Source organism: Exiguobacterium sp. s145, from assembly GCF_018618835.1.
GTDB classification, from domain to species: domain Bacteria; phylum Bacillota; class Bacilli; order Exiguobacteriales; family Exiguobacteriaceae; genus Exiguobacterium_A; species Exiguobacterium_A artemiae.
In genome coordinates this window covers 1-46,750 of record NZ_JACSMV010000025.1, presented here as the reverse complement: position 1 = coordinate 46,750, position 46,750 = coordinate 1, and the positions used below count along the sequence as shown (strand labels likewise).

The 46,750-nt window shown below is 48.1% G+C and carries 43 protein-coding genes and 1 riboswitch; of the genes, 21 read left to right on the top strand and 22 right to left on the bottom strand.

Annotation, left to right across the window (positions count from 1 at the left end; translation table 11 throughout):
* Nucleotides 1–130: 130 nt before the first annotated feature.
* Nucleotides 131–553: a CBS domain-containing protein gene (locus tag KNQ07_RS14530; protein ID WP_012371366.1), complete on the bottom strand. Its 423-nt coding sequence runs from the start codon at nucleotides 551–553 to the stop codon at nucleotides 131–133.
* A 176-nt stretch (nucleotides 554–729) separates the two neighbouring features.
* Here KNQ07_RS14530 and KNQ07_RS14525 point away from each other — a divergent pair, with 176 nt between their 5' ends.
* The 3 genes from KNQ07_RS14525 to KNQ07_RS14515 all read left to right on the top strand — a co-directional run bounded on the left by KNQ07_RS14525 (nucleotide 730) and on the right by KNQ07_RS14515 (nucleotide 5,511).
* Nucleotides 730–2,973: a methyl-accepting chemotaxis protein gene (locus KNQ07_RS14525; RefSeq protein ID WP_214767521.1), complete on the top strand. Its 2,244-nt coding sequence runs from the start codon at nucleotides 730–732 to the stop codon at nucleotides 2,971–2,973.
* Between the two features lie 168 nt (nucleotides 2,974–3,141).
* Nucleotides 3,142–4,296: a helix-turn-helix domain-containing protein gene (locus KNQ07_RS14520; RefSeq protein ID WP_214767519.1), complete on the top strand. Its 1,155-nt coding sequence runs from the start codon at nucleotides 3,142–3,144 to the stop codon at nucleotides 4,294–4,296.
* Between the two features lie 21 nt (nucleotides 4,297–4,317).
* On the top strand, nucleotides 4,318–5,511 hold the full coding sequence (locus KNQ07_RS14515; protein ID WP_214767517.1) for a CDP-glycerol glycerophosphotransferase family protein: 1,194 nt from the start codon (nucleotides 4,318–4,320) through the stop codon (nucleotides 5,509–5,511).
* Nucleotides 5,512–5,591: 80 nt separating this feature from the next.
* On the opposite strand, the gene rlmD is transcribed toward KNQ07_RS14515, so the two are convergent.
* The 9 genes from rlmD to KNQ07_RS14470 all read right to left on the bottom strand — a co-directional run bounded on the left by rlmD (nucleotide 5,592) and on the right by KNQ07_RS14470 (nucleotide 16,415).
* Nucleotides 5,592–6,956 (bottom strand): 23S rRNA (uracil(1939)-C(5))-methyltransferase RlmD, encoded by a 1,365-nt coding sequence (rlmD, locus tag KNQ07_RS14510; protein WP_214767515.1) that lies wholly within the window; start codon nucleotides 6,954–6,956, stop codon nucleotides 5,592–5,594.
* Between the two features lie 29 nt (nucleotides 6,957–6,985).
* Nucleotides 6,986–7,954, bottom strand: coding sequence for a diacylglycerol kinase (locus KNQ07_RS14505; RefSeq protein WP_214767513.1), 969 nt, complete (start codon nucleotides 7,952–7,954; stop codon nucleotides 6,986–6,988).
* 146 nt (nucleotides 7,955–8,100) lie between these two features.
* Entirely contained in the window at nucleotides 8,101–9,534 is a 1,434-nt protein-coding gene (gatB, locus tag KNQ07_RS14500; RefSeq protein WP_214767511.1) for an Asp-tRNA(Asn)/Glu-tRNA(Gln) amidotransferase subunit GatB, read from the bottom strand.
* A gap of 13 nt (nucleotides 9,535–9,547) precedes the next feature.
* A complete protein-coding gene (gene gatA, locus KNQ07_RS14495; RefSeq protein WP_214767508.1) occupies nucleotides 9,548–10,990 on the bottom strand; it encodes an Asp-tRNA(Asn)/Glu-tRNA(Gln) amidotransferase subunit GatA in 1,443 nt (480 codons plus the stop codon).
* Between the two features lie 16 nt (nucleotides 10,991–11,006).
* Nucleotides 11,007–11,297, bottom strand: coding sequence for an Asp-tRNA(Asn)/Glu-tRNA(Gln) amidotransferase subunit GatC (gene gatC / locus KNQ07_RS14490; protein WP_026827487.1), 291 nt, complete (start codon nucleotides 11,295–11,297; stop codon nucleotides 11,007–11,009).
* Between the two features lie 201 nt (nucleotides 11,298–11,498).
* Entirely contained in the window at nucleotides 11,499–12,719 is a 1,221-nt protein-coding gene (locus KNQ07_RS14485; protein ID WP_214767505.1) for an Nramp family divalent metal transporter, read from the bottom strand.
* A gap of 150 nt (nucleotides 12,720–12,869) precedes the next feature.
* On the bottom strand, nucleotides 12,870–14,381 hold the full coding sequence (gene putP / locus KNQ07_RS14480; RefSeq protein WP_285801096.1) for a sodium/proline symporter PutP: 1,512 nt from the start codon (nucleotides 14,379–14,381) through the stop codon (nucleotides 12,870–12,872).
* A 74-nt stretch (nucleotides 14,382–14,455) separates the two neighbouring features.
* Entirely contained in the window at nucleotides 14,456–16,000 is a 1,545-nt protein-coding gene (gene pruA / locus KNQ07_RS14475) for an L-glutamate gamma-semialdehyde dehydrogenase (RefSeq protein ID WP_012371379.1), read from the bottom strand.
* A gap of 127 nt (nucleotides 16,001–16,127) precedes the next feature.
* Complete coding sequence (locus KNQ07_RS14470) at nucleotides 16,128–16,415, bottom strand: HesB/YadR/YfhF family protein (RefSeq protein ID WP_012371380.1); 288 nt, start codon at nucleotides 16,413–16,415, stop codon at nucleotides 16,128–16,130.
* Nucleotides 16,416–16,543: 128 nt separating this feature from the next.
* Here KNQ07_RS14470 and KNQ07_RS14465 point away from each other — a divergent pair, with 128 nt between their 5' ends.
* From KNQ07_RS14465 to KNQ07_RS14450, 4 genes are all read left to right on the top strand, one after another.
* Complete coding sequence (locus KNQ07_RS14465; RefSeq protein WP_214767502.1) at nucleotides 16,544–17,395, top strand: hypothetical protein; 852 nt, start codon at nucleotides 16,544–16,546, stop codon at nucleotides 17,393–17,395.
* A 12-nt stretch (nucleotides 17,396–17,407) separates the two neighbouring features.
* Nucleotides 17,408–17,857 carry a thioredoxin-dependent thiol peroxidase gene (gene bcp / locus KNQ07_RS14460; protein WP_012371382.1) on the top strand — a complete coding sequence of 150 codons (450 nt, stop codon included), beginning with the start codon at nucleotides 17,408–17,410 and terminating at the stop codon, nucleotides 17,855–17,857.
* Nucleotides 17,858–18,183: 326 nt separating this feature from the next.
* Nucleotides 18,184–19,833, top strand: coding sequence for a peptide ABC transporter substrate-binding protein (locus tag KNQ07_RS14455; RefSeq protein WP_214767499.1), 1,650 nt, complete (start codon nucleotides 18,184–18,186; stop codon nucleotides 19,831–19,833).
* A gap of 269 nt (nucleotides 19,834–20,102) precedes the next feature.
* Complete coding sequence (locus KNQ07_RS14450; RefSeq protein ID WP_012371384.1) at nucleotides 20,103–20,753, top strand: homing endonuclease associated repeat-containing protein; 651 nt, start codon at nucleotides 20,103–20,105, stop codon at nucleotides 20,751–20,753.
* A gap of 426 nt (nucleotides 20,754–21,179) precedes the next feature.
* On the opposite strand, the gene KNQ07_RS14445 is transcribed toward KNQ07_RS14450, so the two are convergent.
* Nucleotides 21,180–22,877 carry a GGDEF domain-containing protein gene (locus tag KNQ07_RS14445; protein ID WP_214767497.1) on the bottom strand — a complete coding sequence of 566 codons (1,698 nt, stop codon included), beginning with the start codon at nucleotides 22,875–22,877 and terminating at the stop codon, nucleotides 21,180–21,182.
* A gap of 128 nt (nucleotides 22,878–23,005) precedes the next feature.
* Here KNQ07_RS14445 and KNQ07_RS14440 point away from each other — a divergent pair, with 128 nt between their 5' ends.
* Complete coding sequence (locus tag KNQ07_RS14440; RefSeq protein WP_214767494.1) at nucleotides 23,006–23,614, top strand: YktB family protein; 609 nt, start codon at nucleotides 23,006–23,008, stop codon at nucleotides 23,612–23,614.
* A 32-nt stretch (nucleotides 23,615–23,646) separates the two neighbouring features.
* Here KNQ07_RS14440 and KNQ07_RS14435 read toward each other — a convergent pair whose 3' ends face one another.
* The 6 genes from KNQ07_RS14435 to KNQ07_RS14410 all read right to left on the bottom strand — a co-directional run bounded on the left by KNQ07_RS14435 (nucleotide 23,647) and on the right by KNQ07_RS14410 (nucleotide 28,630).
* Nucleotides 23,647–24,156, bottom strand: a complete 510-nt coding sequence (locus KNQ07_RS14435; RefSeq protein WP_012371387.1) for a hypothetical protein — start codon at nucleotides 24,154–24,156, stop codon at nucleotides 23,647–23,649.
* Between the two features lie 134 nt (nucleotides 24,157–24,290).
* Nucleotides 24,291–25,364 carry an ABC transporter substrate-binding protein gene (locus tag KNQ07_RS14430; protein WP_214767490.1) on the bottom strand — a complete coding sequence of 358 codons (1,074 nt, stop codon included), beginning with the start codon at nucleotides 25,362–25,364 and terminating at the stop codon, nucleotides 24,291–24,293.
* Nucleotides 25,365–25,367: 3 nt separating this feature from the next.
* Nucleotides 25,368–26,171, bottom strand: coding sequence for an ABC transporter permease (locus KNQ07_RS14425; RefSeq protein WP_214767487.1), 804 nt, complete (start codon nucleotides 26,169–26,171; stop codon nucleotides 25,368–25,370).
* The gene (locus KNQ07_RS14420) at nucleotides 26,168–26,974 is read right to left on the bottom strand and encodes an ABC transporter permease (RefSeq protein ID WP_012371390.1); all 807 of its coding nucleotides are present in this window, start codon (nucleotides 26,972–26,974) and stop codon (nucleotides 26,168–26,170) included. The genes KNQ07_RS14425 and KNQ07_RS14420 overlap by 4 nt, the downstream gene beginning before the upstream one ends.
* The gene (locus tag KNQ07_RS14415; RefSeq protein WP_012371391.1) at nucleotides 26,974–28,071 is read right to left on the bottom strand and encodes an ABC transporter ATP-binding protein; all 1,098 of its coding nucleotides are present in this window, start codon (nucleotides 28,069–28,071) and stop codon (nucleotides 26,974–26,976) included. Before KNQ07_RS14415 ends, KNQ07_RS14420 begins: the two co-directional genes overlap by 1 nt.
* Before the next feature lie 13 nt (nucleotides 28,072–28,084).
* Entirely contained in the window at nucleotides 28,085–28,630 is a 546-nt protein-coding gene (locus KNQ07_RS14410) for a helix-turn-helix domain-containing protein (protein ID WP_214767484.1), read from the bottom strand.
* A 186-nt stretch (nucleotides 28,631–28,816) separates the two neighbouring features.
* Between KNQ07_RS14410 and KNQ07_RS14405 the strand changes: the two genes are divergently transcribed.
* The 3 genes from KNQ07_RS14405 to KNQ07_RS14395 are packed head-to-tail and all read left to right on the top strand — an operon-like array spanning nucleotide 28,817 to nucleotide 30,849.
* Entirely contained in the window at nucleotides 28,817–29,662 is an 846-nt protein-coding gene (locus KNQ07_RS14405; protein ID WP_214767481.1) for a DegV family protein, read from the top strand.
* Between the two features lie 59 nt (nucleotides 29,663–29,721).
* Nucleotides 29,722–30,450: a TspO/MBR family protein gene (locus KNQ07_RS14400; protein ID WP_214767478.1), complete on the top strand. Its 729-nt coding sequence runs from the start codon at nucleotides 29,722–29,724 to the stop codon at nucleotides 30,448–30,450.
* A 51-nt stretch (nucleotides 30,451–30,501) separates the two neighbouring features.
* Nucleotides 30,502–30,849 carry an iron-sulfur cluster biosynthesis family protein gene (locus KNQ07_RS14395; protein WP_131972264.1) on the top strand — a complete coding sequence of 116 codons (348 nt, stop codon included), beginning with the start codon at nucleotides 30,502–30,504 and terminating at the stop codon, nucleotides 30,847–30,849.
* Between the two features lie 256 nt (nucleotides 30,850–31,105).
* On the opposite strand, the gene KNQ07_RS14390 is transcribed toward KNQ07_RS14395, so the two are convergent.
* From KNQ07_RS14390 to KNQ07_RS14380, 3 genes are all read right to left on the bottom strand, one after another.
* Nucleotides 31,106–33,148, bottom strand: a complete 2,043-nt coding sequence (locus KNQ07_RS14390) for a putative bifunctional diguanylate cyclase/phosphodiesterase (protein ID WP_214767475.1) — start codon at nucleotides 33,146–33,148, stop codon at nucleotides 31,106–31,108.
* 195 nt (nucleotides 33,149–33,343) lie between these two features.
* A complete protein-coding gene (locus KNQ07_RS14385) occupies nucleotides 33,344–34,102 on the bottom strand; it encodes an anti-sigma factor (RefSeq protein WP_188004708.1) in 759 nt (252 codons plus the stop codon).
* The gene (locus KNQ07_RS14380; protein ID WP_012371398.1) at nucleotides 34,102–34,647 is read right to left on the bottom strand and encodes an RNA polymerase sigma factor; all 546 of its coding nucleotides are present in this window, start codon (nucleotides 34,645–34,647) and stop codon (nucleotides 34,102–34,104) included. The genes KNQ07_RS14385 and KNQ07_RS14380 overlap by 1 nt, the downstream gene beginning before the upstream one ends.
* A 228-nt stretch (nucleotides 34,648–34,875) precedes the next feature.
* On the opposite strand from KNQ07_RS14380, the gene KNQ07_RS14375 reads away from it, so the two are divergent.
* The 4 genes from KNQ07_RS14375 (at nucleotide 34,876) to KNQ07_RS14360 (ending at nucleotide 37,483) form a co-directional block, all read left to right on the top strand.
* Nucleotides 34,876–35,139 carry a metal-sensitive transcriptional regulator gene (locus tag KNQ07_RS14375; RefSeq protein ID WP_012371399.1) on the top strand — a complete coding sequence of 88 codons (264 nt, stop codon included), beginning with the start codon at nucleotides 34,876–34,878 and terminating at the stop codon, nucleotides 35,137–35,139.
* Nucleotides 35,140–35,287: 148 nt separating this feature from the next.
* Nucleotides 35,288–35,812 (top strand): YceI family protein, encoded by a 525-nt coding sequence (locus tag KNQ07_RS14370; protein WP_131502291.1) that lies wholly within the window; start codon nucleotides 35,288–35,290, stop codon nucleotides 35,810–35,812.
* A gap of 36 nt (nucleotides 35,813–35,848) precedes the next feature.
* Entirely contained in the window at nucleotides 35,849–36,652 is an 804-nt protein-coding gene (locus tag KNQ07_RS14365; protein ID WP_214767472.1) for an SMP-30/gluconolactonase/LRE family protein, read from the top strand.
* A 102-nt stretch (nucleotides 36,653–36,754) separates the two neighbouring features.
* The gene (locus tag KNQ07_RS14360) at nucleotides 36,755–37,483 is read left to right on the top strand and encodes an MBL fold metallo-hydrolase (RefSeq protein ID WP_214767469.1); all 729 of its coding nucleotides are present in this window, start codon (nucleotides 36,755–36,757) and stop codon (nucleotides 37,481–37,483) included.
* Between the two features lie 101 nt (nucleotides 37,484–37,584).
* Here the strand turns inward: KNQ07_RS14360 and KNQ07_RS14355 are convergent, their stop codons facing one another.
* Nucleotides 37,585–39,195, bottom strand: coding sequence for an alpha-glucosidase (locus KNQ07_RS14355; protein WP_214767466.1), 1,611 nt, complete (start codon nucleotides 39,193–39,195; stop codon nucleotides 37,585–37,587).
* 176 nt (nucleotides 39,196–39,371) lie between these two features.
* Here KNQ07_RS14355 and tnpB point away from each other — a divergent pair, with 176 nt between their 5' ends.
* From tnpB to KNQ07_RS14330, 5 genes are all read left to right on the top strand, one after another.
* Nucleotides 39,372–40,547 carry an IS200/IS605 family element RNA-guided endonuclease TnpB gene (gene tnpB, locus KNQ07_RS14350; protein WP_214767462.1) on the top strand — a complete coding sequence of 392 codons (1,176 nt, stop codon included), beginning with the start codon at nucleotides 39,372–39,374 and terminating at the stop codon, nucleotides 40,545–40,547.
* Nucleotides 40,548–40,709: 162 nt separating this feature from the next.
* Complete coding sequence (locus tag KNQ07_RS14345) at nucleotides 40,710–41,897, top strand: aminotransferase class I/II-fold pyridoxal phosphate-dependent enzyme (protein ID WP_012371404.1); 1,188 nt, start codon at nucleotides 40,710–40,712, stop codon at nucleotides 41,895–41,897.
* 62 nt (nucleotides 41,898–41,959) lie between these two features.
* A riboswitch (SAM riboswitch) is annotated at nucleotides 41,960–42,063 on the top strand.
* An 83-nt stretch (nucleotides 42,064–42,146) separates the two neighbouring features.
* Entirely contained in the window at nucleotides 42,147–43,160 is a 1,014-nt protein-coding gene (locus KNQ07_RS14340; protein ID WP_214767459.1) for a methionine ABC transporter ATP-binding protein, read from the top strand.
* The gene (locus tag KNQ07_RS14335; protein ID WP_214767456.1) at nucleotides 43,150–43,815 is read left to right on the top strand and encodes a methionine ABC transporter permease; all 666 of its coding nucleotides are present in this window, start codon (nucleotides 43,150–43,152) and stop codon (nucleotides 43,813–43,815) included. The genes KNQ07_RS14340 and KNQ07_RS14335 overlap by 11 nt, the downstream gene beginning before the upstream one ends.
* 34 nt (nucleotides 43,816–43,849) lie before the next feature.
* Entirely contained in the window at nucleotides 43,850–44,665 is an 816-nt protein-coding gene (locus KNQ07_RS14330) for a MetQ/NlpA family ABC transporter substrate-binding protein (protein WP_214767453.1), read from the top strand.
* 408 nt (nucleotides 44,666–45,073) lie between these two features.
* Here the strand turns inward: KNQ07_RS14330 and KNQ07_RS14325 are convergent, their stop codons facing one another.
* Nucleotides 45,074–45,952, bottom strand: a complete 879-nt coding sequence (locus tag KNQ07_RS14325) for a CAP domain-containing protein (protein ID WP_214767450.1) — start codon at nucleotides 45,950–45,952, stop codon at nucleotides 45,074–45,076.
* A 358-nt stretch (nucleotides 45,953–46,310) separates the two neighbouring features.
* Here KNQ07_RS14325 and KNQ07_RS14320 point away from each other — a divergent pair, with 358 nt between their 5' ends.
* Complete coding sequence (locus tag KNQ07_RS14320) at nucleotides 46,311–46,667, top strand: hypothetical protein (RefSeq protein ID WP_012371409.1); 357 nt, start codon at nucleotides 46,311–46,313, stop codon at nucleotides 46,665–46,667.
* Nucleotides 46,668–46,750: the final 83 nt, after the last annotated feature.

Genomic DNA, 46,750 nt, shown 5'->3' with positions numbered 1-46,750 from the left:
CATGCAAAAACACCTCCGATATTAGTACTTTTTAAAAGTGTACCACTCCGAAGGTGTTTTATATTGTCTCAAAATTTTAGGTTAGCCCATTCCCACTTTTCGTGAAAATCAGTGCTTTTTATACTAGATTTTAGTATTGAACGTTCTCGCGTGCCACTTTTTTAGCAAAATAGTCAATGATGTCACGGCGACGAATGATGCCGATAAAGTGTTTCCCGTCATCGATGACCGGTACGAAATTTTGATCGGTGATGACTTCAATCATCTCTTCCATCTGTGCTGTGATCGAGACCGGTTTGTACCGGACACGCTGTTTGATATCCGTTAAACGGGTTTGTAGAACATGATCGTAATCCGCATGTTCAAGATTTTTTTCAAGTGCCCACAGGACATCCCCTTCCGTCAGGGTTCCTGCATATTTTCCTTTGTCATCAACGAGTGGGACCGATGTGAATCGATGATGTTTCATCTTTTCAAGTGCTTGTCTGACCGTTGATTCAGGATCTAAGTATTTCACTTCGTCTTTTGGTAATAAGAAAAAAGCAATATTCATGTTCGTTCCTCCCTAGCCACTCTGTGACACCGCTTCTATTTTATCATGAACTCAGGTTTCGTTCAGTTCCCAAATCATGAAAATCTCCCCACAATTCCTTCATATTTAGTACTACCCTTCCGATAATCAGAATAGACAGATTTTAAAGACTATTTAAAAAGATAGGAGAATTACATATGCGTCTTCCGATTACACGCCGGCTTTTCATCGGGTTGATTTTACTGCCCGCTCTCACGTTAGGAGTCTCGACCTGGTTTTCATATAATCAGACGAGTCAGACTGTCGAACGGTTGGTCGATTCGACCTCCCAAACGGCCTTAAAACAGCTTGAGCAATCCTTCTCCCGTATCATCGATGACACAAAAAAAGATACGACCCTGTTGGCCGGTCTCCCGTTTAACCGGACGAACGGACAACTGCCGAGTTACATAAGCAATACACCGGAACCGGGAGCGGAACTCCCGTCCCAAAAAGCGAAAGACATCTACAGCGTCCTCGAAAAATACGGTTCATCCAAAATCGAAAATTCCTTTGTCCAATATGCGGATACCAAGGGCGGTTATTTAAATTGGCCGAAACAGGAAGCCGCGTCGGGATACGATCCACGCCAGGACGTCTGGTACAAACAGGCGTTGGAAAATTCGAGTACGGTCGCGATGAGCGAACCGTACTATGATCAAGCTACCAAGCTTTCGGTCATCGGTTTTTCAAAAGCAGCGCTCGATGATCAGGCGAATATCAAAGGTGTCTTATCCGTCTATAAAAGTGTCGACCGGTTATCGGAAGACATGAAACGGATTGAAATCGGTCAAAAAGGATTTGTCTTCAGTTATACAAAAGACGGTCAGATCGTCACGCATCCGAATAAAAACTATTTCTTTAAGAAAGTCGACCAGTTACGCGAAGATGGAAAAGCGTATTTCGAAGCCCCTAAACAAATGATCAGTCAGGAATCCGGTTCGACGATCATGGAGGTCGGCGGAAAAAAATCCGTCGTCATCTGGCAACTGTCCTCGAAGACGGGCTTTAAACTGGCGGTCGTTCTCGATTATGCCTCGTTGTATGCTCCTAAGGACGCAATGCTGACACAATCGTTGATCAACTTCGTCATTGCAATCGCCTTGGCGACTTTAATCGCCTGGCTCATCGGCCGTTCCATCAATCGGCCGTTAGCCGGTCTTCGCCGTGAGGCGTTAGCCATCGCAAGCGGTGATTTACGCACAACGAACCGCCCGAAACGCTGGATCCGCGATGAACTGTCGGATCTCGGCGAAAACTTTGACGCCATGCGCCAAAAGCTCCGGCAAACAATTACAGCGATGACCGAGTCCGCCGGCACCGTCCGGGATGCTTCGCACGATTTATCGTCAAATGCCGTTCATGTTCAAAATGCATCGGTTCAAATCGGACAGACAATGGAAGAAATTGCTGCTGCCGGTGAAACGCAGACGAAACAAGCGGAACGTTCTTCCCATGCGGTTTACGGTGTCAAGGAACGATCGATCGCAATGCAGACCGCTGCTACCGAAACGCTGACCGAAGTCGCATCTGTCGCCTCTGCCGCGACACGTGGCAGTCGCCTGACGAAACAGACTATCACGGATCTGTTACAGCATTCTGATTCATTGGAACAGGAGATTCAAAATACATCCGACTTCCTCGGCAAACGCTCTGAAGAAATCGGCAAGATTCTCGGAACGTTACAGGCCATCTCTAGTCAAACCAATCTCTTGGCTTTAAACGCGGCCATCGAGGCGGCACGTGTCGGGGAACAGGGACGCGGGTTTGCCGTCGTCGCGAGTGAAGTGCGGAAACTGGCCGAAGAAAGTGATCAGTCCGCGAAACAAATCAAACAGTTACTCGATAACATCCAACATGAAACGCAGACGGCGATGGGTGCGATGAACGGCGTCATGGATGACTTAAAACACTCGCTAGAATCGGTCAAGACGACCGGAGTCGATTTCGAACAGATTGCCGGGTCCGTCCAGCATGTCTCGAACCGGACAGAATCTTTGACGGGAGATATCAGTGCCCTGACTCATGCGACCGAAGAAGTTTCTGACGCGATGGGAACGATTCTTGCCTTGACGGAAGAAAATGCTGCCGGCATCGAGACGAGTGCCGCAAGCATCCAGGAAACAAATGCGACGATCGAAGCCGTCACGACAGCAGCGGCTCATCTCGCGCAAATCGCAACGGAACTCCATGCCTTGACCGTCGACTTCCAAGTCGATGAACCGATCGACGGGGACGAACTTCTCCCTCCGGCTGAAACATCTGAACCACTCGTACACGACCTGTCTTACGACGAAGTAGCGGCTTCACTCGAGGAACATGCTGAACCCGAGCAAACGTCAAAGGACGATGAATCGGCTGATTCGGCTGACTCAGACTCTTCTGACGATGCTCCCCGGTAAACGATTTTCCTTCCAACTCAAAAAGACATCAACCGCCTGAACAAACGGGCCGTTGATGTCTTTTGTTTTTTTAAATGTCTTCTCGGCTTCAAATGATTCTTGCTATACAATCATCGGGACACGACGTAAACTGAAAACAACACGTTTTTAAAGAACGGAGGAACTCCAGTGTCGCCCTTATCAACAGAAGATTTGATTCAAATCGCGGAAAGTCTTTACGGGACGACGGGCTTTTTTGTTTCGTACCAGTCCCTGACCGGTGAGAAAATGGATATCAGTCCGGCCGCGCCTTCGCATCCGAGCCTGTTATCGATCGAACAGGAATGGCCGGCACCGGATCAGACACCGCTCCTGTATACCTTAAAAGATGGAACGGCTTACCTGTTTATTCCCGTCCAGGAACAAGGACAGTACCGGATCGGTCCGGTCTTACTGCAATCGGCTCTGTTCCGTGCGCACATTCAGGATGAAGCGTTCCATCAATTTTATAAAGCCTTGACCCGGACGACGGAAAACCGGTTGATCGACTGCGCTCATCTGGTCCACCGTTTACTGACCGGCCAGCAACTCGCTAAACGGGACATCCGAACCGAATCGGAAAGCGAAGAGCAGGAAATTCCGCTGATTGCCGATGTTTCCCCTCATACTGCAACGACTGCCTACATCAAGGCCTGGGAGCGGGAACAGCAGATCATCGAGTGGATTTCCTCCGGACAAAGCGAACGCTTGGCGACGACCTACTCTCTACCCGCTTACGGTGAATTCGGATCACTTGCGCGTCACCAGCCGTTACGGGCTGAAAAAAATCTGTTGCTCGGCACAGTGTTGTTGAGCGCCCGGGCTGCGATTAACGGCGGGCTGGAACCGGATGAAGCCTTTATGCTCAGCGACCGGATGATTGAATCGATTGAAGCGGCAACCAGTATTTCCGAGCTTCGTAACCGCCACGTCCGGATCACGGTCAGCTTTGCAGAGGCCGTCAAACAGATTCAGGAGTTGCGCCATTCGCCGCACGTACTCGCCGCGATCCGTTATATCCAGCAGCACTTGTATGATCCGTTATCGGTCTCGTCGATCAGCCAGGCGATTCACGTTTCATCAAATTATTTATCCGTCCTGTTCAAGGAAGAGACGGGACTTCCGCTCGCACGTTACGTCATTCGTGAACGGATTCGTGAAGCGAAACGGCTGTTGCGTTCGACGGATGATTCCCTGCTGACGATCTCGAACAAGTTACATTTCTCGAGTCAAAGTCATTTTAGTCAGGCGTTCAAACAGACGACCGGCGAGACACCGACTCATTACAGACAACATCATTTTTAATCTTTTTTAAAGGAGTATGACATGACACAGCTACTTACGAAAATCCGCCGCAAGAAAATCCATAAAGGATTGCTTCTCTATCGGCTGTTTCAACAGCTTCCGGTTCAAAAAAATCTTGTCCTGTTTGAAAGCTTTTTAGGTCGCGGGTATTCGGATAATCCGAAAGCGCTCTACCTGACACTTCAAAAACAGCGTCCGGAACTTCAGCTCGTCTGGATTTTTGCCAAAGAACCGAACGCCGCAGTCAAGGCAGCTTGTCCGAACTGGGTATTGCGGAACAGCCCGAAATACTATTACCTGATGGCCCGGGCGCAGTACTGGATTTTCAATACGCGTCAGCCGCTCAGCTTAAAAAAACGACGGGAAACGATGTATTTACAGACCTGGCACGGGACTCCTTTAAAACGGCTCGGACTCGACATGGATGAGGTCCATATGCCGGGTACGAATACCGAACAGTACAAAAAGAACTTTTCTGCCCAGGCCAAGGAATGGAACTATCTGCTTTCACCCAATCTCTATTCCAGCGCCATTTTCAAACGGGCCTTTGATTTCCGGGGACTGCTTCTTGAAACCGGTTATCCGCGAAATGACCTGTTGTATGCACCGGACCGTCAGCAACAAGCCGAGCAAATCAAACAGTCACTGCGATTGCCTCCCGGTAAAAAAGTCATCTTATATGCACCGACCTGGCGGGACGACGAGTTCGTAAAGAAAGGCCAGTACCGGTTTAATCTCAAACTGGATTTGGAACAGATGCAATCCCGTTTAGGTGACGATTACATCGTTCTGTTACGGATGCACTACTTGATTGCGGAACACCTCGACTTGACGGCGTTTGACGGCTTTGCATACGACGTGTCCGCTTACGGCGATATCGCGGAGCTGTATCTGATCAGTGATCTGTTGATTACAGATTACTCGTCCGTCTTCTTCGATTATGCTCACTTGAACCGTCCGATGTTATTCTTTACGTATGATTTAGAGAAATACGCTTCCGTCCTCCGAGGATTCTATTTTGATTTTGAAGCGGTCGTTCCCGGTCCACTGTTAAAAGAAAGTGATCAGGTCATCGATTATATCGAAGACATTGCAACACAGTCCAAACAGTACGAAGAGAAATACACCGCGTTCCAGGAACGCTTTTGCAGCCTCGATGACGGGAAAGCCAGTCAACGGGTTGTTGATGGATTGTTTCGCGCTGAAATCAAATAAAAAATCACATATAAAAAAGCGAGAATCTCTTACCGAAAGATCGGTAAAGGGATTCTCGCTTTTTGTTAATTTAAGAGAACTTAGTTTTCTTCACGCACGAACAAGGCAACGCTCTCGACGTGTGTCGTATGCGGGAACATATCGACCGGTGTGACTTCCATCAGCTTGTAGCCGAGTTCAGCGAGAAGCTTCGCGTCACGCGCTTGTGTTGAAGCGTTACAAGAAACGTAAACGATCCGCTTTGGCGCGACTTCAGCAGCAGCACGGAGGAATTCTTCGTCACAGCCTTTACGCGGCGGGTCAACGACGATGACGTCCGGCTTGATGCCGCCTTTAACGAGTGCCGGCATGACCGTTTCTGCCGTTCCGTATTCGAACGAGACGTTATCGATGCCGTTAGCTTTTGCATTCCGGCGTGCGTCGTCAATCGCTTGCGGTACCATTTCAATGCCGTAGACGTGTTTTGCCTTTTGGGCGAGCGATAATGAAATCGAACCGATTCCGCAGTACGCATCAACGACGATTTCATCGCCTGTTAATTGCGCGTATTCCAGCGCTTTTCCGTACAGTTTTTCCGTTTGCAACGGATTGACCTGGAAGAACGAATGCGGTGAAATTTCATACGTCAATCCGGCGATTTGATCGCGGATGACAGACGGTCCGTGTAAGACGATGTTCCGTTTTCCGAGGATGACATTCGTCTCATCCGGGTTGATGTTTTGCTGGATCGATGTAACGTTCGGGACAGCTTTTAAGATGCCTTCGACGATTTTATCAGCACCGCGCAATTGTTTGACCTTCGTCACGAGGACGATCATCAATTCGTTTGTGTGGTACCCGTGGCGTGCCATGATGTGACGGATGACACCGCTGTTTTTCTTTTCATCGTAAGCTGGAACCTTCAGGTCAGCCAGTACTTTGCGGACAGCTTGGATGGCATCGTCGTTCTCTTTATTTTGGATCAGACAGTAATCCATATCGATGATCCGGTGACTGCGTTTTTGATAAAAACCAGCCATTAACTTGTTGGATTGGAACGCGACCGGGACTTGTGCCTTGTTGCGGTAACCCCATGGATCTTCCATGCCCATCGTTTCGTGGACCGGAATCTCAAGACCGGCAAGACGCGCGAACGCATCACGGACACGGTTGTGTTTGAATTTCAGTTCCGCCTCATACGAGAGGTGCTGCAACTGGCAACCGCCGCACTGGTTATAGACCGGGCAAGGCGGCTCGACACGATCGACACTCTTCGTTTTTTGACGGATGATCCGTCCGAAACCGTATGATTTCGTCGTTTTTGTAATTCTGATTTTGACTTGTTCCGTCGGCAAAGCACCGGGAATGAAGACCGTGTAGCCGTCAATCCGGGCAACTCCTGAACCGTCGTGCGTCAAGTCGACGATATCGACAACGTGCTCATCGTTTTTTTGTACTGGAATCATATTGTTTTCCTCCTAGAAAATCCCGCGTCTTACGCGAGATTCGTTTCCTGTTCTTGTGCCTGTAGCTGTAAATTGATCGTTTCCATCTCGTCGATCCGGGACTTCGGCGTCATGACGTCGAAATGCGATTGAAGATTCGTCATCTCCCCTTCACAAATTCCGCCAAACTCGCCATCGATGTTCAAGCTCATCTCGGATGTATTTCGCATCCGGACGAATGACGTCGTCACATGTTCAATACATGGATCAGAGAAGTGGTCTCCCTTTAACGCCAACCGCATGACGCGGATTAACTCAACGAGATTACATTTTTTCAAAATGAATAAATCAAAGCGTCCATCATTGAGGGAAGCATTCGGTGAAAGTTTTTCAAAACCGCCTACAGAATTGGTGTTCGAAGTCAAAAACAACATGACTTCGCCTTTAAAAATCCCGCGTTCGTGTTCGAGCTCGACATAGGTCGGACGGATTTGCGGGAGTTTTTCCATCCCTTTGACGTAATACGCCAACTGTCCGAGTGCCGTCTTCAGTTTTGATGGAACTTCATACGAGAGTTCCGTCATGATGCCACCACCTGCGATGTTGATGAAGTAGTGGGTGCCTGTCGTCCCTTCGATCTTTCCGATGTCGACGGGCATCGTGTACCCGGTACAGATGACATCCATCGCCCCTTCAATCGTCAAAGGAATCCGCATCGCCCGGCCAAAGTCATTCGTCGTTCCGACCGGTAAGACACCGAGTTTCGGACGCACCGGATACGATGCCATGCCACTAATCACTTCGTTTAACGTGCCATCTCCACCTGCAGCAACGACAAGGTCAAATTCGGCTTCACAGGCCCGTGCTGCTTCATATGTCGCGTCACCGACCGCTTTCGTCGAATAGACGGAAGTCTCATAACCCGCTGCTTCCAGCCGGTCTAAGATATACGGCAGATTTCGCTTTACCATCTCTTTCCCGGAAGTCGGGTTATAAATCACTCGCGCTCTAGGTCTCATAAGATTTTCTCCTTTTTTACTCAACCGATCCATTTGATACATAACTGTTTTATTTTACATGAAGTACCGGCACATTACAAAGGCAAAAAAAGAAGCCCCGCTTCCTTCTCTTGGTTTAGGAGAGGAGAGCGGCGCTTCAGCAAGACTTATTTTAATTTTTCGAGTTCTTCGTAGAACAGCTGATCGAGCAGTGCCGGATTCGCCATTCCTTTTGTTTTTTTCATGATTTGACCGATGACAAACCCTTTTTTCCGATCGCGGCCGTTGACTAGTTCTTCAACGACTGCCGGGTTGGCTTCGAACATCTCGACGACCAGTCCGCGAAGCAGTCCTTCGTCCGAGATTTGCGCGAGTCCTTGTTCTTCGACGTAAGCGCGTGGTTCGACGCCTTGTTCGATGACTGCCGTAAAGACTTGTTTCGCGATTTTCGATGAAATCGTTCCACCGGCAATCAGTTCGATCATTTCAGCAAGACGAACCGGTGTGAGCTTGATCGTGTCGAACGTTTCCGTCGATTTGTTCAAGTGACCTTGGACTTCCCCAACCGTCCAGTTGGCAGCGGCTTTCGGTTCCGCACCGGCTGCAATCGTCGCTTCGAAATACTCGGCCATCTCACGTGTGACCGTCAATTGTTTCGCGTCATACGCCGACAGACCTAGCGCTTCCTGGTAGCGGACACGACGGGCATCCGGTAATTCCGGAATGCCGGCGCGGATCGCTTCTTTCCAGTCGTGGTCGAGAACCAGCTTGACGAGATCCGGTTCCGGGAAGTAGCGGTAATCGGATGCGCCTTCTTTAACGCGCATCAAGACCGTTTGTTTTTTCGTTTCGTCAAAGCGAAGTGTCTCCTGGCGCATGACGCCGCCGGATAACAACAACTTACGGTGACGGTCTTCTTCAAACTCAAGACCTTTTAGGACGTTTCCGAACGAGTTCAAGTTCTTCAACTCGGTTTTCGTTCCGAACTTCTCTTGACCGTATGGACGGACGGAGATGTTACAGTCGCAACGTAACGAACCTTCTTCCATCTTGACGTCCGAGACACCGGCATATTGGAGGACTTCCTTGAGTCGTTCGAGGTAAGCGACCGCTTCTTTCGGTGAGCGCATGTCCGCTTCACTGACGATCTCGATCAACGGGGCACCGGTCCGGTTGAAGTCGACGACCGAATGATTGGCACCGGTGTGGTTCATCTTCCCGGCATCTTCTTCGAGGTGGACACGTTCAATCCGGAAACGTTTTGTTTCGCCGTCGACCTCCGCATCGATGTAGCCGTCAAAACCGATCGGCTGATCAAACTGTGAAATTTGATAGGCTTTCGGTGTATCCGGATAAAAATAGTTTTTCCGGTCGAATTTCGTTTGATCAGCGACATGACAGTTTAACGCCATGGCAGCACGAACCGCGAGTTCAACCGCTTTTTCGTTGATTTTCGGCAGGACGCCGGGATGTCCGAGACAGATCGGGCACGTCTTCGTGTTCGTTTCTGCGCCGTATTCCCGGGCACAGCCGCAAAACATCTTCGTATTTGTATTTAATTCGGCATGGACCTCAATACCGATGACCGTTTCAAAGTTCATAAGGCATTCTCCTTTATAACTTCGGAAGCGCGAATCCGCCGGTCGCAAGCTCAAATGCATGCGCCGCACGATAAATCGTCGCCTCGTCAAAGTGTTTTCCGATGATTTGCAGACCGACCGGTAATCCGTCGACAAGACCGGCTGGAACCGAAATTGCCGGAACACCTGCCAGGTTAATTGGAATCGTCAAGATATCGTTGGCATACATCGTGACCGGATCGTCGTTTTGGGCACCGAGTTCGAACGCAGGTGTCGGAGCAGTTGGTCCGATAATGACGTCGTAGTTGGCAAGGACCTGGTCGAAGTCCTGTTTGATCAGCGTCCGCGCTTGTTGTGCTTTTTTATAATAGGCATCGTAATAACCTGAGCTGAGGGCATATGTGCCGAGCATGATCCGCCGTTTAACTTCGTCACCAAAGCCTTGTGCGCGGGAATACTTGAAGACATCTTCGAGCGCATCGGCTTCGGCGCGGACACCATAACGGATTCCGTCGAAACGGGCCAAGTTCGATGAGGCTTCTGAAGAAGCAAGCAGGTAATACGTCGCGAGCGCATATTTCGAGTTCGGAAGTGAGACTTCGTCGACCGTCGCACCAAGCGATTCAAGTTTCTTGATGGCAGCACGGATATTTTCCTTAACGCCTTCACTGATTCCTTCGCCGAAGTACTCTTTCGGGACGGCAATCTTGAGACCTTTGATATCACCTGTCAATGCTTGCGTGTAATCGGTCGGGTTGACGTTCGCTGACGTCGAATCCATTTCACAGTGTCCGGCAATCGCACTCAATAAATACGCATTGTCTTCGACTGTCCGTGTCAAGGGACCGATTTGGTCAAGTGACGACGCAAAAGCGACGAGACCGTAACGCGAGACGAGACCGTAAGTCGGTTTCAATCCGACAACACCACAGTAAGCGGCCGGTTGACGGATCGAACCACCCGTATCCGAACCGAGGCTGAACAAGACTTCTCCAGCCGCGACAGCAGCTGCTGAGCCGCCTGACGAGCCACCCGGGACGTGTTTCGTGTTCCACGGGTTACGGACCGGCTTGTAGGCCGAGTTTTCATTTGATGAACCCATCGCGAACTCATCCATGTTCAGTTTCCCGATTGTGACGGCTCCTGCTTCATGCAGACGCTCGACGACTGTCGCATCGTGTGCCGGGACGAAGTTTTCGAGGAACTTCGAACCGCACGTCGTCGTCATCCCTTTCGTGACGATATTGTCTTTCACACCAATCGGTAAACCGAATAACGGGTTTGCTTCGTGTTTCGCAATCTCGTCCATCCGTTTTGCCTGTTCGAAAGCATCTTCGTTTAATGATAAAAATGCGCCGATGTTTCCGTCGACACGGTCAATGCGGTCAAAGGATTCCTGGACAAGTTCGGATACTTTGACTTCTCCGTCTTTGACGAGTGTGTGTAAGTTCTTTACACCATGTTCAAAAAGTGACATATCGGTGGTCTCCTCCTTATTCGAATACTGCCGGGACACGGACTTGTCCGTCTTCCCAATCAGGTGAGAGTCGTTCTACTTCCGTGCGCGGTAGCGACGGGCGGACTTCGTCTTTACGCAAGACGTTTTTGAGATCGAGGACGTGTGTCGTCGGTTCGACGCCTGTCGTATCAAGCTCATTTAATTGTTCAGCGAACCCGAGAATCTTCTCAAGTTGAACGGTAAATTGTTGGACTTCTTCATCTGTTACGGCGAGACGTGCTAAATGCGCCACATGGCGGACTTGTTCTTCATTAATCTTTGCCATCTGATTCCACCTCCGGAACTTTTTCAATATATTTTACACTATTTTTAATCATAGCACTTTTTGTCCAGACAAAAAAGACGATGGTGCATCGGGGGGAGGTCCGCACCATCGTCCTTATAGGGGTAGCAAAGCTTCCGGGCAGAAAGCTTCTAGTAATGAATTACCCGTGCTGTCGGTAAGCAAAACAAAAAATCTGATTATTCAAAATAAAAGATCACCCAGCAAATAGACATTGAAGACGATGACGATACTGACGATCGTCCAGGAAATCCCTTTCGTTAACGGCTGATTTTTATATTTGCCCATGATCCGTTCACTGGATGTGGCACGGATCAACGGGATTAACGCAAACGGAATTCCGAACGATAAGGCGACTTGACTCCAAATCAACGCCCGGGTCGGGTCAAAGCCGGATAACAATAAGAGGATCGCCGGTAACATCGTCACACTGCGCCGGAGGAAAATCGGAATCTCCATCTTCAGGAATCCGCGCATGATGGAATCCCCGGACATCGTCCCGACACTCGACGAGGCAAGTCCGGAAATCAGTAACGCTCCGCCAAACAGATAAGGTGCCGCGCCGCCGAGCGACGTCCCGAGTCCGTGAAAAATACTTTCCAGTGTCTCTGCCTGTTGGCTCGTTCCGAAGAAGACCGTCGCGGCAATGACAAGCATTGCGCCGTTGACTGCCCCCGCAATCAGCATCGCAGCCCAAATATCCATCTTTTGAATCCGTAACAACCCTTTTTTATCCGCGATTGTTCCCATCCGGCGTTTCGTTAAATCGGAATGGAGATAAATCGCATGCGGCATGACCGTTGCCCCGAGCATCCCTGCTGCAAGGACAATGCTCGACGTTCCGGAAAATCCGGGAATCAATCCGCCGGCGACATCGCGCAGGACCGGTTTAACTTCAATGACCTGAATCGCAAACGCCAGAGCGATGACGAGGACTAACGCTCCGATGACAGCTTCAAAATGACGTAACCCTTTCCGTTCAAATCCAAGGATGACGAACGAAGCAACCGCTGTCAGCAAGGCGGCGATTTTCAAATCGATGCCGAACAGCAGGTTAAAACCGAGTGCCGCCCCGACGAACTCCGCTAAATCCGTTGCCATCGCGACGAGTTCGGCCTGCGCCCAATAAAGAATTCGCATGACCGGCGACAGTTCATCCCGAATGACTTCCGCAAGGCTCGTATTGCTGACCAGCCCCAGTTTGGCCGATAGTGTCTGAATCATCACGGCCATCAGGTTGGCGGCAACAATTACCCACAACAGTAAAAATCCGTACTGGGCTCCTGCCGTCATGTTCGTCGCAAAATTCCCCGGATCGAGGTAAGCGACGGCGGCGACAAAAGCCGGTCCGATATAGTGTCTTTTTTTCAAACGCTCCACTGGAACGATCGGTTGACTTACCACTTTGCCTCACCTCTCTTTAGTTGTTAGTATACGCTTTTTTTGCGTATAGGCAACATATATGCTTTATGTAAAGATATGTTCACCAAGTTAGTTTCTTCTATAGAAAAGAATGTCCGGCGCACAAGGCACCGGACATTCTCTCTGCTAACATCAAACTACTTTCCGTTGTTGCTCCGCTCCTTTAAGTTGAGCTTGTACTTCATCGAATTCATCATACATCGCTTGACTTGGTGCCTTCGTCAAGAGACTGCCGACAACAAGTGCGACGGTAGACGCGATGAATGCAGGAATCATTTCATACATCTCCGAGATGTAGAACGGAAGATCTTTGACGTACATCTTCACTAAAATCCAGGCGATGACGACGACCGATCCCGTAATCATCGAAGCAAGGGCACCATGTTTGTTCATCCGGCGCCATAATAGGCTGAACAGGACGACCGGTCCAAAGGCGGCACCGAATCCGGCCCACGCATATCCGACCAACGTCAGAATGGATTTTTGCGCGCCAAATGATAAGGCGATCGCAAGGAGTGCAACGACGAGAACCATGATCCGCCCCATAACCATCAACTCTTTATCTGATGCATTCCGTTTCAGGAAACGCTGATAAAAATCATTGGTTGCAGCACTCGACGAGACGAGCAATTGCGTCGAGATCGTCGACATGATGGCCGCGAGCAAGGCTGCGAGTAATAGCCCTGTGATGAAACCCGGGAACAAGTCACGCGACAATTGAATGAAGACGTTCTCCGGATTCTCGAGTGTTCCGCCTTGTTGTGTGAAGTAGGCATATCCGAATAATCCCGTTATCATGGCCCCGACGATCGAAAACGTCATCCAGATCATCCCGACCCGGCGCGCCGCTTTCATTTCATGCAGGTTTCGAATCGCCATAAAACGGACGATGATGTGCGGCTGACCAAAGTAACCAAGTCCCCATGCCAGCAGGGAAACGATCCCGATCACGGTCGTCCCTTTAAAGAGTTCGAGTTTCGAACCGTCCGTCGAACGAATCGTCTCAAGCGTTTCATTGATTCCGCCGCTGAGCGTCAGCGTGACAGCCGGAACGATCAGCAAGGCGATGACCATGATCATGCCCTGCACGACGTCCGTCCAACTGACGGCAAGGAATCCGCCGAGGAAGACATACGCAATGACGACAGCCGCCAAAATCCATAAGCCGGTTGTATATTCGAGTCCGAAGACGGATTCAAACAGACGACCACCGGCAACAAAACCACTTGAAGCGTACATTATAAAGAATATTAAGATAACTCCAGCTGAAACTGTACGCAGGACACCACTTTTATCGTGGAACCGCTTTTCAAAGTAGTCGGGAATCGTGATGGCATCCCCGGCATGCGCTGTATACGCACGTAAACGTGGTGCGACGAGCAGCCAGTTGGCATAGGCACCGAGCAATAACCCGATGACGATCCAACCACTGGACAGACCAGTTGCAAACATGGCACCCGGTAATCCCATCAACAGCCACCCACTCATATCACTGGCTCCTGCTGAGAGCGCTGTGACGACAGGTCCGATTGTTCGTCCTCCCAGCATATAATCGTTCATGTTTTTTGTCCGATAATACGCGACGACACCTAGTGTGACCATCAAACCCAGATACAACAAAATCGCGAACCACATTCCGTTCATCTCGTGCTCCCCCTTTTCTAAAAAAAAAAACGGATATGCAGGTTGCATACCCGTTTCATCTATTAAACATCATTTTAGAACATTTCAGAAGTAGTTTTTGCTTGAAGATGTAAAGTCAAGTAATCCGGTCCGCCTGCTTTTGAATCCGTCCCTGACATGTTGAATCCGCCAAACGGTTGGTACCCAACGATTGCACCTGTGCAACCGCGGTTGAAGTACAAGTTACCGACATGGAAGTTCGCACGTGCGTATTCCTGATTCGTACGATCTTGAGTGATGACGGCACCTGTCAAACCATACTCCGTGTTGTTGGCAATGTCGATTGCTTCTTTGAAGTCTTTTGCTTTTGTGAACGCAACGACCGGTCCGAAGATTTCTTCCTGCATCAGACGGTCTGTCGGTTGGACATCAGCGACGATTGTTGGTGCGACGAAGTATCCTGTCGAATCATCCGCTGTACCACCTGCTGCAATCCGGCCTTCTTGTTTCGCGACATCGAAGTACGATGTGATTTTCTTGAACGCTGCTGCATCGATGACAGGTCCGACGTTGTTCGTCACGTCGACCGGGTTACCGATACTGAGTTTGTTTGTGTTTTCGACGACTTTCGCAAGCAACTCGTCATAAACCGAATCGAGTGCGACGACACGTGAACAAGCTGAACATTTTTGTCCCGAGAAACCGAATGCCGCTTTTGTGATCATATCTGCCGCATAGTCGAGATCAGCCGACTCGTCGATGACCATCGTGTCTTTTCCGCCCATTTCCGCGATGACGCGTTTAAGCCAGATTTGACCGTCGTTCAATTTTGAAGCACGTTCGTTGATGCGGAGTCCGACATCACGCGAACCTGTGAAGCTGATGAAACGTGTTTTCGGGTGATCGACGAGATAGTCGCCGACTTCCGCCCCAGGTCCCGGAATGAAGTTCAAGACGCCGGCCGGAAGACCTGCCTGTTCCATGACTTCAACGAATTTAGCAGCGACAACCGGTGTCGTCGATGCTGGTTTCAAGAGGATCGGGTTACCTGCCACGATCGCAGCAACCGCTGTTCCTGCCATGATGGCCAGTGGGAAGTTCCATGGTGAGATGATGACACCGACACCGAGTGGAATGTAGTCGTACCGGTTGTATTCGCCCGGACGGCTCTCGACTTTTTTGCCTTCTTTTAAGACAAGCATTTGACGCGCATAGTATTCGAGGAAGTCGATCGCTTCCGCTGTATCCGCATCTGCTTCGTTCCATGGTTTACCTGCTTCTTTGACGAGGTAAGCCGAGAATTCATGTTTGCGTTTCCGGATGATGTTTGCGGCTTTGAATAAGACGTCCGCACGAACACTCGGATTGACGAATTTCCACGTTTCAAATGCTTTGACAGCTGCCTGCATGGCATCTTCAGCGTGTGCTTGTGTCGCTTTCGAAACGCGTCCGACGATTTCTTCTTTGTTTGCCGGATTGACAGAAACGATTTTGTCCTCTGTCGTCACACGTTCTCCCCCGATGACGAGCGGATAATCTTTTCCAAGCTCTTTCGATACAAGTTCAAGCGCCTCTTCGAACGCTTTCTTGTTTGCTTCCTGTGAGAAGTCCGTGAATGGTTCGTGTTTGTACGGAATCATCTCTATTCCCCCTTTTATACTTGCTTTTAATCGCTTACATTCTCCATTGTACAGAAGCATGTCGCCGCTTACAATTATTCTAGACAAAAAAATGAAGAAGACCGTTTCGGCCCTCTTCATCCGCTGTTCATTGCTTAGCTTGTGAAAAGACAATCTCTTCATTTTGGACGGATACTTCGACATCCTGTCCCTGGAACAGCCAGTCATCCTGATCGGAGACGACGAAATGAATCCCGTCGACGGTTTCTTCAACCGCTGCCCGGTCAACGGTCTCCATGTGGACTCCGACTGAGAACCCTTGCGTTAAATCGGTAGAGCCGCCGTACTTGGCGAAAAAGCGGATCGTATCGCCTTCCTTTGCTTCCATCTCTTCTTTGAAATATTGTAGTGCTTCGTCTGTTACGTGAATTTTCATGGTGAACCCACTCTCCTTTATGCTAGTGTACCTATTCCCTACTCAAAAAAGCGAATTTCCTGTATGGTGAAGACATAATGAAAGATGTTGTTCATAAAAGATGTTGTTCATATAGGAGGAACTGAAATATGAAACGATTATTGACGGTACTCGTATCAACGGGAATCATCCTCGCCGGATGCGGAAACGATTCCGCTCCGTCTACTGATACTGAATCCCCGAAGTCGACGGAAACGAAACAAACGAAACAAACGAAACAGGCAAGTCAAGACGTTCTTGATGTCTACAAGACGTATCAACAAACTGTTGGTCAGTCCGGTACAGCTGATGCTGAAGCACTTGCCGCGATTGAGTATACGGGGGATCAAAAGTTGTTGCGGGCCGCGACACTCGGCGCCAAGAATTTAAAGATCAAACCGGGTAAAGTCGTCAAAAGTTTTCAGGAAGGTAACGTCGCCTACATCATTCACGAATTCAACGATGAAGACGGATTGCCTTTACCGAACCGCGCTTCAAAACTGTTTTTAAAACAGGACGGCGAATGGAAAGTCGTCATCGTGCCGACGAAGTTTGATCCCGAAGTCTTTACGACCCTCGCCTCGCTGTTTGAATCCTTTAATGCCGATGAATACGGCGTCAATGCGAAAGCGGCGGAAGCCGTCGGGAATACGAAAGAAGATAAGCAGGATGAAGTCTTTACCCGGGTCAATGCCCAGACGGACTACATGGCGCTTGAAATGAACAGCAACATCCTGATGATTTACGGTCCGGCTCTCGGTAACAAGGGAAATCCGGAGACGCTTGTCAATTACTATGAGGATTACGCCGACTGGTACCGGGAGGAACAATCCTTGTTACTGAAGACGGCAAAAGCCGGCACCGACTTTGAAAAGTATTTGATTGCGCTCGATCCGTTAAAGGAAAGTCTGCAAAAGAAACTCGAAAAATACGCTGACCAGTTGAATATGGAACTGGGTTGAGGAGGACCATTCATGAATACAGTCGATTTTACATTGCCGAATGCGCAGGGAGAGATGATTTCACTAAGTGATTTCCGCGGAAAAAAAGTCATCGTCTACTTTTATCCGAAAGATTCGACACCTGGGTGTACGACGGAGGCGTGTGACTTCCGTGATGCTTCGGAAGCCTTTGCCGCAAAGAACACGGTCATTCTCGGCATTTCGGCAGACAGTCAAAAACGTCACCAGAATTTTATTTCAAAATACGAACTTCCATTCGAATTATTGTCTGATGTCGACCATACCGTCTGTGAGCAATACGGTGTCTGGCAGTTGAAAAAGAATTACGGAAAGGAATATTATGGAATCGTTCGTTCTACTTTTTTAATCAATGAATCTGGTGAATTGATTCAGGAATGGCGTTCCGTGAAAGTCAAAGATCACGTCACAGAAGCACTTTCCTTCCTCGAACAACTGAACTGACCGGATTAAAACACGCCATTTGATGTGCGTGTTTTAATTTTGGAATCATTTTTACCTCCCAATATTATCCTTCCGAAAAATTATTTTTACAAAAAAACCGTTGATATTACACGAAATTTTAATAAATTTGAAATAATCTGAAAATAAACTATTGATTTTTCTGAATATTGTATTTATTATTGGTAACAAGTTGATCCGGTGCTTTCCTTCAACAAAATAAAAGGCGATGACCCCTCTTGTTTTTTTAATAGGACACCGGATCGCTATTCTAATCGGTACTCATTTTTCAATCATATATATTCATTCTTGGGAGGGAACTTATTATTATGAAAACGAAAAAAACACTTGCACTTGTTGGTGCTTTAGCCATCGCCGGATCAAGCCTCGCTGCTTGTACATCGACAGATGATTCAAAAGATACTTCAGGTTCGACTGATACGAAAAAGGCGTCGGACAAACAGGTTCTTAACCTGACAAGCGGTTCAGACATCCCGGCACTCAGCCCGACCGTTGCGACAGACTCAGTTTCATTCACAGTCTTAAACAACGTCCAGGAAGGTCTCTTCCGTCTCGACGAAAAACAAGAGCCGACACCTGGTGTTGCGGAAAGTGTAGACGTCTCTGAAGATGGTCTTACATACACATTTAAATTACGTGATTCTAAATGGTCGGACGGCAGTGACGTCACGGCAAAAGACTTCGAATATGCGTGGAAACGTGTTCTTGATCCGAAAAGCGGATCGCAATATGCGTACATCATGTATATCATCGATGGCGCTGAAGCGTACAACACAGGAAAAGGAAAACCGGCTGACGTTGGTGTTAAAGCGGTTGACGACAAGACACTCGAAGTCAAACTGACACAACCGGCTGAATACTTCAAAGCATTGACTGGCTTCGGTTCATTCATGCCACTCAAACAGGAATTTGTTGAAGAAAAAGGCAAAGACTTCGCGACGAACCCGGAGAACTTCCTTTACAACGGACCGTTCCAACTGACGGACTGGAAAACAGAAGTCGGCTGGAGCTACAAGAAAAACGATCAGTATTGGGATGCAGATACGGTCAAACTCGAAGAAGTCAACTATAAAGTCGTTAAAGAAGTATCAACAGCCGTCAACCTGTACGAAAAAGGTGATATCGATACAGTTGGTCTGACAAGTGAGTTCGTTGATCAGTACAAAGATAGCGAAGACTTCGATACACGTCTTGACGCGTCGATGTACTACATCCAAATGAACTTCAAAAACGAATTGCTCAAAAACAAAGACATCCGTAAAGCAATCGACTCTGGTTACGATAAAGAGCAGATGGCGAAAGTCCTCTTAAACAACGGATCGATCCCTGCTTACTACTATGTACCCAAAGAATTCGCTAAAGGTCCGGACGGAAAAGACTTCCGTGACGGCAACGAAGGTTTCGGATCATTCGATGCTTCATCGGCTAAAGCTTCGTTCGAAAAAGGTCTGAAGGATATCGGTAAGAAATCCGTCAAGCTTGAGCTTCTTTCATACGATGACGACAACTCGAAGAAAATCTCCGAATACCTCAAAGGCGAGTGGGAGAAAAACCTTCCAGGTCTTGAAGTTACAATCAAACAGCAACCGTTCAAAAACAAATTGGACCTCGAGTCTAAAGGTCAGTTCGAACTTTCATTCGCAGGATGGGGCCCTGACTACCAGGATCCAATGACATTCCTCGACATGTGGATGACAGATGGACCGTACAACCGCGGTAAGTACACAAGCGACAAGTACGATTCACTCATCAAGTCGGCGATGAAAGAAACAGATGCAGCAAAACGTTGGCAGTCACTGAAAGATGCGGAGAAAGTCTTACTTGAAGACGATCAAGCGATCTCAGTTATGTACCAACGCGGTGCTTCCCTCTTACGTAAACCGTACGTTAAAGGAATCGTCAACCATAAAGTCGGTGCGGATACTTCGTTCAAATGGACGTATATCGAAGGAAAATAAGTATGACCTAAGACCAGTCTCGCTCCATGCGGGTCTGGTCTTTTTTTCCATATGAGACAAATGTACTGTTTTTATACGGTTCATTAAAAATTGGTAACATTCTGTTTTCATTTGGATTACTTCCATTTATACTTAGCAGAAGAATGATTTTCACTTTATTTACAATATTTCACGGTAATTATTCATAATTAATGGAAAAGTGCCGATATATTCTATACAGAGGACTTTTGCCTCAACTATTACGATTTACTAGGAAGGAGGACTCACCCTTGAAACAACGTGTACTTACGAGTCAGCAGACATGGACGGAAGAACAACTTGAAATGATTCAAGCCATCCAGGCCTTAGGCGAACTCATCCAGGATCGTCCCCGCCGGACGATTTATCGTCGTTATGCCATCGAACATGGTTGGCCGCAACCGGAAACCATCATTCGTCAGTTCGGATCTTGGCCGGAAGCTTTATCTGCAGCCGGTTATGAATGGCATATCGATCAACAGCCGGAAGAACTCGAACGGGCTCCGAAATATACGAAAGATGAAATCCTGAAGTCGTTTCACCGGTACGCCCAGGATGTCGGATCGACCATCACCTTAAAGAAATATCAAATCTGGCGTAAATCGGTTCATCATGCTCCGAGTCATTATCATATCGTGAAGATGTTCGGATCTTGGCATGATGCCTGTACGGCCGCCGGATTAGAAGCAAGCGTCACCTATTCAAAAGCTGAGCTTGCCGCATCATTGCGCCAAGCGATTGAAGAAGTCGGTTTCTCGCTCTCATTCGAAGCCTATCGTGAATGGGCGAAACGAAACAACAAACCGTCGACGAAAGCTCTACTGCACCGGTATGGTTCTTGGTCTGCGGCCATCCATGCGATTGAAAGCGAAATCCGTACGAGCAACCAGCAAGCCCAATAATCCTGCTTTTATTTTTCCTTCAAATACATTCATAATCACTGAGCCTCCTTCTCTTGCAGAACGGGGCTTTTTTGTCTCATTTAACGCCCTCAGAGAGCTTCCTGTTCTTACCTCTTACTACGGGTACTTAAGAGCTCTCCACACGATCTACACACGTTATCAGAACGTTAAAAGGGGCTGACTCAAAAAAGAAACACTCATTCTTTCACGCCCTTTCCTCAGGCGAGACACAAGCCAGTTTTCCTGCCTGAATCAGGCAGAAACCCGGGTCTTGTTTGTCTCTGACAGCGCAAAATCGCGCTTTTCCCTGTAGGAGTTGCGTGAAAAGAGTGTTTCTTTTTTTACGCGAAAAGGGTGGCAGATTCCAATTCTGCCACCCTTCTCTTTGTAGAATCCGACTTTTGAGTCAGCCCCTTTATCTTAAGCTTAGATGACACGTTCTTTCCACTCTTGGTATGATGCGACACGGTCGCGTCCTTGGAACTTCGCACCGATATACATTGCCCGGTCGGCATTGCGGATCAGACTCGCTAAATCACCCAGCTCGTTTAACGTATCGACACCGATACTTGCCGTAATCCTTAACGAATCTCCTTCAACCTGAATCGGATTGGCATGTAACGTCTCGCGAATCCGTTCGGCAACGATTTGAGCCGATTCCAGATCCGTATTCGGTAACAAGACAACAAATTCCTCGCCGCCGTAACGGGCCACAAGATCCGTGATTCGTGTCGCCTGCATTAACAGCTTGGCGACTTCAAACAGAACGATATCCCCGACTTCATGCCCATATGTATCGTTGATCTGTTTAAAATGGTCCAAATCGATCATCAAGGCTGAGAATGGATATAGATCACGTTGCCGAATCCGGCGATCGCCCCACTCCTGCAACGCCCGGTAGTTCGGTAATTTCGTCATCGCGTCCGTCCGGCTGTCCGTCAACAGACGTTCCCGCTCCTGTGCCCGTTCAACTGCCCAGGAGAGGACACGTAACGCGCGGTACAATTCATAACCAAAGTCTTTTGTGAACTCGCCGCTCGCTTCAGATGCTAAAAATAAAGAGCAATTGATTTTTTCGGTCGCTTCCGGCTGAATAAACAGAATCGATTGCGTTTCTTCCGGGACACAATCATACAGGCGGATATCCCATTCCTGTTGCATACCGTACAGCAACACTTCTTCTTTTTCGTCAATGATATCTTCAATGATGATGCCGTGGACATGATCCGCTTTTAATTTCCGACCGTCCTTTAACGAATAATAAATCGACTCCCCTTGACCGAAATCAAACTTAATCCAGGCGATATCCGGACGAACGAAATGGTTCAATTGGCGTAAATACCGTTCGATGATGAACTGGGCATCGCCGTCTTTCCAGGCTGCTTCCTTCAATCGTTCAATCTGCTCCCAGTGCTCGATCCGGTCACTGGCATGGACGGAACTGCCAAGCGACCGTTTGATGATGAACAGCGCAAAAGCTGTCATGACAAGACCGCTGTTGCCGTTGTTTTGAACCATCAACGTACTGAAAATTCCAAACAGCAATTCGGCGGCAATGACAACTGCCTCAAACCGAAGCAACGGTAGCATGACACTGTTCGGGATGTTTTCACCAAGTAAAAAGTTCGACAATTTATACTGAAACAGTAAGACGATCCATAAAATCAAGACCATGACGAGCAACGGTCCGACGTTTTCAATCAATAAAAAATCTTTTCCGTGCGTCCCGCCGAGCGCATTGTAAGCCAGTCCGGCAGGCAAAATCAATAACAGCTCGAGCGTGACATTAAACGGGTAATTATGTAGCATACGCCGGCGGCCGATTGCGGTATGGAACGTCCGCAATTGGTAAATCAACATCGTCAATTGTCCAACACAGATGGCAGACAGGAGTCCATACGTTAAAAACGTAAACAGGACGAATCCGAAATGGAACGTAAAGCTCATATGTCTTCTGCGCACCGGATCAATAACAAAGATGGTGGAGAGTGCAACAACAAGCGTAAACGTAAAAAAGTCGATGCTCAGGTTGTAATCTCTTGATTTCGCCAGTAAATCGATTCCGATGACGACAAGAAAAAATACAATCCAGCTTCGAAGGAGATATTGTTGAAAGCGACGCATGTTGACTTCCCCTTCCTAACACATTTTGTGTATATATGAAAAAAACAATCTGATTATCACTCATTTGAGCATTGAGGTCTATTCTTCACGCTTTGATTTGTTACACTAGCAATAGAGGTGATAAATCAGTGACTACACAATTTACAAAAGAAGCATTTGATACATTTGAGATTGAAGGACTGGAACAACGGATGCACGCGATTCGTGAACGGATTCAACCCGTTTTCAAACAAATCGGACAGGAAGTCTCACCCGATTTAACGGTCAACCTGGCAGAAGATATGTATGTGCATATTGCACAGCATGCCCGCCGGAAAGTAAATCCCCCGAAGGACACATGGATGGCTTTTTCCCCAAACAAACGCGGCTACAAAAAGCATCCGCATTTCCAAGTCGGCTTATTTGATGATCATCTGTTCATCTGGCTCGCTTACATTTACGAACTTCCGAATAAATCACAGTACGCGACAAAACTCCTGAATCATCAGGAACTATTGCACGCTCTTCCGTCTGATTTCGTTGTTTCTTACGATCATATGAAGAAAGAGGCACAACAGATTGACGAGACCGGTCTGGAACAAGGACTTGTACGATTCCGTGATGTCAAGAAAGCGGAATTTTTGGTCGGCCGTCATGTCTCTGCCGAAGAAGTCAGTGCGATGTCGCACGAAGATCTAATAAAATTGATTCGAAATACCTATGAACAACTCGTGCCAATCTATAAAAAAATTCAATAAAAAGGATGGCCCAAAAGGTCATCCTTTGTTCGTTAGTTATATTTTACTAGAATTGACATGACTTGTGTACGTTCAGAATTTAAATTTAGATAAATGTTGACCTCTTTTGTTGAAACGGTCATCAGGTTGAATGTTTTGTCGAGTTTTGCCGTTGAGTACGCTTTTTTGACTTCTTTGACGGTAATTGTCCGGCCGATCACTTTTGGATTGTAGACGATGGCTGAGACTTTCGCTTTGCGGTCAGGCACACCGAATGTCGAGCAGTAGTGAACTGCTTTGTTCGGAGCGACCAATCCTTTACCGCTTTGGCACCACGTCGAGTTTTTTTCCCCTTTGTACGCGCTATGTACCTGGGCTAACGTCGTTTTTTCCAATGTCACTTTTCCATCGACGGATTTGGCTTTTGACGCTGTCGTTTTAACTTGTTTCAACCAATCGATATCCGTCGGCTTCGCAGCTTCGGCAGACTGGTTATATGAAGGACCTGAGACGAGGCTCATGGTAAGTGCGGCAGTTAAGATAAGACCAAAAATTTGTTTCATGATGTGCTCCCCCTTGAAATGCTTTGATAAATATCTCATTCCCCCATTTTCGAAATAATATTCACTTTACATACATTTCTTTAAAAAATATTTTTAAAAAAGTTGTTACCCGGATCGGGCAACAACTTTTCCTGTTATTTCTTATGCATTTTGAACTCTAAAAATAGTTCATTATAATGAGCGAGCATTTCTTTCCCTAAGTTTTCATATACTTCAAGTGTATCCGTGACCTCTTTATCGGGATAAAAACGTTTGTCTTCCCGTACGTCCCGATCGAGCAATTTCAACGCTTCTTTGTTTGGCGTCGAGTATCCGACATAGTCCGCATTTTTAGCGGCATTTTTCGGGTCCAGCATGAAATTGATGAATTCATGGGCACCTTTGACGTTTTTAGCCGTTTTCGGAATGACGACGTTATCGAACCAGACATTTGATCCTTCCTTTGGAATCACATAGTTCAAATTCTCATTTTCACTCATGATCTCATTGGCATCACCGGACCAGACGACACCGATTCCTGCTTCTTCATTGGCAAGCAAAAGCTTAATTTCATCCCCGACGATCGCTTTGACGTTTGGTGTCAAATCCATCAAGTTGGCTTTGGCTTCCTGCAGTTTCGTTTCATCGGTCTCGTTCAAGGAATAGCCAAGACTGTTCAGACTCATCCCCATCACTTCACGTGCTCCGTCTGCGAGAAGGATTTGATTTTTCAATGCCGGATCCCAGAGATCTTTCCAGCTGGTCGGTTTTTTTCCGTCAATCAGTTTTTGATTGTAGACGATCCCGACCGTTCCCCAAAAATAAGGAATCGAATACTTGTTGCCTGGATCAAACGATAAATCGAGGAACCGTGGATCGATGTTCTTCAGATTGGGAATCTTTTGTTGATCGATCGGCAACACTAAATCCTCTTCGATCATCTTTGCGATCGCATAATCGGACGGCACAGCGATATCGTACGTCGTTCCGCCTTGTTCGATTTTCGTCAGCATCGCTTCGTTTGAATCAAACGTCTGATAGACGACTTTAATACCGGATTCCTTTTCGAACTGATCAATCAGTTCCGGATCGATATAATCGCCCCAGTTATAGATGTTCAGGACATTTTTGCCCGAATAACCTTGCGTCGCGTTCAACCGGTTCAACGCAAACAGGATGATACCGGAAATCAAGAAAATCGCGACAAACAATTGAATGAGTTTTTTCATCGATTATTTCACCTCCGGTCGGGACAACTTCATCGCAGAACGTTGGTTCAGGAAGTAATAGCCGATGACGAGTAAGAATGTAAACAGGAAAATCACGGTCGACAAGGCGTTGATTTTCATCGAAATCCCCTGCCGCGCAAGCGAATAGATTTCAACGGACAATGTCGTGAATCCATTTCCGGTAACGAAAAATGTCACCGCAAAATCATCGAGTGAATACGTCAATGCCGTAAAGAAGCCGGCAAAGATACCTGGTGTAATGTACGGCAGGATGACTTTCGTCAGAACATCAAGCCGGCTCGCTCCTAAATCACGCGCTGCATCAACGAGTGTCGGACTCATTTCCTGCAGTTTCGGCAGGACCAGAATGACGACAATCGGGACGGAGAACGCGATGTGTGACAACAGGACCGACGTAAAGCCGAGCTGAATGCCGAGCATCGTAAAGAAGATCAGGAACGACGCCCCGATGATGACATCGGGACTGACAATCAAGATGCTGTTGAGCGTCAACAGCGACGTTTCGATCCGTTTCTTGCGGACCGCCTGGATCCCGATTGCTCCAAGAACACCGATGATCGTCGAAATCGATGCGGACAGAAGCGCAATGACTAGCGTGTTTAAGACGATGATCAAAAGTCGGGAATCCTGGAACACTTCCTTGTACCAATCCCACGTGAAGGAATCAAAGTTCGTCATGTTGTCGGCACTGTTAAACGAGTAGAAGGCCAGATAAAGAATCGGGGCGTACAAGATGATGAAAACACCGATCAGGTACAGATTCGCTAATTTTAATCGTTTCATCATGTCGTCGCTCCTTTCTTCCGTTTCGTACTCGTTAATGCCAGAATGATTGCCATCGCAATAATCAGGAAGACGGCAATCGTCGCGCCCATTCCCCAGTTTTGCGTGACAAGAAACTGTTGTTCAATCGCTGTTCCGAGCGTGATGACCCGGTTCCCGGCAATCAGACGTGTAATCATGAATAACGACAGCGCCGGAATGAAGACGAGCTGACAGCCCGATTTCACTCCGTCAAGCGTCAATGGAAAGACGACACGACGGAATGTCATGAAATTCGAAGCCCCGAGATCGCGGGCCGCAAACACAAGTGACGGATTCAATTTTTCAATCGCGTTAAAGATCGGCAGGATCATGAACGGAATGAAGATGTAGACGGAAACGAACACAAAACTGAAGTCCGTGAACAAGATCTGTTTCCGGCCGATTCCGATCGCTTCCAACGTTTGGTTCGCCCATCCGTAAGTGCTGAACAGACCGATGAATGCATAGGCTTTTAAGAGCAGGTTGATCCAGGTCGGCAAGATGATCAACAGCAGCCACAATTGTTTATGCTTTGTTTTCGTCAGCAGATAGGCGGTCGGATAACCAATTGCCAGTGAAAACAGTGTGATCAAAAAGGCATACCAAAACGAGCTGAGCGTCATCGTCAGATACGTCGAGGTGAAGAACTTCTGGTAGTTGACGAGTGAGAAATGTCCTTCGAGATCGAGAAACGAATAATAGACGACGAGGACGATCGGCGCAATGACGAACAACGCAATCCAGAAACTATACGGAATCAGGTACCAGTTACGTGTCTTCTGCATCACAGCACCCCATCGTAGGACTCAAGCCGTTTGTCGAATTCCTCTTCCGTCTCATTCAGACGCATGACGTGAATCGCTTCCGGATCAAACGTCAAGCCGATCTGTTCCCCAACCGTCGCTTTTTTCGTACTGTGGACGAGCCATTCGTTTCCGACTTCATCCATGCAGGCAATCTCATAGTGAACACCGCGGAACAGCTGGGAATCGACGGTCACGCGCAACTTCCCTTGGGCGACGCTGGTGATTTCCAAGTCTTCCGGACGGATGACGATTTCGACCGGTTCATTTAATTCGAGACCGCGGTCGACACATTCAAATTCTTTTTCTGCGAACGAGACCCGGTAATCCATCAACATCCGTCCCGGGATGATATTCGATTCCCCGATGAAATCAGCGACGAAACGGTTGATCGGTTCGTCATAAATATCCGTTGGTGTACCCGACTGCTGAATCAGACCGTGATTGAGGACAAAGATTTCGTCCGACATCGCCAGTGCCTCTTCCTGATCGTGCGTGACGAAAATGAACGTGATGCCGAGGCGACGCTGTAAATCACGCAGCTCATACTGCATTTCCGTCCGCAGTTTCAGATCGAGTGCCGATAACGGTTCATCCAGTAAGATGACTTCCGGTTCGTTGACGATCGCCCGGGCGATAGCGACACGCTGGCGCTGTCCGCCTGACATCTCCGTGATTTCGCGGTTTTCGTATCCGGATAAGTTGACGAACTTTAACGCATCGAGCACACGTGTCTTGATTTCCGCGTCTTTCATCTTTTTGATCCGCAATCCGAACGCGATGTTCTCAAAGACGTTGAGGTGCGGGAACAACGCATAATCCTGAAAGACCGTGTTGACCTGCCGTTTGTTGGCGGGAACATCGTTGATCCGTTTTCCATTGAACAGAATATCGCCTTCCGTCGCTTCAGTGAACCCGGCAATCAGCCGTAAAACCGTCGTTTTCCCGCAACCGGATGGTCCGAGCAGCGTATAAAATTTTCCACGTTCAATTTCAAAACTGACGCGTTCAAGAACCGTCTGATCGTCAAAACGTTTTGTCACGTCTGTAAATTGAATGATCGTATTGTTGTCTGCCAAATCTTATTCCTCCTTATAAGTACGAATCCGTAGCCGTCACGAGTACTTTCGTTTCCGCCTTTGAATCATTTCGTAACTGATGAATTTCTGAAGCTTTATAATAGAGTGTCTCGCCTCGCGTCGCCACAAATGATTCCCGGCCAAGCTTCAACGTGACCGCCCCTTCAAGTACATAGACGAACGTTTCCGATCCGGACGGTTCGTATGCTTTAAAGTGCCCGCCCGGTGCCAATCGCAGTAAAACCGGCTCCATTTCCTTTTCGTTCGATTCCGGAATCAGCCATGTCACATGATACCCTTGTTCCGGATCCTCATAACGCGTGACATCTTTTTGCGAATAAACGACCTTTTGGTTTAATGTATCCTCATCAAAGAAATCCTTCGCCGAGATGCCGAGTACTTCCAGGAGACTGAACAGCGTCTCAATCGACGGTGAACTGATTTCCCGTTCGATTTGCGAAATGTATCCTTTACTTAAGTCCGTTCGTTCGCCAAGCTCCTCTTGCGTCAAGCCTTTTTGAAGACGCAGATTTTTGATTTTGTTTCCGATCGTCCGCAATCCACGCCCTCCTTTCTAAATAACAGTTTAGTATAAGACGACTTCAAGTTTACTAATCACGTACCGATTATAGCGTATTGTGTCAGTTAATCAACTAAAATATTTCAAATTTTTAAAGGTTCATTTGACAGCGATAACGCTTACAACTACAATTAATACCAGGTACTAAAACAAGGAGGAGACAGCATGAAGATTGCATGGATTACAGACAGTACGACGATTTTACCCGATTCGATTTCTCAGCACGAAAACTTAATCGTCGTCCCTCTTCTCGTCATGAAAGACGGTGAAAGTTTTACGGACGGTGTCGATGTCCAGGCCGAGACCGTCTATCAATGGATCGATGCGAAACATAAGGTCACGACCAGCCAACCGTCGATCGGTACGTTCACGGAACACTATGAACGGTTAAAAGAGCAGTATGATATCGGCTTTGCGATCCATCTTTCAAGCGAGCTGAGCGGGACGTATAACGCTTCTGTTCAAGGGGCTGAAATTGCCGGATTCCGGTTGATTGCCATCGATTCCCGTTGTGGCATCTATCCGGCGGGCCAATTGCTTGCGGAAGCGATGCAACTCGCAGCAGATGGAATGGCAGTCACAGAGATCGAGCAGTATATTTTAGAGCGCCGCTTCGATCATCATATCGAGTTCACGGTCGCGAACCTCGATCAGCTGCAGGCAGGCGGACGCATTTCCTCGACGAAGGCGTTTGTCGGTAACTTACTTCAATTGCGGCCTCTGTTTCATTTCGAAGAAGGGAAAATCGTACCGTATCAGACGGTTCGAACGTTCAAGAAAGCGCATGGGAAGATTTATGACCATCTCGTTGAAATGCTTGAGAGCGGAACGGTCACTGATGTTTCGTTATTCCATGCAACTGCCTACGATTTGGCGCTCGAGTGGAAAACGAATCTCGAAAAGCGGTTTGATGTCACGGTTCGCATCGATAACTTAACGCCTGTCCTCGGCTCACATACCGGTAACCCGGCCATCGGCATGTCGTTCTTAAATCCGACGAGCCGACGCTGATGTCTAAAGAGTCAAATATCCGGGTAAACCTCCTTTAGAGATTAAAGGAGGTTTTTGTATTGAAAAACAAATGGATTTGGCTCAACTGGCTTGGTTTTATTTTTACGATTGCCGTCAATGCGCTTGACGGTGGAAAGACAGGACGTATTTCGGACACGATCATGACCTATTTCAAACCCGCAGGTTATGCTTTCTCGATTTGGGGACTTATCTATCTTGTCTTGCTCGTCTGGTTGATCATGCAGACGATTCCGAAATTCAAGGAACATGATATCGCCAAAAAAATTGGACCGTGGTTCCTGATCAGTTGTCTGTTCAATGCCGGTTGGATTGTTACGTTCTCATACAAGTTATTCCCGCTGTCGGTCGTCGTCATCGTCGGTCTTCTCGTTTCACTGATTGTGATCTACTCAAAAATCGACCGCGAGACAAAAGCCTTACGCTTTAAATTGCCGTTCTCGCTTTACCTCGGCTGGGTATCCGTTGCGACCATCGCCAATATCTTCTTGACGATCGATACCGAAAACATCAACTCATGGCTCGGAATCGGAGATGCCGGCTGGACGATGATCATGCTTGGTGTTGGTGTAATCCTGGCCTTGTTGTTCATGTTCTTTAACCGCGATCCGATTTACCCGCTCGTCTTCGTCTGGGCTTACATTGCAATTAACTTCCAGTCAGATAACGGGCTTGTTGACACAGTCGTTCTCGGAAGCGTCGTCGTCCTGCTTGCCGGGTATGTCTTCCTGCTCGTCCGGATGCGCCGGCAAATGCGCGTGAGCAACTAACGTTATTTTCTGCCCGGTTCGGCGTATAATGAAGTCAAAGGAGTGAATGTCATGCATATCACATTTACAGAAACGGCTCTGGCACGCATCGACCAGTTACGCGGGGATACTCCCGGTCAACTGCATCTTTATTATGATACGGAAGGATGCGGTTGCGGGAACTCCGGCATCTTCAGCATCCGGCTCGTCGAAGGGGCGGCGGACGAAGATATGACGATTGATTCAAACGTCGGACCGGTCCTCGTTAAACGGTGGTCGAGCCATTTTCTCGATCAGGAAATGACGCTTGATTATAATCCCGAGAAAAAATCATTGATCCTAAAAAGTGATGGTCAATACTTTAATACGAACGTCCTCGTTACCGATCAGACCGGCTGCCAGTTGACAGCCAACCGGTAAGACGATAAAAAAAGGCAGCTTCCCTTGTGGAAAGCTGCCTTTGTAGTGTGATGGACAGACAGGTACTGGATTGAGTAGAGAGCTGAGCAACCATCGAAATGTACGGCGATTCTGTCTGCATCTTGCACAAGTCGAACAAATTCCTGCCCGGAATTCGTTCACGAAGCCATTGCGTCCCCCATGATCGCACACATATTCCTCGTGTGCTTATCCAGTATACGTAAAAAGACACGGATTGGATTGAACGGATGTGCTGTCAGCCCACATCCAGGACAGTTCGTTCAATCGTCTGCTGGTCGAGATCCTTGACCTTGACCGGACGGCTGTAATAATAACCCTGCCCATAGTCACATCCGAGTCGTTTCAGGAATTCATGCTGCTCAAGCGTCTCGACGCCTTCCGCCACCACTTCAATCCCAAGACTCTTCGCCAACTGGATGATCATTTCGGTAATCGCCGTTCCCCGCTCATCATGCGGTACTTCATCAATGAATGATTTATCAATCTTCAAGATATCAATCGGTAAATGCTTTAAATGCGTCAGCGAGGACAGTCCTGTCCCGAAGTCATCGAGCGCAATCGTCAAACTCAATTGCTTCAATTCTCCGAGCATCAATAAGGCCCGCTCCAGATTTTCCATGACGGATGTCTCCGTAATTTCCAGTTGAAGTTGCAATTCTCCGCCGTTCTTCAACGAATGATGAACGATTTCCTTGATCATCAAATTATGCGATTCCGACCGGAAATGCATCGCTGACAGGTTGACGGAGACTTGACGGATGAAGTGATCCTCTTCCCGCCAGACTTCCATTTGCTTAACAGTTTCCTGCAGTACCCACTGGGTCAGCCGATGGATCAGACTGTACTTTTCAGCGAGCGGAATGAATTCCGCCGGTGAAATGAAACCGAATTTCGGATGATTCCAGCGAATCAGGACTTCCGCCTGCTCGACCTTGCCTGTTGCCAGCGCAATTTTCGGTTGATAGACGAGATTAAACTCTTTAAAGTCCGTCATGGCCCGACGGAGGGAACCGACGATTTGTTGTTCCCGGCGATCCGAATGGAGCAGTTCATCGTAGATGACAAAACGGTCCCGTCCTTCATTTTTCCCTGCACGCAGGGCGCTTTCCATTTGACCAATCCGCATTTCCAGTGTATCCGTAATATTCGGAACGATGATGCCGATGGTCGCAGTCAAATGAATCTCCTGCCCGTCGAGAAAAATCGGTTGCCGGATTGCTTCCAGGACATCCGTGAAGGCCTCTTCGAGCAGATCGGGATGGATGTTTTGAATCAGGAAAAATTGGGTTCCATTGTAACGGATACAAGCTTCATCTTCTTGAAGTAACGCTTTGATCCGGTCCGAGAATTGCCGAATGACGATGTCTCCCTGATCAAAGCCGAATGTATCATTGATCCATTTGTACCCGTCCAGATCGAGCAACGCCATCGTCATCCGCTTTTTCGTCCGGCTGTATTGTCCGTCGACTTTTGACATATGATGATCCAGCCAACGGCGATTGTGCAATCCGGTCAAATGATCCGTATATGCCATCATCTGTAAGGCCCGCCGTTCAAGATGAATATACAGTCCGACGATCAACAGAACGATTAAAAAGATTGGAACTGCCACGTCGCTTAAGATATTTGATGTGACGGGGCTGGCTGAGACGTCCACTCCCGAAGCACCGGGAACACAAAACGTCGTCCCGAGCATTCCGACATAGTGCATCGTTGAAATACCAAACCCCATTAAGATGGCAACGGGAATCAAAATTCGTTTTTTATCGACATGCCGTGTCATATACAGCAACAGGAGAGCGACATAAGCGACCGTGATGGCAATCACAATCGATAACGTGAATAACGCCGCATCATAGCGGACATCCCCATCGAACTGCATCGCAACCATACCAAGATAATGCATCATGGCGATTCCCGTCCCCATTAACGTTCCGGCGATGATGACTTTTCTTCGCGTCAACTCTGAATAATATAAAAGATAAAAGGCAATCCAGGCAGCCGTCACGGCGGGTATGATCGACAAAAACATCAGCACCCAATCGTATTTGACCGGTACCGCCAGCTCAAATGCGCCCATCCCAACGAAGTGCATGCCCCAAATCGATAGTCCCATCGTCAAGGAGGAGACGAACAATGCTCTTTTCTTTAAAGATACGGCTTTTGCCAACCGGCGATTTAATTCAAGTGAGGCATAGGATCCGACAATGGCCACGATGACCGATAGGATGACCAATGTCTCTTCGTAATGTTTCGTTAAGGTGATCCATTCATTCATGATAAGTGCCTCTCTTTTTTGACTGACATTCCTATTAGTATCGTCTGCTTACCGGTATTTTTTCAGTCTTCTGAAGAAATTTCATTAGAATGCGTGTGCTTTTTTCTAAAAGAGGCGGATATACTCGAAAAACGAACAAAAAAAGGGATGCTGTTGATATCGCATCCCTTACTGTTATCTCTCATTCACTGATTGTTATAACGCGACGGAAGCCACGACTTCGCCGGTCGGTTTTTCTAAATCCGGTTCAGGTTCGACTGTGATGGCGACCGCATCAATTGTTCCGTCTCCTTTGATCGGGAAGACAGCTGCCGCTTCCCCGTCCTGTTCGATGACCCCGTTCGCACGAGGCGTATCACCTTGAATCGTCCACAGTTGATACAACTCACCCTTCTTCAGCGGCGGTAAATCTTTCAGTTGGACAAGCATGAATTCCTGATCATCTTTTGTAAAAATCATGCTTGACCCCTTAATTGAGGCCGTACTTTCAAAGTTGCCCATTCCTTTGACTTCGTCCATCGCAAACTCTTCCGCCGGAGAAGACTCGTCTTGCGACAAGAAGTAGGCGTTGGCACCAAGTGACAGGATCAAGGCGGCTGCGATACTCATCAACCATCCGAGCGGCACAGACCGTTTTTTCTCTTTCTTCGATCGTACTGCGTCGAGGTCAGACAAGTGCGTCTCCTCTACAGCCGGTTTTTCAACTGCTGCTTGCACCGGTTTTTGTCCTTGTTTCGTCGATCCAAGGACTTCACCGAGAATTCTTGACTTCATGCCGGTTGGTATCGGTCGTTCCGGAAGTGATTCCGCGATGGGCAGCATCAAGTCTTGCATCTCTTGGAGCGCCTGTTTGCAGTCATCACAAGTCGCCAAGTGTGCCTCGAACGCGTCGCGATCGGCAGCTGATAATGTTCCGTTGAAGTAATCGATTAAATCATGACAACGTTCTTCCATCAACGTTCCCTCCCGTCTAGTAATTTCCGGAGTGCCTGGATAGCACTCCTTATTCTGGTTTTCACCGTTCCAAGCGGTAAATTAAGCTGATCTGAAATTTGTTGTTGTGTCAGACCTTTAAAATAAACGAGTTCAATTAACTCTTGTTGATCGGGTTTCAGTTCATTGACGGCATCGCGGACTTCCGTCGCTGTTTCCCGCTGCATGACCGTCCGTTCGACCGGTTCATCATATCCGCCGTCCCGCTCCTCGACTTCAATCGTCGGTTGGCGTTTCTCGCGTCTCAGACAGTCGAGCGCTGCATTGCGGGTAATCGTTAATATCCAAGAGGAGAACTTTCCTTTATCGGTATTAAAATCGACCCGTCCGTTCCAAATCTTCATCCAGACTTCCTGGATGACTTCTTCTGATAAACGATCATTGTTCGTAAAGCGATGAGCGAATGAGAACAACAGTCTTTCATACTTGTCATACAGTACTTCGAGAGCTTGTTCATCTCCACTGCGCATCTGATGATAAAGCGATTCATCGGATTGAGTATGCATCCTTCTCCTCCTTGGTGATCAGTCAGCCTTATCATATAGTATACGCAAGCTGACGCAAAATCGTTTTAGTTTTTCACTTTATTTCATTTTTTTGTCCACCACATCCATATTCCCTATTCCACTGAAAAATATAGCTGAAAAAAGCGGTTAGATTGACAGCAATACCGTGATGGGCATAGCATAAAGGTATCGAACAGACGGATTGCATCTTAGAATGGAGGAAAATGAATGGATTACGATCGTAAAATGAAGAACCGGGTCAGCCGGATCGAAGGACAACTTCGCGGTATCTTGCGAATGATGGAAGAAGGACAGGATTGCCGTGATGTCATCACGCAACTGTCGGCTGCCCGCTCCGCCATTGACCGGACGATTGGTGTCGTCGTCAGCTCCAATCTGATCGAGTGTGTCAAAGAAGCCGAACAATCCGGCGAAGGACAGACGGAGGAATTGGTTAAGGAAGCCGTTAACTTGCTGGTAAAAAGCCGCTAATCGATTCCTTGGAATCGTTGATAGTCTTGCTCTGCTTGGATGCGGTGCAAGACTTATTTTTGTTTCCGCTGTATGTTTTGGAATCGAGATAAAAAGGAACAATAAAAGGCATGACGAAAAGTGACTTGAACATGAGGAGGAACCGAATATGGCTACGTATCAACTCGATCAGGACCACAGCTCCATCACATTCTCAGTCAAACACATGATGATTTCAAAGGTTAAAGGAGAGTTTCGTGACTTTACCTTCGATGTCAGTGGAGAAGCACATGATTTGGAAAACGCTTCTGCTGTCGTAACGATTCCGGTCGCTACGATAGACACACGCAGTGCGGACCGCGATACACATTTGAAATCAGCTGATTTCTTCGATGTCGAGCAGTATCCGAACATTACTTACCGTGTGACTTCGTTTAAAAAACACTCCGGTGACGAATATGAAGTGACCGGTGATTTGACGATTAAGGATGTTACGCGGACAGAAACGTTTAAGGTCGAGTATGAAGGCAGCGGTGTTGATCCTTGGGGTAATACACGTTCCGGTTTTGAAGTCGACGGGAAGATCAAACGGGAAGACTACAATCTCACCTGGAACGTCGCGCTCGAAGCCGGAGGTGTTCTGGTCGGCAGTGATGTGAAGTTCCAATTGCACCTCGAGTTCATTCACGGGTAATTATTAGAGATCATAGTAGATGTAGGGGGAAATCAGATGACAGTTTCACTTTTTATTGATGTTGCATGTAAGACCGGGGAGTCGCCCGTCTATGACGCTAAAACCAAACGATTTTATTTCGTCGATATTCCGGGCAAGCTTCTTTTTTCATATGATTTAACGACAGAGGCTTTAAAACCGTACCAAGTACCAAGTGCCATCACCTCGATCGCTTTGACGGATGCGCCGGATTTCCTTCGTGTCACGTCGGCACATGGTTTCGGAACGTTTGATTTAAAGGAAGGACACCTCTCACTGGAAACCCAATTGACGCTTCCTGACTCCGACCGGATGAATGACGGGAAACTTGATCCATCGGGTCAGTATGTGGCCGGAAGTATCAATGAAGAGGACGGCGAGACCGCTTCCCTCTATCGTCTGCGTCATGACGGTTCCGTCGATGTCCTCCTCGAAAACTTAACGAACTCGAACGGACTCGTTTGGTCCGAGGACGGTAAGACACTCTATCACATCGATACGCCGACGAAAAAAGTCTATGCCTTCGACTATGCTGCGGATCAACCGTTGACAAACCGCCGGGTGGCCATCGACTTAGAGGACGAAGACGGTTTCCCGGATGGTATGACCAAAGACACGGAAGGTCATGTCTTCATCGCCCATTATGCCGGATCATGCTTAACACGCTGGAATCTTGAAACCGGTGAAAAACTCGCCCAGATTGATTTCCCGGTTTCGAACCCGACTTGTCCGATTCTGTACGAAGACCGTCTACTGGTCACGACAGCAGCAGACGGGGACGATTCCGAACATGCCGGAGCCGTTTTCGAAGTGACGTATTAACACATTTGCTCCCTCACGAGAGGGAGTTTTTTTGTAGACGTCTGTACTAAAACAGGCGATACTAAAACAGAAGTGTATATTATGACGAGGGAGTGTAATCGGATGCATATTTCGACGATCGAACGACTTCATCAACTGCAAACAACGCCGTCCTTCTTCCCGGTCAACTGTTACTTATTTGAAGAAGCGGACAGCCTCACCCTGATTGATACGGGGATTTCACTGAATTCCAAAGCGATTTATTCCGTCATCAAGTCGTTTGACAAACCGTTACAGTCCATCATCCTGACTCATGCACATGCCGATCACGTCGGATCCCTTGATTTTTTAGCAAGTGCTTTCCCGCTTGCCGAAGTCTCGATCAGTTACCGGGATGCGGCTCTCCTCAGCGGGGATGAGTCGTTGCGCGAAGGCGAGACGACACCGCTGAAAGGCGGCATTCCAAAAAACATCAAAACCCGTCCGGACCGGTTGCTCGAAAGCGGTCAACAGATCGGCAGTTTAAGTGTCATTGCTTCTCCGGGACACACACCGGGTTCCATCTCCCTGTGGCATGAAGGCAGTCGGACGTTGATTGCCGGTGACGCCTTCCAAACCCAAGGTGGTCTGGCGGTTTCGGGGGACACGCGTTGGCAGTTCCCCTTCCCGTCACTTGCGACCTGGGATAAGGAAGTCGCCCTCCAATCGGCACATCAGTTGACGGAATTGACACCGGACGTCCTGGCAGTCGGTCACGGACCGCTCGTCGTCGCACCAAGCTTCGATATGCGCCAGGCAGTCGACCGGTTCGAACAGCTCTTATCCTCGAAAAAGCGCAACGGCTATACGTAAAAAAATCAGCTGGTTCAAAAAAATCCGGACATTTCCTGCTCCTCATTTAGAAATGAAGAGTAGAAGATGTCCGGATTTTTTCTGTTGACCGTCGCCGCCAGTTAAGGCATCTCATATTGGTACAATCGGGCTTCGTACGGTGCCAATCGATTGATGTCCGCGGTCTCATAATTCGTCAGAATCAACTGTTCTTCCGGTAAACCAAACGTCGTCGTCACCGGTTCATCATGGACGTTCAAGACGATCCGCCAAACCACTCCGCCCAGGACCCGTTCATAGACATACAGGTACGGATCCTGAATCGCCAGATCACGATAACCTCCGTAAACCATGACCGGATGAGTCTTCCGTAAATCAATCAGTTGCCGGTAAAACACCAGCACGGAATGCGGATCCTGTTCCGCTGTTTCGACGTTGATGTCACGGTAGTTCGGATTGACCGTCATCCATGGCGTCGCTGCGGTGAATCCGGCTGCTTTGCCGGTATTCCACTGCATCGGTGTCCGTGAATTATCTCGCGCCCGCAACTGCATCGAGGACAGGACGGTTCCGGGTGATTCGCCGGCGGCAATCCGTTCGGCGTATTGATTCCGAAATGCGACGTCCTGATAAGACTCGGGATCAGAAAAACGAATGCCGGTCATGCCGATTTCTTCACCCTGATAAATGTACGGGATGCCCGGTAACGTGTGCAGCATCAAGCCCAGTAGCTTGGCACTTTCGACACGATACCGTTCGCTTCCGAACCGGGTCACCTGACGGGTGTGGTCATGGTTATTCAAAAACTGTGACGCGACTCCGCTCGGATAAAGCGCTTCGTACCAACGCTTCTGGATTTGTTTGAAGCGCGGTAAATCCATCGTCTCCATGTCATCCGCGACTTCGAAGTGAAACAGCGTCCGCAACTCATTCCGTTCCTCACCGACATACAGTAACCCGTCTTCCGGGCCGACGAACGGAATCTCACCGACGGTAAAGAGATCGGTTCCCGCCAGTACTTCCTGGTGCATCTCCTGCAAGAATTCATGAATGCCCGGCTGGTTCCCTAAGTAGGATAAATTCAGAGGATCTGCGACATCATCATACGTCGCCCGTTTCTTGATCAGGTTGATGACATCCATCCTAAAGCCGTCGATTCCTTTCTCGGCCCACCACCGCATCATCGTATACACAGCCTGCCGGACTGCAGGATGTTCCCAGTTCAAGTCCGGTTGCTCCGATGCAAAGGAATGGAAGTAATACTGCTGGCGTGTCTCATCCCACGTCCAAGGGCTCGGCGCAAAATACGACCGCCAATTGTTCGGCGGCGTTCCTTTGACCCCGTCCCGCCAAATGTACCAATCGGCTTTCTCGTTTGTCCGACTGCTGCGGGATTCTTTAAACCACGTATGTTGATCACTCGTATGATTGACGACCAAATCAAGAATCAGTTTCAGTCCCCGTTCATGGGCGGACGCAATCAGTTCTTCCAGATCCGACATCGTTCCCGCCTTCGGCATAATCGAGTAATAATCCGAAATGTCGTATCCGTTATCGACATCCGGTGATGTATAACAGGGATTTAACCAGATGACATCGACACCAAGGGAAGCGATGTAATCGAGTTTTTCAATTACTCCGCGTAAATCGCCCATCCCGTCTCCGTTCGAATCTTTAAAACTGCGCCAATACACTTGATAGACAACGGCTTCTTTCCACCAGGCCCGATTCATCCCATCATCTCCTTTGTGATTCAATCGTATTCTAGTTCAGTGTATCAAAAACACGAAAGCCATCGGTTCTTTTTCCCAAAATTAGGCGAGAATACTCCCACTTCTAAACGAAGTGAAAGTGGGAGATGAATCGCCAGCCTGTCTTTCGGGTATATTCCCTTCAAAGGAGGTGAAAAATGGTGTTGAAGCACAAGGCCTACAAATTCAGAATCTATCCGACAAAAGAGCAGGAAATCCTGATCGCGAAGACGATTGGCTGTTCGCGTTTCGTCTTCAACCACTTCCTGGCGAAGTGGGATGAAACGTACAAGACCACTGGAAAAGGACTGTCCTACGGCTCTTGTTCCAAAGAAATTCCCTTGTTGAAGCAGGAATTCGACTGGTTGAAAGAAGTCGATAGTACATCTGTTCAAACGAGCGTCAAATACCTTGCCGATGCGTTTGACCGCTTCTTCAAGAAGCAGAATGAACGCCCTCGATTCAAGTCGAAGCGAAACCCCGTCCAGTCGTACAAGACCAACATACAGGGCAAGTCTCAACTTCCTGAAGTCTCGATTGTGTGCAAAAAGCTCAAACTTCCTAAGCTGAAATGGGTACGTTTCGCCTATTCGAAACAGATCACAGGCCGTATCTTAAATGCCACGATTAGACGCCACGCTTCAGGTAAGTATTTCGTTTCCCTGCTCGTCGAGCAGAAAATCCACGAAATGCCGAAAACCAGTTCGTCCATCGGCGTCGATGTCGGACTCAAAAACTTCGCCACCCTGTCGGACGGAACGATGTACAAGAACGATCGTTACTTCCAAACACTTGAGAAGAAACTGGTACGCGAACAGCGTAAGCTCTCCAGTCGTCAACGCGTCGCTCTGAATAAAAAAGTCAAGCTTTCCGAGGCGAGGAACTATCAGAAGCAGAAGCGAAAGGTTGCCCGTATCCACGAGAAGATTGCCAACAAGCGCACTGACTTCCTGCACAAGGTATCGACTGAGATCGTCAAAAACCACGACGTCATCGGCATCGAGACCTTGCAGGTGAAGAACATGCAGAAGAATCGCAAGTTAAGCAAAGCCATCTCAGACGTCAGTTGGTCGGAGTTCTTCCGCATGCTCAAATACAAGGCGGACTGGTATGGGAAAACCGTCGTGAAGGTCGGAAAGACCTTCGCATCAAGTCAACTCTGCTCGAGTTGCGGTCATCAACACAAGGACGTGAAACATCTAGGCTTGCGAGAATGGAAATGTCCGAATTGTGGGATCCACCATAATCGTGATGTGAACGCAGGATTGAATCTCAAACGAGAAGCTGAACGTATCTTAGCTTCTTCAACCGTCGGGACGACGGGGTTAGCCTGATCAATTTTCGACCGTTAGGTCGGATAACTCAGGAATCCTCCACCTCTAAGCGAAGCGAAGGTGGAGGTAGTTCAACAATTATCAGCAATTATTAAAAAACTCTTTTCTTTTTTCTGAAAATTCGTTATCCTTGACGACAATACCCAACAAGGAGGAAGACAGATGAAACATTTCGCCCCATCTATTGCGATTGATCGGTTACCCGCTCCGGTCTTTGCCGAGCTCGCCCAGCGGATCGGTGCCGTCAAGGCTGCCGGTCATGACGTCATCACGCTTGGTCAGGGAACACCGGATCAGACGACACCCGTACATATTCTGGATGCCTTGAAAGAAGCGATCAATGACGCTTCAAACCTCCAGTACCCGCCGTTTCGCGGACACGATTTCCTCAAACAGGCTGTCGCGGATTTTTATCAGTCAGAGTTTGGCGTAAACATCGATCCGGCCTCTGAAGTCGCCATTTTGCTCGGCAGCAAAGCCGGTATCGTCGCTTTACCGCAAACGATCGTCAATCCCGGTGAAGGTGTCATTGTTCCTGATCCCGGATACCCGGATTACTTATCCGGCGCCGCCCTTGCCGGAGCTTACCCGATCACATTGCCGCTCCTTGCGGAAAATGCCTTTTTACCTGACTACACGTTACTTGATACGACAGATGTCGAACGGGCCCGGATGTTGTTCCTCAACTACCCGAGCAATCCGACCGGGGCGACGGCAACAGCGGAAGCCTTCGAGCAAACGGTTTCCTTCGCTGATGCGAACGACATTTGCGTCGTCCACGACCTCGCCTACGGCGGAATCAGCTTCGACGGTCCGACCCGCAGTTTCCTCCAGACGGAAGGCGCAAAAGACGTCGGAATCGAACTGTTTTCATTATCGAAACGTTTTAACATGTCCGGTTTCCGAATCGCCTTCGCCATCGGGAATCCGTCCGTCATCGCAAGTATCGAGACGTACCAGGAACACTTATACGTCAGTGCTTTCACACCGATTCAACAGGCAGCAACCGTCGCTCTTTCAAGCGATCAGACGTGTGTCCGCGAACTGAGCGCTCTGTATGAAGCCCGGCGTGATGCCTTGTTCGGAAAGTTACAGGAAATCGGTTGGGACGGACCGATCCCGGGCGGTTCGTTCTTCGTCTGGTTGCCGGTCCCGTCCGGCTACACGTCCCAAAGCTTTACCGATCACCTGCTCGACGAAGCGCATGTCGCCGTCACACCGGGACATTTCTTCGGCGAATACGGGGAAGGTTACGTCCGGATCAGTCTGATTGCCGACGCCGAACGATTGGTCGAAGCGGCAGAACGGATTGGTCAATTGAATCTGTTTCGTCAGACCGTTGCGGAATAATTCTGAAAAAACGTTTGACAAATGGGAATGATTTCCGTTACAGTAAGTCCCAACAGCATATCTACTTATCGAGAGCGACCGAGGGATTAGGCCCAACGACGTCCGGCAACCACCTTTAAGGAACGGTGCCACATCCTACAGAATGTTTCATTCTGAGAGATAAGTTACGAAATCTTACACTTCGTCGCTTTTTTCTGGTTGCTCTTAACTGGAAAAAAGCGATTTTTTTGTATAGGGAGGAAACGACAGATGATTGAATTTAAAGGGATCACCAAACGGTTCGTTCGTGACCGGACACCAATCTTTGCATTACGCGACGTCAATTTAACGATTCAACAAGGTGAAATCTTTGGCATCATCGGTGAATCCGGTGCCGGAAAAAGCACCCTGCTCCGTCTGATCAATGGACTGGAGACACCGACACAAGGAACGGTTAAAGTATCGGGTATCAATCTGTCGGATCTCTCAAAAGGCAGCTTACGCGAACTGCGATTGAACATCGGGATGATTTTTCAACACTTTCAACTGATTCAATCCCGGAATGTCGCCGACAATATCGCCTTCGCTTTAAAGGCTGCCGGCGTCAAACGGACTGACTTCCCACAACGGATTAAAGAGCTCGTCTCCCTAGTAGGGCTTGAAGGCTTCGAGACGAATTTCCCGAGTCAGCTCAGCGGCGGTCAAAAGCAACGGGTCGGGATTGCCCGTGCCCTTGCGAATAATCCGAGCGTCCTGTTATGTGACGAAGCCACGTCCGCTCTTGATCCGGTCACGACGCTGCAAATTCTCGAACTGCTGAAAGACTTGAATGAACGGCTTGGCCTGACGATCATTCTCATTACCCATGAAATCGATGTCGTCAAACAGATTTGTCACCGGGTTGCCGTCATGGCGCAAGGTGAAGTCGTTGAAGTCGCCCGTACATACGACCTGTTCAGTCAGCCGGCACATGATGTCACGAAACATTATGTCGATACGGCACTCCAGATCGAGTTACCGGAACGGATCTTGCGAACGACACCGGGAAAAATTATCCGCCTGCAATTCACAGGTGAAAAGACCGGTGAAAGTACGTTATCGGAAGCAATTAAACAGTTTGATATTTCCGTCAGCATCCTCCACGGTAAGGTCGACTATATCCAGAACGTCGCTTTCGGAGTGCTGATTGTCAGTTTGACCGGTCCGACCCTTCACGTGAACCGTTCCTTGACGTGGCTCGAAGAACAACTTCACACGCTTGAGGTGATCCAGGATGTGGCTTGAACGCATTGAAATCATGTTACCGGAGCTTGCGAAAGCGTTAGGTGAGACCGCCTTAATGGTCGGAATTTCACTGGGCTTTGCTCTCATCGTCGGCATTCCACTCGGGATTTTGTTGTTCATCACGGACCGCGGATTGTTTTTCCAGAACGTCTTCGTTCGCAGCATCTTGGACTTTTTCGTTAATATCGTCCGTTCGTTACCGTTCATCATCCTGCTCGTCGCGTTGATTCCATTGACACAATTATTACTCGATAACACGATTGGTCCGACAGCGGCTTCCGTCAGTCTGAGTGTCGCTGCCATCCCGTTTCTCGCCCGGCTCGTCGAGACATCGCTCCGTGAGATTCCACCGGGATTGATTGAAGCAGCGGAAGCATGCGGCGCGACACCGGTGCGGATCATCCTGAGCGCCCTTTTACCGGAAGCCCTTCCCGGCATTATTCAAGCCGTCACCTTAACGACGATCAGCCTGATCGGTTTTTCCGCCATGGCGGGTATCGTCGGCGGTGGCGGTGTCGGTGACCTGGCTATCCGCTTCGGCTATTACCGGTACGATAATGTCGTCATGATTGTGACAATCGTCGTCCTCGTCATCATTGTTCAAAGTATTCAAGGGCTCGGCAATGTTCTGGCCCGTCGTGCTGATAAACGGTAACTACAAATAGAGAACTTCAAGGGAGAGAATGAAGATGAAAAAACGTTATGCCTTTTTAGCAACAGGATTACTCGGTGCCGGAATTCTTGCCGGTTGCGGTGACAGCAGTGCCAAAGAAGACAATAAATCGATCAAGATCGGCGCAACGAGCGGTCCCTACAGTGACATGGTCAAAGAAGCAATTCAACCCGGGCTTGAAAAGAAAGGCTACGACGTCGAAATCGTCGAGTTCGGCGATTATATTCAACCGAACATCGCGCTCGGCAGTGGTGATATTGATGCCAACCTGTTCCAACACTCCATCTACCTGAAGACGTTTGCCAAGGAAAAGAACCTCGATCTCAAAGGACTGATCACTGTCCCGACGGCACCGATGGGATTGTACAGCAAATCCTACAAATCGCTGGATGACGTCAAGACAGGAGCGGAAGTCGCGACACCAAACGATCCGACGAACCAGGCCCGGGCACTGAATCTGCTCGCTGACCAAGGTTGGATTGAATTGAAAGCCGACACGGATCCACTGACGGTCTCTGAAAAAGATATCGTCAAGAATCCGAAGAAACTGGTCATCAAACCGCTCGAAGCCGCCCAACTGCCGCGTGCCATCGAAAGTGTCGACATCTCTGCCGTTCCGGGAAACTTTGCGTTAGCCGCGAAATTTGATTTGCTGGATGCACTAGCACTCGAAAAAATGGATGAGCAGTATCGGAATCTGGTCGCCATCAAAACATCGAATGCCGATAAACAACTGGCGAAAGATTTGACGGCTGTCGTCAAATCGGATGACTTTAATAACGTTATCGAAAAATCATTCAAAGGATTCAGTAAACCGGACTGGGCAAACTAACATAACTCTTTTTGTATATCAGTTTATCTAAAAATGATATAAAACCCCTGAAACAGCTGCCTCCCTTTACAAAAAAGAGGTGGAACGATTTCAGGGGTTTTCCATTGAATGATGACTCTTGGAGAAGTCACGTCTTCCGCTCGACTTCTATGGGAAAAGGAAGCTTCGCTTCCGTCAGGAACAGGCGAGACCCGGTCATCAAACAGATGACAGCTAGCTTGCGTTCCGCCCGAGAAAAGCGAGCGAAGAAGACAAGGCTTCGTCAATCAAAAGCCTTCTCTCATTTTTCAAGATAGAATTCAAATCTATGTGGTGCGTCATCCATCTACAGATTGATCCACACAAAAGAACCCCCATTCTGCTTTCGCAAAATCGGGGTGATGCGTACACTTCGTTTTAAATGTTGCTTCAGGGTGTCCGGAAATTAATCGTAAAGTACGGTGCATTGTCACGGAACGCGACACCGGTATCCGCCTGTTCGAAGGTCTTGTTCATGATGTTATCGCGGTGTCCTTTGGAGTTCATCAAGCCCCAGTGCGCTGCAAAGACATTCGGATAGCCCATCGACAGATTTTCTCCGGCTGCCGAAAAGCGAATTCCGTTTTCTTTCATCCGGTCAAACGGATCACGTCCTTCCGGATCGGTATGAGAGAAGAAATTATTCTTCGCCATGTTTTCGCTGTGTGCCCGCGTGACCGGTTTTAAGGGACTGTACGGTGTCAGCGCTGCGAGCTTATAATCGGCCCGGTCCCAGTTCATCAGACGCAACATCAGCTTCTCATCTGTCGTTCGCAAGGCAGTGGACGCCTTGCCGTAAAATCCGCTTTTCTTCGCTTCGACTTCTTTTGGGATCGCGAGTGTCGCTTTGACTTTATCGCCGTCGTGCTGATCAAAGAAATACGTCACGTACCGGCCATTCTTTTCATAGACGGCGGCATGATCGAGATTCAGCAAATAGTTCGTATTGCCTTTCCGGTACGACTTGACGGCTTTCCAGCCTTTTTTCGCAAGGGTCGATTCCGTGTCCTTATTTAAGACGGCCCCTTGCGTCGTCACACCGTTTTTCGAACGGTACTTTCCGTAATCCTTTCCGTCTTTCGTCAACGCCACGAACTCCTCTGTTGCCGTCCGCCTGACTTCCCAGTCATAACCCGGGTATTCACTTGTATATCGATCAATCAGCGTTCCGCCGCTTTTCGGGTAATCCGCTTCTGCTTGTTCCATCGGGGTATTCTCATAACTGAAGAAAGCGACCGCTGCTACTCCGAGTACTAACCACTTTTTCATGTACCTTTCGCCTCCTCATGTCTTCCATTACCCTAATTTTAAAAGAAATGCGTCTGTTCGAACAGTCTAAGCTGTCGTTTCAAGTGAAATCACACGATTCCCTGTTCCGCTTCACAGTTTTGACACATCTCAGATTTTTTGTGCAAAAGAGGTCTGACGTCTTTATTTATCGCATTCTCACACCATTATCATACATAAAATAAACTATTCTTTCCCTGTTGTTAAAATGTGTGAACATTCTTTTATTTTTATTCCCTTTAAATGTTGTTGCCGTTCCTGAAAACCCTCGCTATCATTAGAATTCGTAAGGAAAAAATAAGGAAATTTTATATAATATTCACTTCCAAAGGAGTATGCCATGATTCTACTTTATTTTATCTATGAATCGATTACGTTTTTACCGATTCAACAGTATCTGTTTTCCGGATGGCTCATTTTAGTTTTGTTGACTGTCTCATTCAGTCTCGCTAATGCCCATGAAGAAGTCCATATCAGTCAACGGTTCGGTTTCGAACTCCTTGTTCCGGGTGTCGGTCATCTGTTACGCAAACAATTTCTTCCCGGTCTTGCCATTATCCTGTTATTGATCATCATTCATTTTACGTACATGTTCCGTGTCATCCCGTTAAACCTCGCGTTACTGCTTACCCTCACGATTAGTCTGCTGTCCTTTTTCTCTCTCTTTATCCGAATACACAAAAAAGCGGACAATTAGACTGACCTAGCAATATGAGACACATATAAAACACCTTGATTAGGCTGCCAGTACACCGTATTTTTTCGGTGTCAGGTAGCCTA

Bases quoted from the DNA above. Each gene is read 5' to 3' on its own strand.
- bcp (WP_012371382.1), top strand. From the start codon at position 17,408: ATGAATACAGTCGATTTTACATTGCCGAATGCGCAGGGAGAGATGATT.
- KNQ07_RS14505 (WP_214767513.1), bottom strand. From the start codon at position 7,954: ATGAGACCTAGAGCGCGAGTGATTTATAACCCGACTTCCGGGAAAGAG.
- KNQ07_RS14340 (WP_214767459.1), top strand. From the start codon at position 42,147: ATGATTGAATTTAAAGGGATCACCAAACGGTTCGTTCGTGACCGGACA.
- KNQ07_RS14405 (WP_214767481.1), top strand. From the start codon at position 28,817: ATGAAGATTGCATGGATTACAGACAGTACGACGATTTTACCCGATTCG.
- KNQ07_RS14455 (WP_214767499.1), top strand. From the start codon at position 18,184: ATGAAAACGAAAAAAACACTTGCACTTGTTGGTGCTTTAGCCATCGCC.
- KNQ07_RS14385 (WP_188004708.1), bottom strand. From the start codon at position 34,102: ATGGAAGAACGTTGTCATGATTTAATCGATTACTTCAACGGAACATTA.
- KNQ07_RS14430 (WP_214767490.1), bottom strand. From the start codon at position 25,364: ATGAAAAAACTCATTCAATTGTTTGTCGCGATTTTCTTGATTTCCGGT.
- KNQ07_RS14530 (WP_012371366.1), bottom strand. From the start codon at position 553: ATGAATATTGCTTTTTTCTTATTACCAAAAGACGAAGTGAAATACTTA.
- gatA (WP_214767508.1), bottom strand. From the start codon at position 10,990: ATGTCACTTTTTGAACATGGTGTAAAGAACTTACACACACTCGTCAAA.
- KNQ07_RS14365 (WP_214767472.1), top strand. From the start codon at position 35,849: ATGACAGTTTCACTTTTTATTGATGTTGCATGTAAGACCGGGGAGTCG.
- gatB (WP_214767511.1), bottom strand. From the start codon at position 9,534: ATGAACTTTGAAACGGTCATCGGTATTGAGGTCCATGCCGAATTAAAT.
- KNQ07_RS14435 (WP_012371387.1), bottom strand. From the start codon at position 24,156: ATGAAACAAATTTTTGGTCTTATCTTAACTGCCGCACTTACCATGAGC.
- KNQ07_RS14320 (WP_012371409.1), top strand. From the start codon at position 46,311: ATGATTCTACTTTATTTTATCTATGAATCGATTACGTTTTTACCGATT.
- KNQ07_RS14335 (WP_214767456.1), top strand. From the start codon at position 43,150: ATGTGGCTTGAACGCATTGAAATCATGTTACCGGAGCTTGCGAAAGCG.
- KNQ07_RS14395 (WP_131972264.1), top strand. From the start codon at position 30,502: ATGCATATCACATTTACAGAAACGGCTCTGGCACGCATCGACCAGTTA.
- KNQ07_RS14465 (WP_214767502.1), top strand. From the start codon at position 16,544: ATGAAACGATTATTGACGGTACTCGTATCAACGGGAATCATCCTCGCC.
- KNQ07_RS14420 (WP_012371390.1), bottom strand. From the start codon at position 26,974: ATGCAGAAGACACGTAACTGGTACCTGATTCCGTATAGTTTCTGGATT.
- KNQ07_RS14390 (WP_214767475.1), bottom strand. From the start codon at position 33,148: ATGAATGAATGGATCACCTTAACGAAACATTACGAAGAGACATTGGTC.
- KNQ07_RS14445 (WP_214767497.1), bottom strand. From the start codon at position 22,877: ATGCGTCGCTTTCAACAATATCTCCTTCGAAGCTGGATTGTATTTTTT.
- KNQ07_RS14355 (WP_214767466.1), bottom strand. From the start codon at position 39,195: ATGAATCGGGCCTGGTGGAAAGAAGCCGTTGTCTATCAAGTGTATTGG.
- KNQ07_RS14425 (WP_214767487.1), bottom strand. From the start codon at position 26,171: ATGATGAAACGATTAAAATTAGCGAATCTGTACCTGATCGGTGTTTTC.
- rlmD (WP_214767515.1), bottom strand. From the start codon at position 6,956: ATGATTCCAGTACAAAAAAACGATGAGCACGTTGTCGATATCGTCGAC.
- KNQ07_RS14375 (WP_012371399.1), top strand. From the start codon at position 34,876: ATGGATTACGATCGTAAAATGAAGAACCGGGTCAGCCGGATCGAAGGA.
- KNQ07_RS14330 (WP_214767453.1), top strand. From the start codon at position 43,850: ATGAAAAAACGTTATGCCTTTTTAGCAACAGGATTACTCGGTGCCGGA.
- KNQ07_RS14470 (WP_012371380.1), bottom strand. From the start codon at position 16,415: ATGAAAATTCACGTAACAGACGAAGCACTACAATATTTCAAAGAAGAG.
- KNQ07_RS14345 (WP_012371404.1), top strand. From the start codon at position 40,710: ATGAAACATTTCGCCCCATCTATTGCGATTGATCGGTTACCCGCTCCG.
- tnpB (WP_214767462.1), top strand. From the start codon at position 39,372: ATGGTGTTGAAGCACAAGGCCTACAAATTCAGAATCTATCCGACAAAA.
- gatC (WP_026827487.1), bottom strand. From the start codon at position 11,297: ATGGCAAAGATTAATGAAGAACAAGTCCGCCATGTGGCGCATTTAGCA.
- putP (WP_285801096.1), bottom strand. From the start codon at position 14,381: ATGAACGGAATGTGGTTCGCGATTTTGTTGTATCTGGGTTTGATGGTC.
- KNQ07_RS14360 (WP_214767469.1), top strand. From the start codon at position 36,755: ATGCATATTTCGACGATCGAACGACTTCATCAACTGCAAACAACGCCG.
- KNQ07_RS14515 (WP_214767517.1), top strand. From the start codon at position 4,318: ATGACACAGCTACTTACGAAAATCCGCCGCAAGAAAATCCATAAAGGA.
- KNQ07_RS14380 (WP_012371398.1), bottom strand. From the start codon at position 34,647: ATGCATACTCAATCCGATGAATCGCTTTATCATCAGATGCGCAGTGGA.
- KNQ07_RS14325 (WP_214767450.1), bottom strand. From the start codon at position 45,952: ATGAAAAAGTGGTTAGTACTCGGAGTAGCAGCGGTCGCTTTCTTCAGT.
- KNQ07_RS14525 (WP_214767521.1), top strand. From the start codon at position 730: ATGCGTCTTCCGATTACACGCCGGCTTTTCATCGGGTTGATTTTACTG.
- KNQ07_RS14370 (WP_131502291.1), top strand. From the start codon at position 35,288: ATGGCTACGTATCAACTCGATCAGGACCACAGCTCCATCACATTCTCA.
- pruA (WP_012371379.1), bottom strand. From the start codon at position 16,000: ATGATTCCGTACAAACACGAACCATTCACGGACTTCTCACAGGAAGCA.